The following is a 57,520-nucleotide window of genomic DNA, read 5'->3' as shown; positions in this document are numbered from 1 at the left end:
ACTCGCATGTCGGTGGAGTTCGTGCAGATCGGCGACAAGCCGACCAATGCGCAGTCGAAGTACTTCTCGCGTGGCTACCTCGGGTATGTCGACGCCGAGCAGAAGCTCTACAAGAAGTACCACCCGCGCGTGGTCAAGGCGATCGGCGAGGTCGGCGCCGCGCGTTTCCTGTCGGTGGAACGACGCATTCGCGCCCTCCAGGATTACGACCTCTGGATCTGAAGCAAGGGCTACTGCGCCGACGCCATGCGTCGTTGGTCGGATGCTCGGAATCCTCACGTACAGAAGTACGCTCCGGTTCCTCCGCTCCGCCCGCCTAGCCTGACGTCCGCTCGCGACGCCCCGATCGACCGCGCCAACGGGGCGGCGATCAGATCCAGCCGAGATCGATCGCGCGCAGCACCGCCTGCGTGCGGTCGCGGACACCCATCTTCGCGAACACCGCGGAGCAGTGGTTCTTGATCACCCCCTCGCTGTTGCCCAGCAGCGCGGCGATCTCGGTGTTGCTGCGGCCGCTGGCCACCAGGCGCAGCACCTGCAGCTCCTTCGGGCTGAGCGGCTCGGGTTCCGGCGTCGCCGCGAAGGCGCGCTCGACCGGGGCGCGCTCCATCCGTTCGGTCAGCAGCGGCCGCAGCGCCGTCGAGCCGCCGACCACGTCGCGCAGCGCCTGCACCAGCGTGTCCGGGCTGATCGCCTTCAGCAGGAAGCCCCGTGCGCCGGCGCGCACCGCCTCGTCGAAGGCCGCCGTGTCGTCGAAGGTGGTCAGCAGCACCACCGGGATCTTCAGCGCCCGCGCCGCCAGCGCCCGGATCAGCCCGATCCCGTCCAGCCGCGGCATCCGCATGTCCGACAGGATCACATCCGGCTGCTCGCGCGCCAGCAGCTCCAGCGCCTCCGCGCCGTCCGACGCCTCGCCCACCAGGCGGATGTCGTCGTGCAGCGCCAGCAGGCCCTTCAGCCCCTCGCGCACCAGTTGCTGGTCTTCCACCAGCAGCAGCTTGATCGTGTTGTCGCTCATGTCGTCTCCTTGCTGGATGGCGCGATCCCGGTTCAGGCGCGCCGCGGGCAGTTCAGTTCGATCAGGAATCCGGGGTGATGCCGCAGCACCTGCATCGTCCCGCCCAGTTCGGCCATGCGTTCCTGCATGCCCTTGAGGCCGTTGCCCTCGCGCAGCTTGCGCGTGCCGCGGCCATTGTCGTCAACCCGCACACGCACCTGCGGACCGATACCCGAGGACGCGGCGCCTGGCGCGGACGGACCCGCTCCGCCGGCATCGGCGCCCTCCACACCCTCCACGGCTTCCAGGCTGACCCGCACCCGCGTCGCGCCGGCATGGCGCACCGCGTTGGTCACCGCCTCCTGCACGCAGCGCAGCAGCGCGTGCGCGCAGCGCGGCGTCAGGTCCTGCGCCACCGGATCCAGTGCCAGCTCGATCTGAGTGCTGGCGATGCCGTCAGCCAGCGTGCGCAGCGCCGCTTCGAGGTTGATGCGCTGGCTCTCCCGTTCGCGGGAGACCGCCGCGCGGACCTCCGCCAGCAGGCCCGCCGCGCCCAGCTTGGCCTTCTCGACCGCCTGCGCCGCGCCCGGCTCGTCGTGGCGACGCAGCAGCGCCTCGCTCAGCTGCAGGTGCAGGTTGAGCGCGGTCAGGTGGTGGCCCATCACGTCGTGCAGCTCGCGCGCCATGTGCAGGCGCTCGGCATAGCGCAGCTGCTCGATCTGCAGCCGCTCGCCGGATTCCTTCTCGGCCAGCATGGCCTGGAACCAGCGCCGGCGCTCGGCCTCCGCGGCAGCCAGCCGGCCCAGCCCGAAGGCCATGCCGTGCAGCGCCACCATCGACATCGAGAGTCCCAGGCTGTTCAGCCACCAGGGCAGGTCGGGCTGGAGCTGCTCGAACCGCTGCGCCTCGCTGGGCAGCAGCCAGTACAGCGCCACGCTGATCACCACCTGCGCCAGCGCGAAGTTGAAGGCGCGCCGCACGTTCAGCAGGAGCGCCGCCAGCACCGTCACCAGGAAGGGCAGCCCCGGCGTGACCAGCAGCGCCAGCACGTCGAGCAGCAGGACGCGGGCGAGCGCGTCGGCCGGCGGCAGGTCCAGGTGCTGCTGCCGCGCCAGCCGCCAGAAGTGCCATGCGAACAGCATCACCAGCGCCAGGCAGGTGAGCACGAAGGGCGCGTCGTGGGTGTCGCCCCCGGTGCGCCGGTAGAGGCTGGCCAGCACGCCGTCGTAGGGCTCGGTCGGGTTGCCCATCAGGCCCCAGACCGCCGAGCCCAGCTCCAGCAGGCAGATCGCCAGCGCGGCAATGCGCAGCACGAAGGCGGGCTGGGCGATGCGGGCGAGCAGACGATCCAAGGGGGTCCATCCAGGCGAGGCGGCAACACGCCAGCGTGCCACAGGCGACGTCCGGCAGGGAAGGTGCGCATTGTCATGGGGCACCGGCAGGAACGGTTCCGTCGATGCGACGAGTGCCCCGAATCGCGGGATGAGCTGCCGGTGGAGAGGCGACGCACGGGCCGGTCCGCCGGGGCGCCGTCTCCCGACGGCCCTCCGGGCGGTGCCCGCCTTCGCGGTCGACCGGGAAGCCGGTCTACGCGATCGCCTCCGCGATGACGCCGCCGCCCAGGCAGACATCGCCGTCGTAGAGCACCGCGCTCTGGCCGGGCGTGACCGCCCATTGCGCCTGCGGGAAGTCCAGGCGGATGCTGCCCTCGCCGGGGGTCAGGGCGCAGGGCGCGTCGGCCTGGCGGTAGCGGGTCTTGGCACCGAAGCCGCCGAAGGCCGGCGCCTGGCCGGTCCAGCTGAGGTCCTGCGCCACCAGGCCGCGGCTCTGCAGCAGCGGATGGTCGTGACCCTGGACGACCACCAGCGTGTTGGTGTCCAGGTCCTTGCGGGCGACGAACCACGGCGCGTGTTCGCCGCCGCCGCGCGGCGCGCCCTTCTCCTTGACGCCGCCGATGCCCAGTCCCTGGCGCTGCCCCAGCGTGTAGAAGGACAGCCCGACATGCTCGCCCAGCTTGCGGCCGCGGTCGTCCTTGATCGGACCGGGCTTGTGGGAGAGGTAGCGGTTCAGGAACTCGCGGAAGGGCCGCTCGCCGATGAAGCAGATGCCGGTCGAGTCCTTCTTCTTCGCATTGGGCAGCCCGATCTCCTCGGCGAGCCGGCGGACCTCGGTCTTGGGCAGCTCGCCGACCGGGAACATCGTCTTGCGCAGCTGCGCCTGGTTCAGCCGGTGCAGGAAGTAGCTCTGGTCCTTGAGCGGGTCCAGACCCTTGAGCAGCTGCACCTGGCCGTCCTGCTCGCGCACCCGGGCGTAATGGCCGGTGGCGATCTTCTCGGCGCCCAGCCGCATCGCGTGGTCGAGGAAGGCCTTGAACTTGATCTCGGCATTGCACAGCACGTCGGGGTTGGGGGTGCGGCCCGCCTGGTACTCGCGCAGGAACTCGGCGAAGACGCGGTCCTTGTACTCGGCGGCGAAATTGACGTGCTCGATCTCGATGCCGATGACGTCGGCCACCGCCGCCGCGTCGACGAAGTCGATGTTGGAGGAGCAGTACTCGCTGTCGTCGTCGTCTTCCCAGTTCTTCATGAAGATGCCGACGACCTCATGGCCCGCCTGCTTCAGCAGCCAGGCGGACACGGCGGAATCAACGCCGCCGGACAGCCCGACGACGATGCGTTGCTTCTTGGGATTCATGGGGCGCGATTGTCCCAAAGGTCCGCAAGACCTGTCCGGCGCGGGGCCGGTCGTCGCGCTGACCACGTCGGTTCCCCCGATTTCGTGACGCCGTTCACGACCGATGCCTCCCAGGAGGGAGCGTGTCAGGGATGGCTGACAAGCGGTTCGCCATTCCACGCACAGCGGGGCCGGCTTTCGCCGACTCCTCCGGCGCCGGGCGCCCGACGAAACTGAATGAAACAGGGGAGTACCGATCATGAACGTCGTCATCGTCGAAGGGTCCATCACCGTCCGCGCGCAGCTGCAGGCGCTGCTGGCGCGGGAACGCCGGATCGGCGTGGTGGGCGAGGCTGCCTGCGAGATATCCGCGATCGAGACGATTGCGCGGACGCAGCCCGACGTGGTGGTGATGGACCTGGCCCTGCAGCCCGGCAGCGGTCTGCGCGTGCTGCGGGCGATCCGGCAACTCGGCATCGGCGCGCGGGCGATCGTGCTGAGCAACAGCTATTACGAGGACATGCGGCGTGCCTGCGCCGAGCATGGCATTTCCGGCTTCTTCGACAAGAGCACCCAGACCGGGGAGGTGCTGACCCTGCTGCAGGGCTGGCTGCCGCCGCTGCGGGCGGACGAGCCGGCGCGGCAGGCCGCCGTCGACGCGCTGGACCTGCCGCCGCGCGGCCACTCGGCCTTCGACGAACTCGCCGATCTGGCGTGCGACATCAGCGGCGGCGCGATGGCCGCGGTCGGGCTGGTGGATGGCGAGCAGCTGCGGCTGATCGGCACCTCGGGCCTGCCCTTGCGGACGATGCCGCGGGCGCGCGGCCTGTGCGCGCACGTGATGCATCACGGCGGCCTGCAGGAGGTGCCGGACACCTGGCACGACAGCCGCTTCCTCGACCATCCGCTGGTGCAGGGCGCGCCGTATGTGCGCTTCTATGCGTCGGTGCCGCTGTCGCTCTCCACCGGCGAGGTCATCGGCAGCCTGTGCGTGATGGACCGCTTGCCGCGACGCCTGCGGGAGCGCCAGCGCGAGTCGCTGGTGACGCTGTCGCGCTGCGCGATCAATGAGCTCGAGGCCTGCCGGCGCGAGCCTCGCCACATCGACCAGGCGATCAGCGCCGCGATGACGCTCTGAGGCTGGCCGCGCGCGCCGGTCAATGCGGCCAGGCGCGCGGCGCGTACAGCGACGGATGGGCCGCGACGGCTTCCAGCGGCAGCCGACGGCCGGCGGCATGGTCCTCGATGCACTGCAGGATCAGCGGGCTGCGATGGCGGTCCCGACTGGCCCGGATCTCGTCCAGCGTCAGCCAGAGCGTGCGCTGGATCGGCTCGTCGAAGGGGCGGCCGGGAATCTGGTCGCCGACGCGGCCGGTGAAGGCCAGGCGCACGTAGGTCACGTCGTCGCCGCGGTCCGGGCGCAGGAAGCGCGACATGTAGACGCCGAGGAAGGCGTCCGGCGTGAACGGCCGGGCGGTTTCCTCGAGGACTTCGCGCTTGACCGCATCGATCGCGGACTCCGCCTGCTCCAGGTGGCCGGCGGGATTGTTGAGCAGCAGGCCGTCGCGGGTGAGCTCCTCGACCAGCAGGTAACGGCCGTCCTGTTCGATCACGGCGGCGACGGTGACGCTGGGCTTGAATCGTTCGGTCATGGTCCTTCCTGAAAGAGGTGGCTTGTCCTCGGCAGGGCGCGGGGGAAGGCCACCTCGTTGTGGGATGCGGGCCGCATTGTCGGGGGGTTGGATGATCGATAGAGGCGAGGAGCGACCTTTCATGGGGAGGTGTGTCCCTCGAATGAGTCATTGATCCAAGGCGACTTGACGGATTTAGGCTGGTGCGGGCGAGCGGGCGACTCGGGAGACTGCCCGCTTTCCAATCCAGCAGCTCTTTCAGCCATGGCCGATTCCAAGCAACTGCGGCAGTTCGCCGCGCTACAGGTCCCCGCTCCAGCCGTGATGCGGGGGAAACGTCCGGAGGATCTGGACGATCGGGGCCAGGACGCTGAGCAGGCGGTGACCGAGGCGCAAGACGGGCCGGCGGCGGACGCCATGAGTTCCAAAGCCGCAGCGAGCGAGCCGTCGCAAACGGTTCGAGCGGACCCGGAGGCCACAGTGGGCATCGAGGGCGGACCGTCGGCGGCGTTGATCGGCGCGGGCGCGCTGGGCCTGGCTGTCGCAGTGGCGGGCGGTGGTGGCGGTAAGTCGGGAGACTTCAAGCCGCCCGTGATCGGAATCCTGGACCCCGATGTCCCGCCGCCCAAGCCGGAGCGGCCCACCCCGACGCCGACTCCGGAAGAGCCGAGGCCCGACCAGCCGAAGCCCGAGCAGCCGAAGCCCGAGCAGCCCAAACCCGGGGATCAAAAGCCTCAGGAACCGGCGCCGAACCCCGAGGGGCAAACGAAACCGGATCAGCCCTCCAATGCGGATGGCAATCCGGAAACGCCGACGAATCCGTCCGGGCCATCACCCGAGGAACAGAAGCCGAATCCCGAAACTGTGGTCCCGCCCGTTAAACCGTCCGCACCGACAGCGGCGTTGGTCAACGATACCGGAAATTTTTGGAAGCAGACGAAGAGTGACGGTATCACCAGCGATGCCACGCTCAGGGTCAGCGGAATAAGCGAGGGTTTCTCTTGGCGCTATAGCATTGACGGCGGGGAGTGGAGGGTCGGCGCTTCAGATGGATACATTGCACCTGCGGAGTTCGACGGGAAAAACGGCGTTCGGCGCGTGCACTTACAGCAAATTGACCCGGCCGGCATTGATGGCGAGACGAGGATCTTTGAATTTGAGTTGGACACACAGGCGCCCGACAAGCTTCAGCCCGATAGGGCTCCCGCACTAGACGAAGCTAGTTTCATCGCCGGCTCATCCGTTGGTACGGTCAGCTATGGCTTTGAAGGCATGGCGAGTTTTAGTCTCGACGGCGGAAAAACCTGGGTCGATGAAATATTGCGTTCTGACGCGGTGGTCGGAAACAATGGTCCTCGCACCGCCCTCGTTCGTCAAATTGATGCGGCCGGAAATATTGGAGAGGCTAACGAGTTTCAATTTCTCCTAATGACCAGCGGCCCCTCCATCACCTTGAAGTCAGATGCGGGCGTTTCGTCAACGGATGGCATCACCAATATTTCCACCCTCACTATCGGCGATCTGGCGGCCGGCACGAGCTGGAAATACAGTCTCGATGGAGGTGCCACATGGAAAGCCGGCAGCGCGACCAACGAAATCGCCGCCAGCGAATTCGGCTTCGATGAGGGCGTCAAGTCGGTGAAGGTGCAGCAGTTCACCACGGATGGCTCCGAACCGTTCCCTAACGGCAGCGAAAGTTCCATCCGCACTTACGAATTCACGTTCCAGCGCCAGACTGTGGAGGCCAATATTGGCGAGGGCTACACGTTCGAAACGAAGGGAACGGCCGGCGCTGATCGGTTTGTTGTGAGCATAGCGAAGAATGGGTTTTCATCTTTGCGCAACTATCGTGCTGACCAAGGTGACATGGTTGATCTACGCGGGCTCTTTGAAATCGACGCCGGTAAACAAATTTCTGACTACATTCGGATCACAACCGGTGTCGGCGGCAGGGATGTGAGTGTGAGTTATGACGGGCAACTTGCTACAAATAGGGACTTGCATTTGGTTGTCGGTAACAGCTACTTCGGAGAGATTTCGGTGATGTACTCCGGTGGCGTCTTGGTGGGGTGACGCAGCGGTAAATAAAAAACCCGGCCTTGGCCGGGTTTTTCGTTTCTGCGTTCAGGAACTCAAGCGAATCGTCACCGATCCTTGCCCTTGTCCTTGTCGTGCCCGCGGCCATGGCCGTGGCCCTTTTCTCCGCCACCGCCGTTCCCGCGCCCGCGGTCGTCGTCACGCCAGTCGCGGCGGCCGTCGTCGCGCCAGCGGTATTCGCTGTGGTCGCGGCGGTACTGCGGGGCATACACGTCGCGGTACCACTCGTCCCGGACGAAGTAGACCGGCCGGCCGCAGGCGTTGTAGCGCGCGCAATGCTTGGCCCAGTTCTTCTCATGGCCCGGCGGCACACGCAGGTAGACCGCTGGCGCCGGCGACGGCACGCGGGTCACCAGCACCGGCCGTTCGTACACCACCTGCGGGCGCACGTTGCCGATGTCGATCTGTCCATAGAAACCCGGTTCGCCAATGGTCACCGAGACCCCCACATCGGCGGCCCGGGATGCCATCGGCATCAGGGCGGCCAACGCCAACGCACTGCTGAGGAGAATCTTCTTTGTCATGGTCTGACTCCTTTCGGTCGTCATTTAACGCTGCTTTGACCCCCTTGGAGGACTGTAGTTCACCATTCGAAACAGGTTTGCCCCCACTTTGCTCACGGAGATGTGCTGGTGAAAACCCCAGTCGCGGGCGAGGCACGCCCTGGGCGGTCCCCCGGTTAAGCTCGCCCGGACCCTGATTCAGGATGGAGGGATTCCAGATGCTGATCGGTGTGCCGCAGGAAACCGCGGCGGGGGAGGCGCGCGTGGCCGCGACGCCGGAGACCGTCAAGAAGCTCATCGCGCAGGGGCACACGCTGCGCGTTCAGCAAGGCGCGGGCCTCGACGCCAGCGTGACCGACGAGGCCTACGCCGCCGCCGGGGCCGACATCGTGGACCGCGCGTCCGCCTTCGGCTGCGAGCTGGTGTTGAAGGTCCGGTCGCCGGACGCTGGCGAGTTGGCGCTCTTCAAGCCGGGCGCCGTGCTGGCCGGCATGCTGAATCCCTTCGACCGCGACGGCCTGCAGCGCCTGGCCGATGCGCGGCTCACCGCCTTCGCGCTCGAGGCCGCGCCTCGCACCACCCGAGCGCAGAGCATGGACGTGCTCTCCAGCCAGGCCAACCTCGCCGGCTACAAGGCGGTGATGCTGGGCGCCTTTCATTACCAGCGGCTGTTCCCGATGCTGATGACCGCCGCCGGCACGATCAAGGCGGCGCGCGTCGTCGTGCTCGGCGTCGGTGTCGCCGGCCTGCAGGCGATCGCCACGGCCAAGCGGCTGGGCGCGGTCATCGAGGCCTCCGATGTCCGGCCGTCCGTCAAGGAGCAGGTCGAGTCCCTCGGCGCCAAGTTCATCGAGGTGCCCTACGAGACCGACGAGGAGCGCCAGGCCGCTGAGGGTGTCGGCGGCTACGCCCGCCCGATGCCGCCGAGCTGGCTGCAGCGCCAGCAGATCGAGGTCGCCAAGCGCGTCGCGCAGGCCGATGTCGTCATCACCACCGCGTTGATCCCTGGCCGCCCGGCGCCGGTGCTGGTCACCGAGGACATGGTCCGCGCGATGAAGCCCGGCTCGGTGATCGTCGACATCGCGGCGCCGGCCGGCGGCAACTGCCCGCTCACCGAGCCCGGGCAGACGGTGCGCAAGCATGGCGTGACGCTGGTCGGCGAGACCAATCTGCCCTCGCTGGTGGCGGCGGATGCGTCGTCGCTGTACGCGCGCAATGTGCTCGATTTCCTCAAGCTGGTGCTGACGAAGGAAGGCGGCTTCGCGCTGCCGGCCGACGACGACATCGTGACCGCCTGCCTGGTCGCGCACGAGGGACAGGTGCTGCGCCAGGCCTGACCGGCCGCCCCTGCTGGAAGGCCGCGAGGCCGCATGACGACGATCGGGCCGCGTGCCCGCAAGGAGAGCCCCGGATGGATGCCGTTTCTCCCACCCTGATCAACCTGACGATCTTCGTGCTGGCGATCTACGTCGGCTACCACGTCGTCTGGACCGTGACGCCGGCGCTGCACACGCCGCTGATGGCCGTGACCAACGCGATCTCGGCCATCGTCATCGTCGGCGCGATGCTCGCCGCGGCGCTCACCGAGACCTCGCTGGGCAAGTTCATGGGCACCTTCGCCGTCGCGCTCGCGGCGGTCAACGTCTTCGGCGGCTTCCTCGTCACGCGGCGGATGCTGGAGATGTTCAAGAAGAAGGAACGGAAGCAGTGACGTCCGGCGTCACCGCGGCGGGCCGTGCCGAGCGCCGGGCCGTACCGAGCCGGCCTGGATCCCCTCGGGGGATCGGCCCTGTACTCATTGACCGAGGGGTCCCATTCAAATGTCGATGAACCTCGTCACCCTGCTGTACCTCATCGCGAGCGTCTGCTTCATCCAGGCGCTCAAGGGCCTCTCGCATCCGACGACCTCGATCCGAGGCAACGTCTTCGGCATGGCGGGCATGACCATCGCCGTGCTCACCACCGGCGCGCTGATCCTCAAGCTGGCCGGCGGTCAGGCCCTGGGGCTGGGCTATGTCCTGGGCGGACTGGTGGTCGGCGGCGGCATCGGCACCGTCATGGCGCAGCGGGTCGAGATGACCAAGATGCCGGAGCTGGTGGCCTTCATGCATAGCATGATCGGCCTGGCGGCGGTCTGCATCGCAGTCGCCGCGGTCGTCGAGCCGCATGCATTCGGCATCGCGCCCCGCTATCAACCGATCCCCGGCGGCAATCGCATCGAGCTGGCATTGGGCTGCTTCATCGGCGCGGTGACCTTCTCCGGCTCGGTGATCGCTTTCGGCAAGCTCAGCGGCAAGTACAAGTTCCGCCTGTTCCAGGGCGCACCGGTCACCTTCGCCGGCCAGCACTGGCTGAACCTGGTCCTGGGCCTGGCGGCGGTGTTCTTCATCTTCGGCTTCTGGCATTCGCAGAGCTCGATGGATTTCCTGCTCGTCGCGCTGCTGGGCTTCGTGCTGGGCGTGCTGCTGATCATCCCGATCGGCGGCGCCGACATGCCGGTCGTCGTGTCCATGCTCAACAGCTATTCCGGCTGGGCTGCGGCGGGCATCGGATTCTCGCTGAACAACAGCATGCTGATCATCGCGGGCTCGCTGGTGGGCAGCTCGGGCGCGATCCTGAGCTACATCATGTGCAAGGCGATGAACCGGTCGTTCTTCAACGTGATCCTCGGCGGCTTCGGCGCCGAGGGCGCCACCACCGCGGGCGCCGCCCAGCAGCGCAACGTCAAGAGCGGCAGCGCCGACGATGCGGCCTTCATCCTCGGCAACGCGGAGAGCGTCATCATCGTCCCCGGCTACGGCCTGGCGGTCGCCCGCGCGCAGCATGCGGTGAAGGAGCTCGCGCAGAAGCTGATCGAGAAGGGCGTCACCGTCCGGTACGCCATCCATCCGGTGGCCGGCCGCATGCCGGGTCACATGAACGTGCTGCTCGCCGAGGCTGAGGTTCCCTATGACCAGGTCCACGAGATGGAAGACATCAACGCCGAGTTCGGCCAGACCGACGTGGCCATCATCCTCGGCGCGAACGATGTGGTGAATCCCGCCGCGCTGCAGAAGGGCAGCCCGATCTTCGGCATGCCGATCCTCGAGGCGTACAAGGCGCGGACGGTCATCGTCAACAAGCGGTCGATGGCGGCGGGGTATGCGGGCCTGGACAACGAACTCTTCTACATGGACAAGACCATGATGGTTTTCGGCGACGCCAAGAAGGTGGTCGAGGACATGGTCAAGGCGGTCGAGTAGTCCGGCGGCGCCCGGTCCGAGCGGGCGGGATGAGTCGTTCGCCTCCCACAGCATTTCAGTAGGGCGACCATGGACTCGGGTGGAAGGTGACGGCATCTTTCACTCATCGAGGTCGATGGCGGCGGGCACTGACTTGAACAGACTGCGGGGTTCTTTCCTCCAGTACTGTTCATCATGTCCGCCAACCGCGAATCCCCTTCCGATCCCCGTGCCAGGAACGCTGTCGATGCCGCAGCCGCCGCGAGCGTGCCGGCATGGCGCCGCCGTCGAGACGACGAAGTGCCTGGCGACACCGACCACGAGCTCGACGATGCCTCGCCCCCGACCGGGCATGCAGGGCCGACCGATGCGGCCCCGACGCCACCCGTCGAGCCGCCCGCCAGCGAAGTGCAGAGCGCCGAGGGCCCGGGCGGTGACCGGGTTGGCTCACCGCGCGATGACCGGTACAGCGCGCTGCTCGCTGCCGGCCTGGGCCTGCTGGGCGTGGGCGGCGCCGCCTCGGTCGCCGCGTCGGGCACGGACTCGAAGCCGCCAGCGGCGATCGATCCGCCGAAGCCGCAGACGCCGGCGTCCGAGGACAAGCCCAAGCCCGGATCGGACACGCCGACGCCCGAGGGGCCGAAGCCTGAAGCGCCCAAGCCTGAGCAGCCGAAGCCTGAAGAGTCCAAGCCCGAGCAGCCGAAGCCCGACGTGCCGAAGCCGGATGCGCCTCAGCCCGACCAACCCAAGCCAGAGAATCCCAAGCCAGAGGAGCCCAGGCCCGAGCCGCCCAAGCCCGACGAGCCGAAGCCGGAGGAACCCAAGCCTGAAGAGCCCAAGCCGGAGCAACCCAAGCCGGAGCAGCCGAAGCCCGAGGAGCCCAAGCCCGAGGAGCCCAAGCCCGAACAGCCGGGCGGCGGCGATCCGTCGGATCCTGGGCCGGGCGCCGTCGACACGACGCCGCCGGGCATCCTGACGCCGATCCCTCCTGCGAATGGCTGGCTGGGTGTGAAGGGCGAAATCCGTTTCAGCGGCCTCGAACCCGGTGCGCATTGGGAGTACAGCGTCGATGGCACGAACTGGCGGGCGGGCACTGGCGCCGGCGTGCGCGGCAGCGACCTCGGGCAGGAGGGCGACCGGACGGTCTGGCTGCGGCAGACCGATGAAGCCGGTAATGTCGGCGCGTCGAGCCACGTCGAGGTGAAAGTGGACCTCACCCCGCCGATCGAGGCGGTCATCCGGTTCCCCTCGGACCCGCTGCTGGCCGGGCCCTTCCACACCGAGCCGCACATCAAGTCGAGCGACATCTACATCTCCGCCAACCCGGGCTGGTTCTACAGCTGGGACGGCCAGACCTGGCAGCAGGGAGCGGGCGACCGGATCGCGCAGTCGCTGCTGCCGGGCCAGGGCAAGCAATCGCTGTTCATCCGGGACGAGGACCAGGCGGGCAACGTCACCATCAGCCGCCGCAACTTCACCATCGACGACCATGCGCCCGTGGCGCCCACCTTGCAGCTGGTCAACGACACCGGCGCACGGGATGACGACCGGGTCACGTTCGACGGCACGCTGCGGATCACCAACCTCGAGCCCGAGGCCAGGTGGTGGATGAAGGCCTACTTCAACGGGAAGGAGGTCTATGCCGGGGGCACCACCGACACCATCTCGACCGGGGACATGGGCATCCCGGCAGGCGCCACGGGCTCGGTGGTGGTGAACGTCCAGCAGGTCGACGCCGCCGGCCACCAGAGCGGGATGACCCGTTTCGCGTTCGACCTGTACGCGCAGCACGCGGTGATCTGACGGGGCGGGCCTTCCCCCCTAGGTCCGAGGTGTCCACCCGCCATCGCTTCGCCTAGCATCGGCCGCGGCGAGTCCCGTCCCGGGAATCGCCGTTCTGCCGGCTGTGCCGCGGAGGGGGCGACTTGGCGGTCTTCACTCGCACGATGGATGTCCGGCTGGCCGCACCGGCGATGTCGATGCGGCGGCTCGTGCTGCTCGTCGCCTTGCCGCTGCTGTTGTTGGCGGCGACCCATGTGTTGTCGCAGCAGTACGGCACCGCCATGCCGCCGCAGGTGCTGCGCCTGACCGAGGCCCGTTTGCTGCCCGGCGACGCACGCGATCCCGCGCAGGTCCCCGGCGCGCTGCCGCGCAGCCGTCTGCCGGAACCCTCGGCCGTCGTGTCCCGCCCGCTGGGACCGACGGTCACGCCCACGCCGATGCCGTCGACCGCGCCCACCACGCCGGTGGTGCCGCTCGCGCCTGGCCATGTGGTGGCGCTGCCGGTCCAGATCCATGAGACCGATGCGCCTGGCCCGCTGTGGTTCGCGCTCGATTTCCGGCTGCCTGAAGCGGCTCAGGCGCCGTACTGGCTGGTGATCCAGCACCGGCCCGCCGCGTCCGTCTACCTGGATGGCCAACTGATCGCCCATTCCGGGCCGGGCGCCGGCTTTGCGGCGGAGGACGAGGACGACCTCGCCCAGCGCGGCCTGCTGCTTGCGGGCCGGCGGCTGCAGGTCAGCATCCCGCCGGCCCTGCTGCCGGCCGGTGATCACCGGCTCAGCCTGCGCCTGGCCCGCCCGGGATTCGAAGGCGCCGGCTTGTCCGCGCCCTTGATCGGTCCGGCCGCACAGATCCGGATGCTGCAGGAGGGCCGTCGTTTCTGGCAGGTGCTGCGCGTGACCACGGCGTTGGCCGGACTCGTCATCGGCGCCTTCATGCTGATGGTCTGGCTGGCATTGCGCCAGGAATGGCTCTATGGCGTAACCGGCGTGTTCTGCCTCTGCACCGCCTTGCTGCTGTCGCCCTACCTGCTCAACGGCGCGCTGTTCCCGCCGCCGTGGTGGCGGGTGACGCTCGATCTGGCCGACGTGCTGTCGAAGGCGCTGCTGCTGTTCCTGGTGGCGCGGCTCTCGGGACTGCCCGCCCGCTGGGCTGAGAAGATGGCCGCCGCCTACCTGGGCCTGGGCGCGGTGATCGACGGCGCCGCCGCCTTCCTCGGCTGGAGCTGGACCGATTTCCATCATCCCTGGCCCTGGTGGGCGCTCGGCAGCCGGACCGTCGTGCTGGCCGCGGCCGCCTGGCTCGCCGCGCGCGCGGCGCTGGGGTCGTCCCGCCGCGCGCCCCTCGCCGGGGCCTGCGCGGTGCTGCTGTCGGGCTGGGTCTGGCTCTACGTCAGCTGGTTCGCGCTGGTCCGCTCGGAACAGATGAGCGTCGTCGACATCAACGTCGTTGGCCACGGCGTGCTGATCGCGATGGCGGGCGTGGCGCTGCAGCGGCGTTTCGTCGGCTCGCTGCGTGACCAGGCGCTCGCGCGGGTGCGGCTCGAGCAGGCCCTGGACGAACGCACCCGCGAGCTGCGCGACCGCTGGGAGGACCTGCAGGACAGCGAGCGCCAGCGCACCGCCGCCCAGGAGCGGGAGCGCCTGCTGCAGGAGATGCACGACGGCCTGGGCTCGCAGCTCGTGACCGCGAGGTTGTGCGCCGATCGCGGCGTGCCGTCGCAGACCCTGGTGGGCTTGCTCGACGACTGCATTCGCGAGATGCGCCTGACCGTCGACGCGCTCGCGGTCACCGACGGCGACCTGACGCTGCTGCTGGCGAACCTGCGGCACCGGATGGCGCCGCGCTTGCAGGACGCGGGCCTGGAACTGGACTGGCAATTGACCGACGTCCCGCTGTTGCCCACGCTGCGCGGCACCGGTGGCCGCGAGTTGATCCGGATCGTGCAGGAGGCGCTGAGCAACATCATTCACCATGCCGGCGCGACACGGGTCCGCTTCTCGACCCGGGTGGACGAGGCCCAGGGCCAGGTCTTGCTCTCCATCGTCGACAACGGCCGCGGCATGGCTGCCGACCTGCGCCAGGGCAATGGCCTGCGCGGCATGCGCCGCCGGGCCGAACGGATCTCCGCCGCGATCGACTGGCGCGCCCCCGAGGAGGTCGCCGTCGAGGGCGGCACCGAACTGCTGCTGCGGCTGCCGTTGCGCCTGGACCCTTAGACATCGGCGTGCGATCGCCTCCGATCGCGCCCGTTCCCGGTGCGTTCTGGAGTCATCTCTCCACTTTGTGCGCTCTATCGAATCCCCTGATGGGGGGCGCATGGCGATCAGCGAGAATCCGCGCCGTACCTTGGAGACAGAACAATGGAGAAGAACTGGCTGAAGCACTATCCGGCCGGGGTGCCCGCCGAGATCGATGCGGATGTCTATCCCTCGCTGGTGGAGCTGATGGAGACAGCGTTCAAGCAGTTTCCCGAGCGCGCCGCCTACAAGATGCTGGGCCGTTCGATCAGCTTCGCGCAGATCGACGAGGCCTCGCGCGCGCTGGCCGCCTACCTGCAGGGGCTGGGCCTGGAAAAGGGCGATCGCGTCGCGATCATGATGCCGAACGTGCCGCAATACCCGGTCGCTGTCGCGGCCGTGCTGCGCGCCGGCTTCGTCGTGGTCAACGTCAATCCGCTGTACACGCCGCGCGAACTGGAGCACCAGCTCAAGGACGCCGGCGCCAAGGCGATCGTCATCATCGAGAACTTCGCCGCCACGCTGCAGCAGGTCCTCACGAGCGTCCCCACCAAGCACATCGTGCTGGCGGCGATGGGCGACATGCTGGGCTTCGCCAAGGGCATGGTCGTCAACTACGTCGTGCGCAAGGTCAAGAAGCTGGTGCCGGCTTTCGAGCTGCCGTCGGCGGTGCGCTTCAACGATGCCGTCGCCAAGGGTCGCAGCCAGAGCTACAAGCGCCCGACGGTGGGGCCCAACGACATCGCCGTGCTGCAGTACACCGGCGGCACGACCGGGGTGTCCAAGGGCGCGGTGCTGCTGCATCGCAATCTGGTGGCCAACACGCTGCAGTGCGAAGCCTGGTATCAGCCCGCGCTGAAGAAGAAGCCGGCCGACGAGCAGCTGATGAGCGTCTGCGCGCTGCCGCTGTATCACATCTTCGGTTTCACCACGAATCTGATGCTGTCGATGCGGGTGGGCGGCTGCAACGTGCTGATCCCCAATCCGCGGGACCTGCCGGCCGTGTTCAAGGAACTGAGCCACCACAAGATCCACAGCCTGCCGGCGGTCAACACGCTCTTCATGGCGATGGCCAACCATGCGCAGTTCAACACGGTGGACTGGAGCGGGCTGGTGATCTCGGTCGGCGGCGGCATGGCCGTGCAGCAAGCCACCGCGCGGCTGTGGCTGGAGAAGACGGGTTGCCCGATCGTCGAGGGATACGGGCTGTCGGAAACCTCGCCGGTCGCCTGCTGCAACCCGACCGACAGCACCGCCTACACCGGCTCGATCGGCCTGCCGCTGTCGGGCACCGAGGTGACGCTGCTGGACGATGACGGCAACGAGGTGCCGGCCGGCGGTACCGGCGAGATCGCGATCCGGGGGCCGCAGGTGATGGCGGGCTACTGGCAGCGGCCGGACGAGACCGCCAAGGTCATGACGGCCGACGGCTACTTCCGCACCGGCGACATCGGCACCGTGGACGAGCGGGGCTTCTTCCGCATCGTCGACCGCAAGAAGGACATGATCCTGGTGAGCGGTTTCAACGTCTATCCCAATGAGATCGAGGATGTGCTGACGCAGATGCCGGGCGTGCTGGAATGCGCGGCCGTCGGCGTGCCCGATGAGAAGGCCGGCGAGGCGGTGAAGGTCGTCATCGTCCGCCGCAACCCGGCCCTGACCGAAGCCGATGTGAAGGCCTTCTGCGAGGCCAATCTGACCGGCTACAAGCGGCCGCGGATCATCGAATTCCGGACGGAACTGCCGAAGACGCCGGTTGGCAAGGTGTTGCGCCGTGAATTGCGCGACAAAAAGTAGCAGTCGGTAGCAGTTTTCGGGAATGCTCGCGGGCGAAAACCGCCCGTGTCCGCCTAAAGTTCGCCCTCCTGTGGAGGAGACAAGGCCGTGCTCGAAGAACGTTACGAAAAGACCGAGGCCGGGCGAGCGGAGATCAAGTCGCGCGCCCTGGTGCAGGCGCGTGTGGCCCGCAATCTGCTGCTGGTGATCGATGCCAGCAAGACCGGTGCCGAATGGCTGGCGATGGTGCAGGGCGCCGCGCCGGGCGATCTGGAACAGCTGATCCAGCATCAGCTGGTGAAGGCGACCGCCGGCGCGCCGCTGTCGCGGCCGATGGGGCCGGCGTCGATCGCGACGCCGATGGGCGCGGGGCCCGCCTCGCGCATGAGCGGCGCCTCGCCGTCGCGGCCGGCGCCATCGCGCTTGGCCGGCGTGCCGACCTCGTCGCTGGACTACGCGCAGCTGTATGCCGCGCTGAGCACCTTCGCCAAGCAGCAGGGGCTGCTCAAGGGCTACAAGCTGGCGCTCGAGGTCGAGCAGTGCAGCGACATGAACCAGCTGCAGACGCTGGCGCTGGACATCATCGACCGGGTGCGCGCCACCAAGGGCGACGCCGCGGCCCACGAACTGCGTGCGACACTGGGCTTCAACTGAACCGGACCGCCATGGGGCGGTCCTTCCTCTGTTGGGAGCTCATCCATGTCCTCGCCCTATCGCGTCGCGGTGCTCGTCGGCAGCCTGCGCAAAGCCTCGTTCAACCGCAAGCTGGCCCTCGCGCTGGCGCAGCTGGCCCCGGCCGAGTTGAAGCTGGAGATCGTCGAGATCGGCCAACTGCCCTTCTATAACGAGGACGAGGCGGCCGAACCGCCGGCGACCTGGATCGAGTTCCGCAACGCCATCAAGGCGGCGGACGCCGTGCTGTTCGTGAGTCCCGAATACAACCGCTCGATCCCCGGTGCGCTGAAGAATGCGCTGGACGTCGGCTCGCGGCCGTATGGGCACAACGCTTTCGACGGCAAGCCATCGGCGGTGATCACGCTGTCGCCTGGCGCTCTGGGCGGCTTCGGCGCCCATCACCACCTGCGCCAGGTGCTGGCCTGCCTGAATGCGCCGGTGCTGCCGTCGCCGGAGGTGTACCTCGGCGGCGCTGGCGAGATGTTCAAGGACGACGGCAGTCTCGCGAAGCCAGAGACGGAAGCTTTCCTGCGCAAGGTCATGACCGCCTTCGCCGCCTGGGTGCAAAAGCTCAAGGGGTGAGGCTTGGCGGCGAGGTTGTTTGTCGAGCAGCCGCTGGGTGCGATCGCGCTCGCGGCTGAACTGGCGCTGCCGCCGGGTGCGGCACGCCATGTCCAGGTGCTGCGGCTGCAGCCCGGCGATGAGGTCACCCTGTTCGATGGCAGCGGGGACGAGTGGACCGCCGCGGTGACGGCGATGGGCCGCAGCGAGGTCCGGGTGGCGTTGAAGTCCCGGCAGCCGGTCGATCGCGAGATGAAGCGCGCGGTGACGCTGGCCGTCGTGATGCCGGCCAACGACCGCATGGATGGCATCGTCGAGAAGGCCTGCGAGCTGGGCGCGGTGGCGATCCAGCCGCTGATGAGCGAACGCTCGGTGCTGCGGCTGCAGGGCGATCGCGCGGAGAAGAAGCGGGCGCATTGGCAGGGCGTCGCGATCGCGGCGGCCGAGCAGTGCGGACGGTCGAGGCCGCTGCAGGTGGCCCCGGTGAAGACGCTGGCGGCGTGGTTGGCGGAGTTGCCCTCCGACGCCGGCGAGCAGCGGTGGCTGCTGAGTCCGGTGGCGGCGCAGCCGATGTCGGTGCTGATGTCCCCATCGAGCGATGCACAGCCCATCACGGTGCTGAGCGGTCCCGAAGGCGGGCTGAGCGAGGCCGAGGAGCAGTCGGCGCGTGCGCGAGGCTTCAGTGCCGCGAAGCTTGGCCCGCGGATCCTGCGTGCAGACACGGCGCCGCTGGCGGTGCTCGGCTGGCTGGCGCTGAGCGAGGCTTGAAGCGAGCTACAGCAATTCAAGCTTCTCGAGATCCTGGGCCGAGTGCAGGACGCGTTGCACCGTGACGCGGCTGCGCGCAAGGTCGAGCCGAAACAGGATGACATACCTGCCGTGAAGTCGCCGCCTGACGTCTCCACGGCCGATGAACGGATGCGCATCGGGCATGTGGGACAGCGCCTCGATCTTGTCGCGCAGTGACAGGACGAAGGCCAGGGCCCTTCGCCTGTCATGCCGTGCGATGTACTCGTGGATGGCGATCAGGTCCTGTTCAGCCTCCGGTAGGAGGTGAACGCGCATCAGGACCGGTTGGGACGGGAGTGAATCGCGGCGAGGAACTCTTCGAAGAATTCGTCGGCTGGACGTCCGAGGCCGTCGTCTGAATCCTTGATGCCCTTGTCGAGCATGGTCTTGAAGACGGCCAGGTCTTCCTGCTGTCGGAGCAAGCGCACGGCCTCCTTCAACACGTCTTGCCGGGACGAGTACCGGCCACTGTCGATCAACTGCTGCACGTAGGCCTCCAGTTCTGGTCCAAGGTCAGCGTTGATCATCTCGGCCGCTCCAGCAAAAGGAAATCGCATCGTCGGGGGTGACCGCATCCCCACGAAAGGGGGCCGACTCGAGCCAATTTACTCTTCCGCGTCGGCCGCTGAGCGACGCGCCGACCCGGCCACCAGCTCGAACTTGAACAGCCGACATTCGATCGGTCCGTTCCACATCGGGATGCGGCGCGATTCCTTGAGGCGCATCTTGCTCGGCAGCTTCATCTCGGGGCAGAGCAGCCAGGCGGTCCAGCCCGCAGTGTGCTGGGTGTACGCGCGCTTCCAGTGCGCCGACAGCCGCGGGAAGAAGTCATCGCCCGCGTCACGAGCCTCCGACAGCGCGCCGCCGTCCAGCCGGTGCGAACCCGCCTTGCCGCGTACCTCGATCCGCTCGCCGTACGGCGGATTCAGCATCAGCGTGCCGGGCATGTCCTCCGGCAGCTTCGGCGCCGGGCGCTCCAGCGCATCGCCGCCATTGAACTGGATGTACTGCGCCACGCCGGCGCGCTCGGCATTGCGGCGCGCGAAGTCGACCATCCGGAACGACACGTCGCTGGCGAAGATCGGCACCTCGGACGGCCGCTCCGCGGCACGAGCCTCCTCCTTCATCGCGCGCCAGGCGGCCAGCAGCGGCTGGAACGGCGCGAGCTTCTCGAATGCGAAGCGGCGCTGGATGCCCGGCGCGATGTTGCAGGCGATGGTCGCCGCCTCGACCGGAATGGTCCCCGAGCCGCAGCACGGATCGTTCAGCGCGCCGCCCGCCTCGCGCGTGCCTTTCCAGCCCGCCGCTGCCAGCATCGCCGCGGCCAGCGTCTCCTTCAGCGGTGCATCGCCCTTGTCCTCGCGCCAGCCGCGCTTGAACAGCGATTCGCCGGAGCTGTCGACGTAGACCGTCGCCAGGTACTCCGTCAGGTGCAGTTGCAGCGGCAGGTCCGGCCAGCGGGTGTCGACGCTGGGCCGCTCGCCGCTGTCCTCGCGCAGCACGTCGCAGACGGCGTCCTTCACCCGCAGCGTCGCGAAGTTCAGGCTGTGCAGCGGCGAACGCTGCGCCGTCGTGTCCACCCTCAGCGTCTGCCGCGGCGTGATCCAGCGCGTCCAGTCGACGGTGCGCGCGATCGCATAGATGTCGTCCTCGTGGCGGTATTCCTCGCGCGCCACTTCGATCAGCACCCGCTGCGCGAGCCGGCTGTGCAGGTTCAACCGCATCACCGCGCCCAGCGTGCCGTACAGGCCGACACCGCCGCGGAAAGCCTTCGGGCCGTCCAGGCATTCGTCCGGGCCGAGGATCTCGCGGACCTCCGCCTCCAGCCAGTCTTCGACGCCGGCGGCGCAGGGCAGGAACAGGTGGTAGGCGGAGTCGGACATGGTGCGGGAGAGGACAGGGGTGAGGGCCGGCGGCCGTGGCCGTGCTTCAGCGCGACTTGCGCAGGTTGGCCGGCGCGAGCTTGAGGGCCTCGCGGTACTTGGCGACGGTGCGACGCGCGACGGTGATGCCCTGCTCGCCGAGCATCGTCGAGAGCTGGCTGTCCGAGAGCGGGCTGGTCGCGTCCTCGGCGGCGATGAACTGCTTGATCAGCGCCCGCACCGCCGTGCTCGACGCATTGCCGCCGGCCTCGGTCGACAGGCTGGAGCCGAAGAAGTACTTCAGCTCGAAGGTGCCCCACGGCGTGGCCATGTACTTGGCCGTCGTGACCCGCGAGATGGTCGATTCGTGCAGCCCCAGCTCATCGGCGATCTCGCGCAGCACCAGCGGCTTCATCGCCAGTTCGCCATGGGTGAAGAAGCCGCGCTGGCGCTCGACGATCGCCTCGCTGACGCGCTGGATGGTGTCGAAGCGCTGCTGGATGTTCTTGATGAACCAGCGCGCCTCCTGCAACTGACCGCCCAGCGGCGAGTTGCTGACGCCGCCGCGCGTCGCGCGCAGAGCCTGCGCATACAGCTCATTGATGCGCAGCTTGGGCAGCACATCCGGATTGATCGAGACGCGGAAATTGCGGCCGGCCTTCTGCACGATCACGTCCGGGATGACGGGTCGGTTGTCGCTCTGCGCATAGCGGCGGCCGGGCTTGGGCTCCAGGCCGGCGATCAGCGATTGCGCGTCGCGCAGCAGTTCCTCGTCGGCGCCGGTCAGCGACATCAGTCGGCGCCAGTCGCGCTTGGCCAGCAGGTCCAGGTGACGCCGGCAGACCACCACCGCCAGCGCCTGTTCCGGCGAGCGCGGCAGCGTGCGCAGCTGCAGTTCCAGGCATTCGGCCAGATCACGCGCGCCCACGCCCGACGGCTCCATCGACTGCAGCCACTTGAGCGCCACCTTGAAGCGGTCCAGCAGTTCCTCGCGCTGCTCCGCATCGGCCTCCTCGCCGAGGATCGCGGCGACCAGTTCCTCGAGCGGATCCTCGAGGTAGCCGTCCTCGTTCAGCGACTCGATCAGTGCCAGCAGCGCCGCGCGGTCCACCGCGCTCAGGTTCATGCCGGGAATCTGCGCGCGCAGCACATCCTGCAGCGATTCCGATGGCGCCTCGGTCTCGGGGCGCTCGTCGTCGTCCCCGGTGGACGAGGCGGCGCTGCCCGGCGTCTCGCGGATGCCGTCGAAGTCGTCGCCCTCGGTGCCGTTCTCCCAGTCGTCGCGTTCGGTGGTGCCGAATTCTTCCGCCCGCATCTCCTCGCCGGCAGGGGCGTCGCCGGACGGCGCCTCGGACTCGGTCTGCGCGACGCGTTCCTCGCGCTCCTCGCGCTCGGTCAGGCGCTCCTGCGTGGCGGTCGGCAGGGGGGCGTCGAATTCCTCGTCGGTCTCCAGCAGCGGATTGCTGGCGAGCATCTGCTCCACTTCCTGGTGCAGCTCCAGCGTCGACAGCTGCAGCAGACGGATGGACTGCTGCAGCTGAGGCGTCAGCGCGAGATGCTGGGACAGGCGAACCTGTAGCGTCGGCCTCATGTCGGCTCCGGCCCTACATCTTGAAGTGTTCGCCGAGGTAGACCCTGCGCACGTCCTGGTGCTCGACGATGTGCTGGGGCGTGCCTTCGGCGAGCACCGCCCCCTCGCTGATGATGTACGCGCGGTCGCAGATGCCCAGCGTCTCGCGCACGTTGTGGTCGGTGATCAGCACGCCGATGCCGCGCTGCTTCAGGAAGCGGATGATCCGCTGGATCTCCAGCACCGCGATCGGGTCCACGCCGGCGAAAGGCTCGTCCAGCAGGATGAAGCGCGGCTGCGTGGCCAGCGCACGGGCGATCTCGACGCGGCGGCGTTCGCCGCCGGACAGCGCCGGCGCGGGCGTGTCGCGCAGCTTCTCGATCGAGAGCTCGTTGAGCAGCTTGTCCAGCTCCGCGTCGATGCGTGCGGACGACCAGGCCTTGCCCTTGTCGTCGAGCTGCAGCTCGAGCACGGCGCGGATGTTCTCCTCGACATTGAGCTTGCGGAAGATCGACGCTTCCTGGGGCAGGTAGCTCAGCCCCATGCGCGAGCGCTGATGGATCGGCAGGGTCTGCACCGGCCGGCCGTCGATCTGGATCTCGCCGGCATCGGCGCGGACCAGGCCGACGATCATGTAGAAGCTGGTCGTCTTGCCGGCGCCGTTGGGGCCCAGCAGGCCGATCACCTCGCCGCTGTGCAGGTCCAGGTGGACGTCCTTGACCACCTTCCTGACGCCGTAAGACTTCTGCAGCCCCCAGGCCTGCAGGCGGCTCCGGGAGGTGTTCGTGCGGGCTTCGGTCATTGCTGGGGCGACTGGCGGGGCGTCAGGTTGATGCTGGGGCGCAGCGGCAGCGGGGCGCTGCTGGCGGGCGGCGGTTCGCTCGCGGCATTGCGCGGCATCAGCACGACGCGCCCGCGGCCGCTGGGGTGCGGCGAGGCGGCGCCGGTCTCGACGACCAGGCGCTCGGTGCGGTTGTCGTAGTTCAGCGTGGCGCCGGACAGCGCCTGCTTGAGCTGGTCGCCCTGCATCACCCGCGCCTCGGCATTGCCGACCAGGCGGATGGTCTCGGTGCGGGTGTCGTATTCGATCTGGTCGGCGCGGCCTTCGATGCGCTCGCCCGGGGTGTCACGGTCCTGGCGGAAATGGACCTGCTTGGCGGAAGTGCCGTTGGCGTAGGCCTGGTAGTAGCCGTCGCTGGTCTCCTGGACGTCCATGCGCTCGGCGCGCAGCTCCATCGAGCCCTTGGTCATGATCACGTTGCCGTTGAATTCGGAACGCTGCTTGACCTTGTCGATCGCGCCTTCCCGGTCGAAAACCAGGTTCAGCGGCTTCGCCCGGTCGTCCTTGGACGCCTGCGCCCAGGGCGCGGCGAGGGCCAGCGCGAGCGCGCTCGACAACAGCAAGGGGCGACGAAGCGACATGGGGGGATCCTGACGGCACAAAACTTGCTGGCCATTCTAGCCACCGCTTCGCCAGGGAGCAGGAGGTCCCCCGCGCGAGCGAGGGACCTGGACTTCGCGATTGTGCAAAGTTCCCTTTTGGTGCAGGGATCGACGCGTTCCCCGTTGCGGGCGGCGTCAGGCGACGCTGGCGGCCGGCTCGGCGCCCTGGTAGCCGCGCGGCACGGCGCCCAGCAGGCGCCTGGTGTATTCCTGCTTCGGCGCCAGGAGCAGCGCGCGGGCGTCGTTCTGCTCCACCACGTCGCCGTGCTGCATCACCAGCACCTCGTCGGAGATGAACTTCACCACCGCCAGGTCGTGGCTGATGAAGATGTAGCTCAGGCCGAACTCGTCCTGCAAGTCCTTGAGCAGGTTCAGCACCTGGGCCTGGACCGACACGTCCAGCGCCGACACCGCCTCGTCCAGCACCAGCACCTCGGGCTTGAGCGTCAGGCAGCGTGCGATCGCGATGCGCTGGCGCTGGCCGCCGGAGAACTCGTGCGGGTACTTGTGCAGCGCCGTCTCGTCCAGCCCGACCTTGCGCAGCAGCGCGCTGGCGGTGGCCAGGCGCTCGTCGTGGCTGGCGCCGATGCCGTGGATCTCCATCGGCTCCAGCAGCGTCTGCGAGATGGTGAAGCGCGGGTTCAGCGACGCATACGGGTTCTGGAAGACCACCTGGATCCGGCGGCGCATCTTCTGCCAGTCCGCGCCCGTCATCTTCAGCAGGTCCTTGCCCTCGAAGAGCACCTCGCCGCCGGTGGGCTCGTGCAGGCGCAGCAGCGTCAGGCCCATCGTGGTCTTGCCGGAGCCGGACTCCCCCACCACACCCAGCGTGTGGCCCTTGCGCAGCTGGAAGTCCACGCCCTTGACCGCCTTGAACTCGGTCTTGCCGAACAGGCCCGACTTGAAGAAGAAGCTCTTGCGCAGGCCCTTGACCTCCAGGATCACCGGCGCGGCCGGATCCTTGGCCTTGCCTGCACCCTGGGCCGAACGTCCGGCGATGTGGTCGTCGATGACCATCAGCCGCGCCGGGTTCTCCGTCAGCGACGGCCGGCAGGCCAGCAGCGCCTTGGTGTAGGCGTCCTGGGGGCTATGGAAGATGTCGGCCACCGGCGCCTTCTCGCGGATCTCGCCATGGCGCATGACGACGACCTGGTCGGCGATCTCGCCCACCACGCCCAGGTCGTGCGAGATGAACAGCATGCTCATCTTGTGCGTGTCCTTGAGCCTGGCCATCAGCTCCATCACCTGGCGCTGGATGGTCACGTCCAGGGCGGTGGTCGGCTCGTCGGCGATCAGCAGCTTGGGATTGCAGGCCAGCGCCACCGCGATCATCACGCGCTGCTGCTGGCCGCCGGACATCTCATGCGGATAGCTCTTGAGCCGGCGCTTCGGATCGGGGATGCCGACCTCGTTGAGCAGCTCCTCGGCGCGCACCAGCGCCTGGCGGCGGCTCATGCCCAGGTGCTTGATCAGCGGCTCCATGATCTGGTCCGCGACCGGGAACACCGGATTGAGCGAGCTCATCGGGTCCTGGAACACGCAGGCGATCTCGCGGCCGCGCACCGACTGCAGCTCCCGCAGCGAGGTCTTCAGCAGGTCGCGCCCCTGGAACAGGATCGCGCCGCTGCGCTCGGCGTTGTCCGGCAGCAGGTTGAGGATGGACATCGCCGTTACGCTCTTGCCCGAGCCGGACTCGCCCACCAGTGCGACGGTGCTGTTCTCGGGGATGTCGAAGCTGACGCCCTTGACGGCGAGCTGGCGCTGCATCACGCCGCCCGTCTTGCCCATGCGGAAGGCGACCTTCAGGTCTTGAATGCTCAACAGCATGGCGTTACTCCAGACCGCGAAGTTTCGGATCGAGCGCATCGCGCAGCGCATCCGTGAAGAGGGCGAACGCGGTGACGAACACCGCCATGAAGCCGGTCACCGCGGCCAGCTGCCACCAGTAGCCCAGGATCAGCTCGCTCTGGGCTTCCGCCAGCATCGTGCCCCAGGACACCTGGTCCACGCTCACGCCCAGGCCGAGGTAGGACAGGATGACCTCGCTCTTGATGAAGCCCACCACATGCAGCGACAGCTGCACCAGCGCCACATGCGAGACATTGGGCAGGATGTGCTTGAACATGCGCGAGCTGCGGCTGGCGCCGATCGCCTCGGCACTGCGCACGTACTCCCGCACCGAGTGCTTCATGAACTCGGCGCGCACCAGGCGGTAGATGCCGGTCCAGCCGGCCAGGCCCAGGATCATCACCACCGGCAGCACGCCACGGCCGAAGACGACGGCGAACGCGAAGATCAGCAGGATGTTGGGCATCGCCGTGAAGACGTTGTAGACCCATTCCAGGAAGTCGCCGACCTTGCCGCCGTAGAAGCCCGACAGCGCGCCCAGCACGGTGCCGATGATCGTGGCCACCAGCGCGGCGAGCACGCCCACCATGATCGAGATCTCGGCGCCCTTGATCGCCTTGGCCAGCACGTCGCGGCCCAGCCGGTCCGCGCCGAAGGCCAGCGTCTGGGCGCGCGGCGCCTCGTCGGTCTTGTACTGCTTGGCCCGTTCGGCCCATTCGGCGTACTTGGGCGCGAGCGGGTCGATGTCGCTGAGGTCGACGTTCGGCCCCTTGGGCTGGGCGATCGCGCCGGCGGCCTCGGCAGGCGCGGGACCCATGAAGGTCGGCGGCGCATTCGGCACGCCGGTCTCCTTCTGCCAGTCGCGGGCCACCAGGCCCAGGCCGGCGGCCAGCACCAGCAGCAGCGACAGCGCCACCACCACCATCGAGAACACGCCGACCTTGTCGGACTTCAGGCGCCGCCAAGAAGCGGCCCACACGCTCTGCGAGCGCTTCGGCGCCGCGACCGCGGCCTGGTTGGACAGCACTGCGCTCATTTGAGGACCACCCGGGGGTCAACCAGCTTGTAGAGGAGGTCGGTGACGAGGTTCACCACCATCGTCAGCGCGGCGATGTAGATCGCGAACGCCTGGATCACCGGATAGTCGTTGCGGTTGACCGCCAGCAGGATCTCGCGGCCCAGGCCCGGGATCGAGAAGAAGACCTCCAGCAGGAAGGAGCCGACGAACACGCCGGGCAGCGCCACCGAGATGTTGGTCATGATCGGGATCATCGCGTTGCGCAGCACATGCTTGAGCAGGATGGTCTTCTCGGTCAGGCCCTTGGCGCGCGCGGTGCGGACGTATTCATGGCCGATCTCGTCGAGGAAGAAGGTGCGGTACAGGCGCGTGTAGGGCGAGAGCGCCACCGCCACCGCGACCAGCACCGGCAGCGGCGCGTAGGTCGTGAGGTTGGTCCACAGCGAGTCGCTCCAGCCCTGCACCGGGAACCAGCCCAGGCGGAAGGCGAAGACGTACTGCGCGACGATCACGTAGACCAGCAGCGAGATCGACACCGCCACCGTCGTCAGGATCATCACCGCGCGGTCCGTCAGGCTGCCGCGCATGTAGGCCACGGCCAGCGCGAACGGGATCGCCAGGATCACTTCCAGCACCAGGATCGGCAGCATCACCGTCAGCGTCGCCGGCATGCGGGTGGCGAAGAGGTTGGCCACCGACTCGTTGGTCGCCCAGCTCTTGCCCCAGTCGAAGGTCACGATCTGCTGCAGGAAGATCAGCAGCTGCTCCCACACCGGCTTGTTCAGGCCGAGCTGCTCGCGGATGGCTTGGATCTGGTCCTGGCTGGCGTTCAGGCCGCCCAGCACTTCGGCGGGATCGCCGCCAAACCATTTGAAGAGGAAGAACACCAGCAGCACGACGCCCAACAGCGTGGGGATCATTTGCCACAGGCGCCTGATGAGATATGCCGCCATGACCGCGGGACTCCAAGCAAGCGCCGCCGGGATCGCGCGAGCGTCCGGCGACCGATAAAGACAAACCCCGGACGCTTGTGACGGCCGGGGCCTGCGGGTCGAAAAATCACGCGCGAGTCTACGTGAGCGCCTTCCGCCGCCGCCCCGGCATTTGCCCTGAATCCATCGAAGAAAACTGATGAAGCACGCTCGTGGAAGCAGGCGTATCCATCCGCAGAGCGCCCTTGCCCACGGGGCTCGCGCGGCTCTCGGGGTTGTTGGCATGGCGGGCGCGGACATCGCCCACTAGACTGGCGCGCTTTCGAATTCGAGGACGGCTTCCAGATGCGACGCGGCATGGCCGGGACACAATCCCAGGCGCTCTTACTTTCGGCATCCCTCGCGGCCCTGGCGATGTTCGCGGTGATCCCGTCGACCGCCCGCGCCGCCGACCCGGCGGCCACGACACCCGCGCCCAAGGTGCTGCGCTATTCGATCCGCGCGGCGGAGACCGGCTTCGATCCGGTGCAGGTCACCGACCTCTACTCGCGCAACGTGACCTCGGGCATCTTCGACGCGCCGCTGCGCTACAGCTACCTGGGTCGCCCCTATCGGCTCGAGCCCAACATCACCGACGGGCTGCCGGAGGTCTTCGACGACCACAAGCGCTTCGTCTTCAAGATCAAGCCCGGCATCTACTTCGCCGACGATCCGGCCTTCAACGGCAAGAAGCGCGAGCTGGTGGCCGAGGACCTGGTCTACACCGTCAAGCGCCACTACGACCCGCGCAACAAGAGCGGCCACCTCTATCGGCTGGAGGGCGCGAAGATCCTCGGCCTGTCCGAAGTGCGCGCCGAGGCGCTGAAGAACAAGACGCCGTTCGACTATGCGCGGCCGGTCGAGGGCCTGCGCGCGCTGGACCGCTACACGGTCGAGATCCGCGTCGCCCACAGCGATCCGCGCTTCCTCTACCACTTCGCCGATCCGATGGTGGGGCTCATGGCCCGCGAGGTCGTCGAGGCCTACGGCGACCGCATCATGGAGCACCCGGTGGGCACCGGCGCCTGGCGCCTGGCCGAATGGCGCCGCTCCTCGCGCATGGTGCTGGAGAAGAACCCGAACTTCCGCGAGATGCGCTATCACGAGGAAGTCGGCCCGGACCGCCCGGCCGCGCTGGTCGAGGCCGTCAAGAAGCTGCAGGGCCGCAAGCTGCCGATGGTGGACCGCGTCGAGATCTCGGTGATCGAGGAAAGCCAGCCGCGCTGGCTCGCCTTCCTGCGCAAGGAATTCGACTTCATGGATGAGCTGCCGGAGGACTTCGCACCGGTCGCCATTCCGCAGAACAAGATCGCGCCCAACCTGGCCAAGGAAGGCATGCGGGCGATCCGCTACGAGCGCGCCGACATCTCGGCCTCCTACTTCAACATGGAGGATCCGGTCGTCGGCGGCTACACGCCCGAGAAGATCGCGCTGCGGCGCGCGATCGCGCTGGGCGTGGATGTCGAGCGCCAGGTCCGCCTGCCCCGCAAGGGTCAGGCGATTCCGGCCCAGGGCATCATCTCGCCGGGCGTGACCGGCTACGACAAGGCCTTCAAGACCGAGATGAGCCAGTACGACCCGGCCCGCGCCAAGGCGCTGCTGGACCTGTACGGCTATGTCGACAAGGACGGCGACGGCTGGCGCGACCTGCCCGACGGCAGCCCCCTGGTGCTGGAGTACGCGACCCAGCCCGACGGCCGCAACCGTCAGCTGGTGGAGCTCTGGCAGAAGGACATGGACGCGCTGAAGGTGCGCATCAGGTTCAAGATCGCCAAGTGGCCGGAGAACCTGAAGGCGGCCAACGCGGGCAAGCTGCAGATGTGGGGCATGGGCTGGAGCGCCGACATTCCCGACGGCGAGAACTTCCTGGGCCTGGCCTATGGCGGCAGCAAGGGACAGTCCAACAAGGCCCGCTTCGACCTGCCCGAGTTCAACGCGCTGTACCGCAAGCAGCATTCGATGGCCGACGGTCCCGAGCGCGTTGCGGTGATGCAGGACGCGCAGCGGCTGCTGACCGCCTACATGCCCTACAAGGTCGAGGTGCACCGCATCTACACCGACATCACCCAGCCCTGGGTGCTCGGCTACGACAAGAACCTCTACCAGCGCGACTTCTACACGTTCGTCGACATCGACACCGACGTGCTGGCCAAGGCCCATGTGAAGAAGAAGCCCTGAGCGCTTCGACGACCCACCTCGCCGACATGACGATGATCCGCGCCCGCCGCCTTCTCCCGAACCTGCGCGGGGCCGTCCTCGCGTCCCTGCTGGCGCTCGTGGGCCTGGGCGCCGCGCAGGCGGCGGACGGCGCGAGCCTGCCCGCCGCGTCCGCCGCCTCGGCCTCGGCGCCGAAGGTGCTGCGCTATGCCTTCCGCGTCGCCGAGACCGGCTTCGATCCGGCCAAGATCTCCGATCTCTATTCGCGCATGGTCACGCCCCACATGTTCGAAGGGCTCTACACCTACGACCAACTGGCGCGTCCCGCGCGGATGAAGCCGCTGACCGCCGCGGCCATGCCGGAGTCCGCCGACGACTACAAGCTGTGGACGGTGAAGCTGCGCCCGGGGATCTACTTCACCGACGATCCGGCCTTCAAGGGCAAGCGCCGGGAGCTGACGGCCGAGGACTATGTGTACTCGATCAAGCGCTTCGCCGATCCGGCGGTGGCCTCGCCGGCGTGGAGCGAGGTCGAGGACCTGGAGCTGGTCGGCCTCAACGAGTACCACCAGCAGGTGCGCAAGGCGGGCCGGCCCTTCGACTACGACAAGCCGATCGAGGGCCTGCGTGCGCTGGACCGCTACACGCTGCAGTTCCGCACGAAGGAGACGCGGCCGCGGCTGATGGAGGTCTTCGCGCAGGGCGATCTGTATGGCGCGGTCGCGCGCGAGGTGATCGAGGCCTATCCCGGTGACTCGATGGCGCATCCGGTGGGCACCGGGCCCTTCGTGCTCAAGCAGTGGCGGCGCAGCTCGCTGATGGTGCTGGAGCGCAACCCGCATTACCGCGAGCGCTTCTACGACCAGGAGGTCGATCCCGCGCCGGACGATGCGGAGGGCCAGGCGCTCAAGGCGCGCTTCAAGGGCCGGCGCCTGCCGATGATCGACCGCGTCGAGATCGGCATCATCGAGGAGAACCAGCCGCGCTGGCTGTCCTTCCTCAATGGCGAGTACGACTTCATCGAGCGCACGCCGGAGGACTTCATCTCCCAGGCGATGCCCAACGGCAAGCTGGCCCCCAACCTCGAGAAGCAGGGCAAGCACGCGTACCGGACGGTGGCGTCGGACGTGCTGTTCACCGTCTTCAACATGGAGGACCCGCTGGTGGGCGGCTACACGCCGGACAAGATCGCGCTGCGCCGGGCGATCTCGCTGGCGATGGACGTCGACCGCGAGTTGCGCCTGGTGCGCCGCGGGCAGGCGGCGCCGGCGCAGTCGCTCTACATGCCGGGCACGACCGGCTACGACCCGGCGTTCAAGAGCGACATGAGCAGCTTCGACCCGGCGCGTGCCAAGGCGCTGCTGGACATGTACGGCTATGTCGACAAGGACGGCGACGGCTGGCGCGACCTGCCCGATGGGCGCCCGCTGGTGCTGGAGAGCCTGACCACGCCGGAGCAGTTCCAGCGCCAGATCGACGAGATCTACCAGAAGAACCTCAATGCGATCGGCCTGCGCATCGCCTACAAGCCGGCCAAGTGGCCGGAGAACCTGAAGGCCTTGCGCGCCGGCAGGTACCAGGTCTGGGCGCTGGCCACCTCGGCCTCCAAGCCGGACGGACAGGACTCGCTGGCGCGGATGTACAGCGGCCAGATCGGCGCGCAGAACTACGCCCGCTTCCGGCTGCCGGCCGTCGACAAGCTCTACGAGGAGGCTTCGCACCTGCCCGACGGGCCGGAGCGCAACCGGATCTTCGACGAGACCAAGCGCTATGCGACCGCCTACATGCCCTACAAGTACCGCGGCCATCGCTTCATCACCGACATCGCCCAGCCGCAGCTGATCGGCTATCGCCGGCCGCAGTTCTGGTTGAACTGGTGGGAGTACGTGGACATCGATCCCGACGCCGCGGCGAAGTTCAAGCACTAGCCATCGAGGTCCCGACGTCCCATGCGCGCACGCTGCCCCGCTCCGGTTTCCGCCCTGCACGGCGTCCTCCTCGATCGGATCACCGCCGCGATGCGTCGCATGGCCTCCACGCTGCTGCCGGTGGCGGCCGCGCTGGCCGTCGCGACGGGGGCCATGGCCGCGCCGTCCTCGCCACCGGCCGGCGGGGCGCCATCGAACCAGCCTGCGCCGTCGGCGCAGCCGGAGAAGGTGCTGCGCTATGCCTTCCTGGTGGCCGAGACCGGCTTCGATCCGGCGCAGATCAGCGACCTGTACTCGCGCATCGTCACCGCGCATGTCTTCGAGTCGCTCTACAACTACGACTACCTGGCGCGGCCGTTCAAGCTCAAGCCCAACACGGCCGCGGCGATGCCCGAGGTGTCCGACGACTTCCGCACCTGGACGATCCGGATCCGCCCGGGCATCTACTTCGCCGACGACCCCGTCTTCAAGGGCCGCAAGCGTGAATTGACGGCGGAGGATTACGTCTACAGCCTCAAGCGCTTCTACGACCCGGCGACCAAGGCGCCGCTGTACTCGACCTTCAAGCAGGAGGGTCTCCTCGGGCTGGAGGAGTTGCGAGTCCAGGCGCTGAAGACCAAGCGACCCTTCGACTACGACAAGCCGGTCGAGGGCGTGCGCGCGCTGGACCGCTACACGCTGCAGTTCCGGCTTGCCGAGCCGCGTCCACGCTTCCTCTACAACCTGGCGGGCGGGGACACCTACGGCGCGGTCGCGCGCGAGGTCATCGAGGCCTATGCCGGCAAGACGATGGAGCATCCGGTGGGCACCGGGCCGTTCATGCTGGACCGGTGGCGGCGCAGCTCGCTGATCCGCCTGGTGCGCAACCCCGGCTATCGGGACGTCTTCTACGACGCCCAGCCCAATCCCGGCGATACCGAGGGCGAGGCGCTGCTGGCGCGCTTCAAGGGCCGCAAGCTGCCGATGATCGACGCGGTCGAGATCAGCATCATCGAAGAGGGGCAGCCGCGCTGGCTCTCCTTCCTGAACCGCGAGTTCGACCTGCTCTACCTGCTGCCCGAGGAATACGCGGAGGTCGCGTTGCCGCACGGCAAGATCGCGCCCAACCTGCAGAAGCAGGGGATCCAGCTCTACAGCGTGCTGGCCAGCGACCGCACGATGTACTACTTCAACATGGAGGATCCGACGGTCGGTGGCTACACGCCGGACAAGGTGGCGCTGCGGCGAGCGATCGGCCTGGCGACGGACATCGCCACCGAGATCGCGCGCACGCGCCGCCATCAGGCGGTGCCGGCGCAGTCGGTCGTTTCGCCGATGACCTGGGGCTACGACCCCGACTACAAGAGCGAGAACAGCGACTTCGACCTGGCGCGCGCCAAGGCGCTGCTCGACACCTATGGCTATGTCGACAAGGACGGCGACGGCTGGCGCGACCTCCCTGACGGACGTCCGCTGGTGCTGGAGATCGCGTCCTCGCCGGACTCGCGCTCCAAGCCCTACGACGAGCTGTGGAAGCGCGACATGGACAAGCTGGGCGTGCAGATCCGCATCCGGACCGCGCAGTGGCCGGAGAACCTGAAGTCGGCGCGTGCCGGGCAGCTGATGATCTGGCAGCTGGGTTTCAACAGCTCGACGCCGGATGCGCAGCTCGGGCTGGAGCTGTTGTACGGGCCGGCTTCGGGCGGGCAGAACCTGGGGCGCTTCAAGCTGGAGCGCTACGACGAGATCTATCGCCGCATGATGGTGCTGCCCGATGGCCCGGAGCGCGCCGCGCTGCTGCGGGACGCGCAGAAGCTGCTGACCGCCTACATGCCGCAGAAGTTCCGGGTGCATCGGATCGTGAACGACCTGGCGCAGCCTTGGCTGATCGGCTTCCGGCGGCCCTACTTCAACCAGATCTTCTGGCCCTACGTCGACATCGACACGGCGAAGCTGCCCCCGCGCTGACCCTCGTCCCGACCTGTCTTCCGCTGACCGCTCCAACAGGCGCCCGGTCGCGCGCGTGACGGGCGCCCCGCCGGATCTGAGCTACCTTCTCGACCTCGACAAGGAGACTCGCATGGTCCCGACGCCGCAGATCGACCATTACCGCCGCTTCCTGCGCGAGCAGCGCGGCCTGGTCTTCGATGACTACGCCTCGCTGTGGAACTGGTCGGTCACGGAGCTGGACGCGTTCTGGCGCAGCATCTGGGACCACTTCGATCTGCGCTCTGCCACGCCGTTCGAGGCGGCGCTCTGCGAGGAGCGCATGCCGGGCGCGGTGTGGTTCCGCGGCGCCACGCTGAACATCGCGGAGCAGGCGCTGCGCCATGTCGATGCGGCCGACGCCGCGGGTCACCCGGCCATCGTGCATGCCGACGAGGCGATGCTGGCCCGGGGCGAGCTCGGCGAGCTCAGCTGGCCCGAGCTCCAGCGTCAGGTCGGCGCGATGGCCGCCGCGCTGCACGAACTCGGCGTGCGCCGCGGGGATCGTGTCGTCGCCTACCTGCCCAATGTGCCGGCGACGGCCGTGGCCTTCCTCGCCGTGGCCAGCCTGGGGGCGATCTGGTCGGTGTGCTCACCGGACATGGGACCGGTGGCGGTGCTGGACCGGTTCCGTCAGATCGAGCCCCGCGTGCTGATCGCCGCCGACGGCGTGCGCTACGCCGGCCAGGAGATCGATCGCATGGGCATGCTGGCGCAGCTGCTCGACGAGCTGTCCACGGTGGGCGATGTCGTGCTGCTGGCCAACCTCGATCCGCAGGTGGATCCCGCGCCGCTTGCGCGGGCCGCCGGGACGGGCAGCCCGGCGCGGCGCGCGCATCGCTGGGACCGCCTGATCGCCCATCCGGTGTCCCGCGCGCCGGAGCCGGTGCCCTTCGACCATCCGCTGTGGATCGTCTACTCCAGCGGCACGACCGGTTTGCCCAAGCCCATCGTGCACGGGCACGGCGGCGTGCTGCTGGAGATGCTCAAGGGCTCGATCCACAACAACGTCGGCGCGACGGCGGACACCGGCGATCGCTTCCATTGGTACAGCTCGACCGGCTGGATCATGTGGAACTGCCAGGTCGGCGCGCTGATGGGCGGCACGACGATCTGCCTGTTCGACGGCAGTCCGGCCGGCCCGAAGGACGCGCCGGACTGGAGCACGCTGTGGCGCTTCGTGGCGCTGTCGAAGGCGACCTTCTTCGGCGCCGGGGCGGCGTTCTACGCGAGCTGCCTGAAGGCCGGCGTCGAGCCGATGGCCCAGGGCGACCTGAGCCGCCTGCGCGCGATCGGCAGTACCGGCAGCCCGCTGGCGGACGAGAGCTATGACTGGATCTGGGCGCACTGTCCGAAGCCGGACGGGCGGCCGATCTGGATCTGCATCATCAGCGGCGGGACCGACTTCGCCGGCGCCTTCCTGACCGGCCTGATCACCGAACCGCTGGTGCGGGGCCAGATGCAGGTGCGGAGCCTGGGCGCGGCGGTGCATGCGTTCTCGGAGGCGGACGCGCAGGGCCAGGGCCGTGCGCTGATCGACGAGGTCGGCGAGCTGGTCTGCACCCGGCCGATGCCGTCGATGCCGCTGTACTTCTGGGGCGACCGGGACCATGAGCGTTACCTGGCGAGCTACTTCGACATGTATCGCGGCCCCCGGGGCGAGGGCATCTGGCGTCATGGCGACTGGCTGCGGATCACCCCGTCGGGTGGGGGGATCATCTACGGCCGTTCGGACGCGACGATCAACCGGCACGGCATCCGCATGGGAACGGCCGAGCTGTATCGCGCCGTGGAGACGCATCCGGAGGTGCTGGACAGCCTGGTGGTGGACCTGGAGTACCTGGGACGGCCGAGCTGCCTGCTGCTGTTCGTGCAGCTGCGGGATGGCGTGACCCTGGAGACCGGGCTGGAGCAGCGGCTGCGGGCGTCGATCAGGAAGGCGCTCTCCGCGCGCCATGTGCCGGACGAGATCCACCAGGTGCCAGCGATCCCGCGCACCCTGTCGGGCAAGAAGATGGAACTGCCGATCAAGAAACTGCTCTTGGGCGCGGCGGCGGAGCAGGTCATGAAGCGCGACGCGATGGCCAATGCGGATGCAGTGGCCTGGTATCAGGCGTTCGCTCGCGGGCGCGAATAGCCACTGCGGGGCCGGCAGACTCCCGCAGCGGACCGGCTGAACGTGCGTCGTTCGGAGCGGATGTGTCCGCTACAGTTCGAGCCGGTTTTCTCGGCCCGTCCAAGTCATCCATGAAGCTGAAGCCTGCAATCCTCGTCTTGCTCGTCCTGTCGCTGATCCAGGGACTGATGGCAGCCACCGTCGAGTCTCAGGGCTCGAAGCTGTTGGATTTTGTGCTCCTGCTCGCGACGGTGGTCGTCGGCTACCTTTGGTATCGCGAGGACGCCCGGGAACGACGCTATCGCGGCAGTGCGTTGATGGCCGGCGGGGTGATCCTGGTGTCCATCGTCGCCGTGCCCATCTACTTGTATCGATCCCGTCCCGAAGGCGAGCGCCTCAAGGCGATCCTGCTGTTCTTCGGGCTGGTGATCCTGTCGATGGTCACGACCGGCATCGCGGCCCTGGTGGCATTGACCTTCGCCGCGACGTAAGCCGGCTGCGCCATCGCGCAGCTGACCGATCCGGCACCGGGGAGACCCCGACTCCTTCCGCAGCCCGTCCGCCTCTCCTCTACCGCAGTCACGGAACCATGACACGCCCGCGTCGGTTCCGCGACACGCCCCCGCTTCCAGGGACGGCACCCGCGCGAGCAATTCGCGCGCCCGGCGTCGACATCGACCGTTCACCGGTCTGTCACCTCGGCCTCTGAACATCCGCCGCGTTCCACCGCCCTGCGCCGTCAAGGCCCGACCCTCCGGTCGCGTCCCTGCGTGCCGCGCCGCGGTGGCAATTCCCTTCCGCCGACCTCCCTGGAGTCCCCATGCGCAAGCCCCTTGCCCGCTTCTTCGCCCGCGCCTGCCTGCCGCTGACGCTGGCCCTGGCCGCGTCGTTCGCGTCCGCCACCGTCGTCACCTTCGACGACCTCGGCAGCGACGGCCTCGTCCCCGCCGACTACGCCGGCCTCGACTGGTCCGGCAGCTCCTGGTTCCAGTACGCCGGCGAGCAGGCCCCGTACACGCCGCATTCGGGCGACCGCCGCGCCACGCTCGGCTTCGATGGCAGCAGCGCCACCAGCGCCATCGGCTTCCTGACGCCCAGCACCTTCCAGGGCGCCTGGTTCGCCGGCTTCCAGGGCGTCAACGTCGCCATCGACCTGTACTTCGGCGGCCAGCTCGTCGCCTCCACCGCGACGCTGGACCTGGGCGACAGCCCCGCCTTCCTGGGCAGCGGCTACAACGGCCTCGTCGATCGCCTGGTCTTCCGCAGCAACGACCCCGCCTTCTTCGTCATGGACGACCTCAGCTTCGCCTCGGCCGTGCCTGAACCGGCTTCCGGCGCGCTGGCGCTGGGCGGCCTGGCCGTCGCCGCGCTGGTGATCCGCCGCCGCCGGTCCGTCCCGTCGACCCAAGCCTGAGGAGCCCCGCCATGACGCATCAGCAAGCCCCCCGTCGCCAGTTCCTCCGCGCGGTCGCCACGGCCGCCGGCGCCACCGCCGCGATGACCGGTTTTCCGCCGGCCATCGCCCGCGCGCTGTCCATCCCGGCGGCCGTGCGCACCGGCACGATCCGCGACGTCGAGCACATCGTCATCCTGACCCAGGAGAACCGCTCCTTCGACCACTACTTCGGCACGCTGAACGGCGTGCGCGGCTTCGGCGATCCCTTCCCCGCGCCGGTCGCCGACTCGGCCAAGGTGCAGGGCCGGTCGATCTGGGTCCAGCCCACGGCCAACAATGCCGCGCCCGGCGCGATCGCGCCCTTCCACCTGAACACCGCGCAGAACTTCGCCTTCATGCGGGTCAGCGGCACGCCGCACTCGTGGACCGATGCGCAGGCTGCCTGGGACCACGGCCGCATGAACAACTGGCCCAAGGCCAAGCAGAACCATTCGATGGGCCACTTCACGGCGCAGGACCTGCCGTTCCAGTTCGCGCTGGCCAATGCATTCACGCTCTGCGATGCCTATCACTGCTCGACGCAGACCGGCACCAACACCAACCGCCTGTTCCTCTGGACCGGCACCAACGACCCGCTGCGCCTGGGCAACGGCCCGTCCACCGACAACAGCCACGACTGGTTCAACCCGAACCCGCTCGACGACTACACCTGGACCACCTACCCCGAGCGCCTGCAGTCCGCCGGCATCAGCTGGCAGGTCTACCAGAACATGGCGGACAACTTCACCGACAACTCGCTCGCCGGCTTCAAGGTGTTCCGCGACGGCTGGTACAACCGCCCGGGCTACTCGCAGGTGCTGAAGGATCGCGGCATCTCCACCCGCGACCTGGACCTGCTGCGCGAGGACGTGCTCAACAACCGCCTGCCGCAGGTGTCGTGGATCGTCGCCACCGCCGAGGGGTCCGAGCATCCCGGCCCGTCCAGCCCGGCGCAGGGCGCCGACTACACCGCCAGGGTGCTGGATGCGCTCACCGCCAATCCCGACGTGTGGGCCAGGACCGTGCTGTTCATCAACTTCGACGAGAACGACGGCTTCTTCGACCACGTGCCGCCGCCGGCCGCGCCGTCCTACCTCAGCTGGAACGCCGACCCGGCGCAGGCGGTGCTGGCGGGCGCGTCGACGGTGGACACCACCGGCGAGTACTGCGAGATCCTCAACGGCGCCTCCCCGACCTACCTGCACCGTCCCTACGGCATGGGTCCGCGCGTGCCGCTCTACATCGTGTCGCCGTGGAGCAAGGGCGGCTGGGTCAACTCGCAGGTGTCGGATCACACCTCGGTGCTGCGCTTCATCGAGGCGCGCTTCGGGGTGAAGGAGACCAACATCGGCGCCTGGCGCCGCGCGGTCGCCGGCGACCTGACTTCGTGCTTCAACTTCGCCGATCCGGAGGACAGCGAGTTCTTCTCCAAGCTGCCCGGTACCGTCGCGCTGGCCAACCGGGCCCGCGCGCTGCCCGGCACGACGACACCGCCGGTGCCCGGCGCGCTGCAGCTCCCGTCGCAGAACGCCGGCGTGCGTCCGGCGCGTCCGCTGCCGTACGACCTGCAGGCCACCGCGGCGTTGACCCCCGGCGCCGGCCCCAATGCCACCACGATCGCGGTGACCTTCCAGAACACCGGCGGCGCGGCCGCGGTCTTCCACGTCTACGACCGCACCCGCCTGAGCGAGATCCCGCGCCGCTACACCGTCGAGGCGGGCAAGCAGCTCACCGGCAGCTTCGCGCCGCAGGCGACCGGCGCCTACGACCTCTGGATCCTCGGCCCGAACGGCTTCCATCGCCACATCGCCGGCAACGCGCGGCGCGCGGCGGCGGCCGGCCAGCCCAATCCGGACGTGATCGCCCAGGCCGCGCCGGCCACCGGGGAACTGGTGCTGACGCTGGTCAACACCGGTCCGGTGGCGGTGACCTTCAGCGTCGCCCACAACAAGTACCAGCCCGGCGCGCCGCGCAGCATCAACGTGCCGGCGCGTGGCCGCAGTGAACTGCGTCTGGGCGTCGCGGTCGCCGCGCACTGGTACGACGTGTCGGTGCGGGTCAGCGGCCAGCCCGACTTCCTGCGCCGCTTCGCCGGCCACATCGAGACCGGAGCGCCGTCGGTCAGCGACCCGGCGATGGAGGGCCTCGCGAAGGCGGACCAGTACCGCGTGCAGGGCGTCTGAACGACCAGCCGGGCAGGGCGCGGGAGCGTCTCTTGCCCGGCCCGGACCTCCCCATGAAAACACGGAGGTCCTCATGGCCGTCATGCGTCTTCGTCCCTCCCGCGCCTCAGGCCGGCGCGCTTGTGCCTTGCGCGCCGCCTGCGCGGCCATGGCAGGGCTCGGTGTCGCGGTCGGAGTTGCCCAGGCTCAATCGACGGTCGTGCCGCCAGACGCGCCCGGCTTCACCGAATACGTCGCGAGCCTGCTGCGCCAGCAACTGGGCGACGCGACGGTCGTCGTCCGCGAGCCGCTGACGCTGGGCATCGCCAGCGAGCGCACGCCGCTCGACAAGCTCTATGCGGCCTGCCAAAGCAACCGCAGCCATTGCGCCGACGATGTCAACGTCTTCGTGAAGACCCGGGCGCAGGCCTTCCGCGCGGCGACCATCCCGGCCACGCGCGAGACGCTGCGACTGGCGGTGCGCACGGCCGCATCGGTGCAGCAGGCGCAGCGCGAGGTCGGTGGCGACGCGACCACCTTCCGTCCGCGGCCCTTCGTCGGTCCGCTGGTGACGGTGCCGGTCTTCGACACGCTGCGGGCCTCGCGGCTGATCAGCGAGAAGGACTACAAGACCTTGAACCTGTCGGTGGACCAGGTGCGGGAAACCGCGCGCAAGAACACCTACGACGCGATGCCGCAGGTGCTGCAGACCGCCAGGCCAGCGGCGGCCGGCGAGGTCGGCAAGCTCGACGGCCCGGTGCCGCAACCCAGCCGGCTCGTCTTCATCGACGACTGGAAGCCGCTGGCCGATGCGCAGAAGGGCAAGCTGATCGTCGCCGCGCCGTCCAACGACACGGTGCTCTATGTCGGCGACGACGATGCCGCGACCCTCGACGCGCTGCGCGCGCAGGTGCGCGAGATCATGGGCAAGTCCGCCAATCCGCTGAGCGACGTGCTGCTGCGCTGGTCGCCCTCCGGGTGGACGGTGATGCCGTGAGGGCCGCTACACTGCGCCCGTCGAAAAAGGCAGACTTGGTTTGGTAAGCCCAGGTCCTTCCCACGGAAGCTCTGACTCTGCCCGCGCATGGGTCCCCACGACGAACGTCCGATGCAGTCCTGCATCGATGGGTTCGTCGGAGGGGTTCTCAAGACGAAGAATCGCTCCGGCCAAACGGTCACCGAGAGAGGAAACGTCCATGCGCGACATCCCCCTGTACGACGTCATCATCGCGGGCGCAGGCCCTGTCGGCCTGATGCTGGCTTGCGAGCTCCGGCTCGCTCATTGCTCGGTGCTGGTGCTCGAGCAGGCCGGCACGCCGCACTCGCCGCTCAAGCAGGCGCCGTTCGGCGTCCGCGGCCTGTCCATTCCCACGCTCGAGGCGCTGCACCGCCGCGGAATGCTCGATGCCATCGCCGCGCCTTCGCCAGGCGTTGCCACCGCGCCGCCCGCCCACTGGGCGCAGCAGGCGCGTCGACCTGGCGGCCACTTCGCGGGCATCCAGTTCTTCCACGACAGGATCGATGCCGGCCGCTGGCCCTGGCGCCTGCCGAGCCCGCCCAGCGAAAGCATGCCCAGCACGATGGAACGCATCGAATCGGTGCTTGCCGCGCGGGCTGAGGCGCTTGGCGCGGACATCCGCCGCGGGGTGCGCGTAGACGACCTGGAGCCATCGAAGGACAGCGTCTCGGTGCGGGCCGGCGGCCAGTCGATGCAGGGGCGATGGCTGGTGGGCTGCGACGGCGGACGCAGCCGGGTGCGCAAGGCCGCCGGCTTCGAGTTCGTCGGGACCGAGCCGGAGTTCACCGGATATTCCGTGGATGTGGAGTTGGCCGATGGCGCGGTGCTCACCCCGGGCCGCCACTACACGCGGGCCGGGATGTACACCTATCAGCCGCCCGGCGTCATCGCGATGGTCGATTTCGACGGCGGGCATTTCCACGGCACCACGCCGATCACCGCCGAGCATGTGCAGACCGTGCTGCGCCGCGTCACCGGGACGGAGGTCCGGGTCACGGCGCTGCGCCTTGCCACCACCTGGACCGATCGCGCCCGCCAGGTCACTACCTACCGCCGCGGGCGCGTCCTGTTGGCCGGGGATGCCGCCCACATCCATTCCCCGCTGGGCGGCCAGGGGCTCAACCTGGGCATCGGCGACGCCATGAACCTGGGATGGAAGCTGGCCGCGACGATCCGTGGCGATGCGCCTGACGGTCTGCTCGACAGCTACACCGCCGAGCGGCACCCCATCGGCGCCCAGGTGCTGGACTGGTCCCGCGCGCAGGTGGCGCTGATGCGGCCCAGCCCGGCGACCCGCGCGCTGAGCGCGATCGTGCGCGACCTGATCGAGACCCGCGACGGGGCGACCTACTTCGCTGAGCGGGTGTGGGGCGCGACGCTGCGCCATGAACTGGGCGACGACCACCCGCTGGTGGGCCGGAGCGCACCGGACTTTGCGCTGGGCGACGGGACCACGCTGGCGGCGCACCTGCGGACGGGCTGTGGACTGCTGCTGGATTTCGACACTGCAACGCCGCTGCGCGACGTGGCCGGGCGATGGGACGGCCGCATCGCTTACCTGGCCTGCAGCGCCAAGGAGGAACTCGGCCTGCGCGCTCTGCTGGTGCGTCCGGACGGCATCGTCGCCTGGGCCGGTAGCGGGGCGCGGGAGGGGGAGTTCGTGCTGGCCGCTCGGCGATGGTTCGGCGTGGGCAGGGACCTCATTGCGCCGGAGTAGGTAGCCGGCCAAGCACCACCGCTCTGCCGTCGACCCAGCGCAGTGCGACACCTTCGCCAGATGCCGGATACACCTCGCTGAGCGCTGTGATCGTCACTTGATGCGTGACGACCACCAGCACGCCAGGCCGGCGCCAAGCCGACAGCAGGGCGGTGGCCTCGCGTAGCTGTTCGGCCTCTCGTTCCGGCTGGCTGACGAAGGAACCAAAGGCTGCCTGCTCCTGCACGGGCAGGCCGGGAAAGGCGAGACGCGCCGTCTCGAGCGTGCGACACCATGGCGACGCCCACACCGCCGCCACATGCAAACGGCCCAGTCGGTGGCGCAGCGTCTGGCCCAGGTGCTGCGCCTGCTTGCGCCCGGCGTCGTTGAGATTGCGCTGGGTGCTGCAGTCACCGAGCTTGAAGCCGGAGGGATCGCCGACCCCTGGCGCAAGTGCATGGCGGTAGAGCAACACGTCGCCATCACGGAGGTCGAGCGCCCAAGCTGGCGCGAGCAGCAGGCAGAGAAGGCAGGCAAGGCAGAACTTCATGGCATTCATTCCCAGTTCGTCCAGGGCTTGCCATGGTGACCGCCCTTGCCCCGCAGGGTCCACATTCCCCATAACGAAACGATGTCCGCTTGGAGAGCGGACCATGCCGCCTCCTCGCCCTATGCCGTTTTGGGCGCCTTTTCTGCGATGTCGCGAATCACATCCATGAATGCCAGCACCGCCGTGCTGGGAGGCTCACCTTGCAGCGTGATCAGGCCGAAGTCGGGCATGCGGTTGGGAAGCTCGGACGCGATGCGGGTCAGCAGCCCGCGCCGCACATACTTGTCCACCAGCGCGGCGGGTTGCAGCGACAGCATGTTCGTGCTCTGCATCAGTTCCAGAGCGAACAGGAATGACGGCGTCTCGACAATGCCCGAGGTGAGCGACAAGCCGGCGCTGCTGAAGATGTCATCCGATACCTTGCGCAGCGCCGTGGAAGTCGGATAGAGGATCCATGGCCAGTTCGACAGTTCCCGCACGCCGGGTGCCTGGGTGCCGCGCAGCGGATGGTGCATGCCCGCGGTGATATGCAGGCCTTCACCGGACAGCCTTTCGTACTGGAATTGGTCGCGCTGCGAGTCTTCCGTGAAACGGCCAATCATCAAGTCGATCTTGCGTTCGGCCAGCCACACGATCAATTGGTCGCTGCTCTGCTCCAGCACCTTCACCACCAACAGCGGCCGCAGGCGCTGGAGCTCCGCCACTGCGGTGAGCAGCAGGTGCGCCGCCGACCCTGAGATGGCACCAATCGTCAGATGGCCGTGTCCACCCTGTTTCAGGGTGCTGAATTCCTCGACGAATTTGCGGTGACTGTCGAGGGCCGAATGGGCGTAATGCAGGGTGAAAAGCCCCAGCTCATTCGGCCGCATGCCGCGCGGGAGGCGATCGAACAAGCGCGCCTCCAGCATCTCTTCAATGTCCATCAGCACTTTGGTGGCCGCTGGCTGAGTGATATGCATCTGCTCGGCCGTCAGGCGCAGATTGCGCGTCTTGCCCAGGATGTCGAGGAACTGCAGATGCCTGAAACGCAGACGCGAGACCTGCGCCAGGACCAGGGGTTTACCAGAAGTCGTGTTCGGACTCATCAGCATCTGGAATTGATGCTAGCAAAAAAGTCAGTGGACCCTCAGGAGTGGGGCACGTAGCCTGTACTGGCATCGAGAACGGCTCTGCAGAGGGCCGGCGCGTCGCGGCAAGGTCGGCTCGGCACGCATACAACCATTCCGGAGACATCATGCAAATCAGATCACTCGGCTTGGCGGCCGCATTGCTTGCCGCATTGGTCAGCCCCGCTTGGGCGCAGGTCAAGGAACATGTGTTCAAGGTCGGCACTGGCCTCAGCGAAGACCATCCACAGGCGCAGGCGCTGAAGCACTTCGCCGAGCAGTTGGCCGCGAAGAGCGGCGGCAAACTGGTGGCACGGGTCTACACCAGCGGTGCGCTGGGCAACGACGTCAGCATGACCTCCGCGCTGCGCGGCGGCACGCTGGAGATGACCATCCCCGACAGCTCGACGCTGGTGTCGCTGGTGAAGCCTTTCGGTGTGCTGAACCTGCCGTTGACCTTCAATAACGAGAAGGAAGCCGACGGCGTGCTGGACGGCCCCTTCGGGCAGAAGCTGCTGGCCAAGCTGCCGGAGAAGGGCTTGATCGGCCTGGGCTTCTGGGAGAACGGCTTCCGCCACATCACCAACTCCCGTCGCCCGGTGCAGCGCGCCGATGACCTGAGCGGGCTGAAGCTGCGCGTCATTCAAAGCCCGCTGTTCCTCGACACCTTCAATGCCTTGGGTGCCAACGCGACGCCCATGCCCTTCACCGAACTGTATTCAGCGATGGAGCAGTCCGCGGTGGACGGGCAGGAGAATCCGCCGGCCACCATCCTGTCCAGCAAGTTCTACGAGGTGCAGAAGCACCTGGTCCTGTCGCGCCACATGTACAGCGCCTGGGTGCTGCTGATGTCGAAGAAGACCTGGGACCGCCTGTCGCCGGAGGAGCAGAAGATCGTGCAGGAGGCCGCGCGTGAAGCCACCCTGTATGAGCGCAGGACCATCCGGGCGTTCTCCGAGACGGCCCTGGCCGAGCTGAAGAAGGCCGGCATGCAGATCACCGAATTGCCGCCGCCCGAACAGGCCAGGATGCGCGCCAAGCTCCAGCCGGTGCTGGCCAAGTTCAGCAAGGAATTTGGCGAAGACACCACCGCCGAGCTGAATGCCGAATTGGCCAAGGCGCGCGCCGCGGTGACGGCCAAGAAGTAGTCGGCTTCTCATGGCAGGCGGCGCGGCCGCCTTCCGCTCTCCCCACTTCCTTTCACGACGACGGCCATGGACAACCGAGCCGGTCGGCGCTTTCGCTCGCGCGAATGGTTTGCCGATCCCCAACGCTCCGACATGACGGCGCTCTATCTGGAGCGCTTCATGAACTACGGATTGACGCCCGAGGAACTGCGTTCGGGCCGACCCATCATCGGCATCGCGCAGACGGGCAGCGACCTGTCCCCTTGCAACCGCATCCACCTGGACCTGGCCCGACGCGTTCGCGACGGCATCCGCGACGCCGGCGGCATTCCGATGGAGTTCCCGGTGCACCCCATCTTCGAGAACTGCCGTCGCCCCACGGCGGCACTGGATCGCAACCTGGCCTATCTGGGACTGGTGGAGATCCTGTACGGCTATCCGATCGACGCCGTGGTGCTGACGACCGGCTGCGACAAGACCACGCCGGCCGGCATCATGGCCGCCTCCACCGTGGACATCCCGGCCATCGTGCTGTCCGGCGGGCCGATGCTCGACGGCTGGCATGCCGGTGAACTGGTGGGCTCCGGTACGGTGATCTGGCGCAGCCGCCGGCAACTGGCGGCCGGCGAGATCGACGAAGAGGAGTTTCTGCAACGCGCCTGCAGCAGCGCGCCCTCGGCCGGCCACTGCAACACCATGGGCACGGCCTCGACCATGAACGCAGTGGCCGAGGCGCTGGGTCTGTCGCTGCCGGGCTGCGCGGCCATTCCGGCGCCGTACCGCGAACGCGGGCAGATGGCCTACGAGACGGGCCGTCGCATCGTCGGCATGGCATTCGAAGACCTGCGGCCGTCGCGCATCCTGACCCGCGAAAGCTTCCTCAATGCGCTGTCGGTCGTCAGCTGCGCGGGCGGCTCGAGCAATGCGCAGGTCCACCTCATGGCCATGGCTCGCCATGCCGGCGTGGACCTGCGGCCCGAGGACTGGACCGAGCAAGCCTACGATCTGCCGCTGCTGCTGGACATGCAGCCGGCCGGACGCTTCCTGGGCGAGCGCTTCTTCCGCGCCGGCGGCGTGCCCGCGCTGATGTGGGAACTGCAGCAGGCCGGACGCCTGCACGGTGAGTGCGCCAGCGTCACCGGCCGCAGCGTGGCGGAGAACATCCAGGGTCGCGAGGCCACCGATCGCGAGGTCATCCGGCCATTCAACGCGCCGCTGATGGAGAAGGCCGGCTTCCTGGTGCTGAGCGGCAATCTGTTCGACTTCGGCATCTTGAAGACTTCGGTCATCTCGCAGCGCTTCCGCGAGCGCTACCTGAGCCGGCCTGGACACGAGGGGGTATTCGAGGCACGGGCCGTGGTGTTCGACGGTGCCGACGACTATCACGCCCGCATCAACGACCCGGCGCTGGAGATCGACGAGGGCTGCATCCTGGTGATGCGCGGTGCCGGGCCGATCGGATGGCCGGGCTCGGCCGAGGTGGTGAACATGCAGCCGCCCGATGCGCTGATCCAGCGCGGCATCCAGACCTTGCCCACCCTGGGGGACGGCCGCCAGTCCGGCACGGCCGACAGCCCCTCCATCCTCAACGTCTCGCCCGAGAGCGCCGTCGGTGGCGGGCTGAGCTGGCTGCAGACCGGCGACCGCATCCGCATCGACCTCAACGCCGGCCGCTGCGACGCGCTGGTGCCGGCCGAGGAGATCGCACGCCGCCAGCGCGAGTTGCCGCCACCGCCGGTGCCGGCCAGCCAGTCGCCGTGGGAGGAGATCTACCGCAGCCACACCGGCCAGCTGGCAGACGGTGCCACGCTGGAGATGGCCCTGAAATACCGCCGCATTGCCGAGCGCACCCCGCGCCACAACCACTGACATTCGCACGAGGAACGCTGAATGACTGCAACCACGATGTCCCTGCCGCTGCGCACCGATGGCCTGCATCCCGTGCTGCCACAGGATGGCCTGGCCGGCGCGCTGGTGGGCCGCGTGTGGCGGCCGGGCGCGCCGGCCGGCCCGGCCGTTGTCGCACTGCGCGCCGATGGCGTGTTCGACCTGAGCTCGCATTTCCCCACCATGAGCACGCTGCTGGAGACCCCGCAGCCGGCGCAGGTCGCGCGCACCGCGATTGGCGAGCGCCTGTGCAGTGTCGAAGCGCTGCTGGAGAACAGCCGGCCGGAAGGGCGTGACGAGACCAGGCCCTGGCTGCTGGCGCCCTGCGACCTGCAGGTGGTCAAGGCCGCGGGCGTCACCTTCGCCGCCAGCATGATCGAGCGCGTGATCGAAGAACAAGCCGGTGGCGACGCGAGTCGCGCGCAGGGCCTGCGTAGTCAGGTGCAGGCCCTGATCGGCGATCGCCTCTCCGAGATCCGCCCCGGCTCGCCGCAGGCCATGGCGCTGAAGCAGCTGCTGCAGGAACGCAAGCTCTGGTCGCAGTACCTGGAAGTCGGCATCGGTCCCGATGCCGAGGTATTCACCAAAGCGCCGGTGCTGGCCTCGATCGGGCACGGCCAGGACATCGGCATCCGCACCGATTCGCAGTGGAACAACCCCGAGCCCGAGGTGGTGCTCGCGGTCAACAGTCACGGTGGCATCGTGGGCGCCGCCTTGGGCAACGACGTCAACCTCCGCGATATCGAGGGTCGCAGCGCACTGCTGCTGGGCAAGGCGAAGGACAACAACGCCTCCTGCGCCATCGGGCCGTTCATCCGCTTGTTCGACGGCGACTTCGGCCTGGACCAGGTTCGCCGAGAGACCGTGCACCTGCAGGTCAGCGGGCACGACGGCTACACGCTGCGCGGCATCAACACCATGACCAGTATCAGCCGAGACCCCGTCGACCTGGTGGCGCAGACGCTGGCCTGCCACCAATATCCGGACGGCTTCATGCTGTTCCTGGGCACGCTGTTCGCGCCCATCGAAGATCGCGACGAGCCGGGCGGCGGCTTCACCCACAAGGTGGGCGACGTGGTGACCATCCACAGCCATTGGCTCGGCAGCCTGCAGAACCGGGTGACGTATTGCGAGGCCGCGGCACCCTGGCGCTTCGGCCTGCGGGCGCTGATCGGCAACCTCGCCGACCGCGGTCTGCTGCAGGGGGCGACGCTGTGACCGCCGGGCAGTTCATCACGGGGACGGCGCCATGATCGACGCCGCCATCGATCGGTTCTGCCGTGCCATCGACCTGCTGATCGCCGGCGCACTTGCCGTGATGGTGGTGCTGGTGTTCGGCAATGTCGTGCTGCGCTACGCCTTCAACTCCGGCATTGCCGTCAGCGAAGAGGTGTCGCGCTGGCTGTTCGTCTGGCTGTGCTTCCTGGGGGCGGTGTCCGCGTTGAAGGAAGGCGGGCACCTGGGCACCGACATGCTGGTGTCGCGCCTGCCGGTGGGCGGAAAGAAGGCCTGCATGCTGCTGGGCCACCTGCTGATGCTGTACGTGACCTGGCTGTTCCTCGAGGGCAGCTGGCAGCAGGCGCGCATCAACCTGGACATGGAGGCGCCGGTGACCGGCGCTTCCATGGCCATCTTCTACGGATCAGGCGTGGTCTTCTCGGTCTGTGCCGGCCTCCTGCTGCTGTTGCAACTGGTGCGTCTGCTGACCGGCCGCATCGGCGAGAACGAACTCGTGATGGTCAAGGAATCCGAAGAACAGGCGGAGCTCGAAAGCCTGCAGGCCGAGCTGGCCAGCGCCGATGCGCAGCAGGATCCAGCCCGCGTTCAGTCTGCCAGCGGCACCGCCCGGGACGCGCGGTCATGACGGTCGTCATCTTCCTCGGCAGCCTCATCGGGTCGATGGCGCTGGGCATTCCCATCGCTTACGCGCTGCTGGTCAGCGGCGTGGCGCTGATGTGGCATCTGGACCTGTTCGACGCGCAGATCCTGGCGCAGAACTTCATCAACGGCGCCGACAGCTTCCCGCTGCTCGCAGTGCCATTCTTCATGCTGGCCGGCGAGATCATGAATGTCGGCGGCCTGTCGCAGCGCATCGTCAACTTCGCGCTGGCGCTGGTCGGCCACGTCAAGGGCGGGCTGGGCTATGTGGTCATCGTCGCCGCCTGCCTGCTGTCGGCCCTGTCGGGCTCTGCCGTGGCCGACGCCGCGGCGCTCACGGCGCTGCTGCTGCCGATGATGGTCAAGGCCGGCCACAAGAAGGAGGTGTCGGGAGGGCTGATCGCGGCGGCGGGCGTCATCGGTCCCATCATCCCGCCCAGCATTGGCTTCGTCATCTTCGGCGTCGCCGCCAATGTGTCGATCAGCAAGCTCTTCATCGCCGGCATCGTCCCCGGCGTCATGATCGGCATCGGCCTGGCGCTGACCTGGTGGTGGGTGGGCCGCAAGGAGCAGCTGGCACTGCCCCAGCGCAGGACACGCGCCGAGGTCTGGGCCGCCGCACGCAAATCGGTGTGGGCGTTGATGCTGCCGGTGTTCATCTTGGTGGGCCTGCGGATGGGCGTCTTCACGCCCACCGAAGCGGCGGTTGTCGCGGCGGTCTACGCGCTGTTCGTCGCCACCGTGGTCTACCGGGAACTGTCGCTGAAGGCGCTGGTGCGTGTCTTCGTCACCGCGGCGCGCACGACGGCCGTGGTGATGTTCCTGGTGGCCGCCGCCATGGTGTCCGCATGGCTGGTCACGGTGGCCAACCTGCCGACGCAGGTGGTGGATCTGCTCCGCCCGCTGCTCGACAACCAGACGCTGCTGCTGATCGCCATCATGGTGCTGGTGATGCTGGTCGGAACGGCGATGGACATGACGCCCACCATCCTGATCATGACGCCGGTGCTGATGCCTTTGATCAAGGCGGCCGGCATCGACCCGGTCTACTTCGGCGTGCTGTTCATCATCAACAACGCCATCGGCCTGATCACGCCACCGGTGGGCACCATCCTCAACGTGGTGGCCGGCGTCGGCCGCATGAAGATGGACGCGGTCACGCGCGGCGTGCTCCCGTTCATGGCGGCCCAGTTCGCGGTGCTGTTCATCATGGTTCTCTTCCCGCAGACGGTGCTGGCGCCGCTGCGCTGGTTCTACTGAAACGCCAGCCCAAGGAGACAACATGCACCTGGCAACGCCCAGCAGACGTGACATCAGGGCCCTACTGATCGCCTGGCCGGCCGGGCTGGCGATCGCGAACGGCGCATGGGCCATCGATCGACCGGCCAACCCCGCTGACTGGCCGGCGCTGAAGGAGGTCTACAAGCACCACTTCCTGATCGGCAGCACCAACCTCAGCGCCGCCAACTTCGGCGCCAACGTGTTGCCCGGCGAAGACTCGGTCGCGGCCATGACGCTGAAGCACTTCAACGCGGTGACGCCGAGCAACGCGATGAAGCCGGAGTTCTGGAATGGCGGCATCAGCAATCCTGCCCCGACCTTCCTCACCAACTTCAGCTCCGGCATCAACGCCGACATCAGCGCCGCCAATTCGCGCGGCGTGAAGGTGACCGGGCATGTACTGCTCTGGCACAACCAGTCGGCTCAATGGCCGGCTCCCAATGTCCTGACGCCGACCGGCAGTTGGGAAACGCCGTGGGATTACGGCACCGCGAAGGCGAGCCTGGAGTACTACGTCCGGACCGTGGCCGGCCATTTCGACAAGGAACCCTTCAAGGTCTACGCCTGGGACGTCGTCAACGAAGCGTTCAAGGACAGTCCCGACAACCCGGCCGACTGGAGAAACGCCCTCCGAACCGGCTACAACCCCGAGGAGCGCCCGTCCCGGTGGGCCCAGGCCTACGCCAAAGGGGGGAAAAGCTGGGACTACATGTATGACGCCTTCTTCTACGCGCGCCAGAACACGACGGCGATCCTGAACTACAACGACTTCAACGACAACGAGCGAGCCTCCAAGGCCACCGCGATCGCCGCCATGGTCAAGGAGTTCAATGAACGGTACGCGGCCGACGCGGCCGCGGGCAAAGGCCGGATCCTGCTGGATGCCAAGGGCAATCCCAGACCCCTGATCGATGTCATCGGCACCCAGGGGCACTGGGACATGAGGCTCAATCTGGATGCTTTCGAGAGGACCATCAGGACCTATCTCGACACCGGGGCCAATGTCGATCTGACCGAACTGGACCTTGCCCCCACCCTGGGGTTGGACAAGGGCGAGCGCATCCAGAACGGACCCGAAATGGAGGCCTTGTTCATGGAGCAGGGCATCCAGTACGCGAAGCTGTTCAGCCTGCTCAAGGAATACGCCGCCGGCCCAGCGGGCCGACACCCCGAATACAAAGGGGGCGTGCACCGGGTCACCTGGTGGGGGATGACGGACCCGGGCTATCACGTCAACGGATATCCGTGGTCCGGCGTCGGTCGGCCGAAGGAGGCGTACTGGGCCGTGACCGATCCGGAGCAGTACCTCGTCGACGCTGGCCTGCCGCCACATGGCGTCACAGCGACCTTCAGGTACGGCGGAGAAACGTTCAGGGCCAGGACCTGGGGCGGCAAGAGTGCTCATGCGATGCTCGACATCCATGTGCCGGCACAGACGAAGCATGTCGCTTTCAGTGCATCCAATGTCTCGCTGCCGGCGGGCTTTGCCGTCGAGCGCATGAAGTTCAACCCGGCTGATTGCGCCGTGGTTCCTGGAAAGCCCTGCCATGTGACGATCACTGCCAGAGGGCCTGCACCGGCAGAGGCCTATCGGAACGCCGGTGTGGAGAACACGGCCACGTTCGTGCTGTCGTTTGGAAAGATGGCCGTGGGATGGATGGAGGCCGCCAATGCGTTGGAGGCGCCGCTGTCCTATGCGGAAGTCCGATTCAGTGACGGCATCACCCGATTCAAGCAATACAAGACCACGTATGGTGGCGATGGCCTGGCGAGGGCGTCTGGCGCCCCGGAGACGACGGTGGTGCCGAAACACGGTCGTCGCACGCTGGTCCTGTCGCCGCGAGACCCCATCGCCAGTCCGTTCGGACTGCGCTTCCACAAGCATCCGGCGACGGAGAAGGCCTGGCGGCTCGCCACCAGACTGGAACCCGGGAGGACCTACATGGTCGTTTCCGGGGAGTCGGCCTTCAACGGGCGCACCCGGGCAGCCGCCTTGACCAACAGAAGCAAGCCTGCAACGGCGGCCTCTCCGGAGTCGCTGTCGCGCACGCCTGTCATCCTTCGCGGCCGCACCCTCATTCCATTGCGCAACTCGAATGCACCCGAGTCTGAACCTGCGCTGGCCCAGGACAACCACAAGTTCGTCTTCGAGGAGGCGACGAGCCCAGCCGCGGGCCCGTACGCGGGTCGGGAGGGGCACACGATGCAGAGCTTCATCCATGGCACCAATGTCTATCCGCACATGATGTTCCGAGGCAATGGCGCGAATGGCAGCGCCTTTGCCGGACAGCATTCGCTGATCACGCGACAGACGAACGGCCAGGAGGGATCGCAGATCGCCGACAGGGCGCTGGATCAGGCGGTGTGGTTCAGCACGCCGATCGACCCGAGGACAGGGGAAACGAAGATGTTCCTGTACACCGACAAGGGCGGCGTCAAACAGCATTTCGTCCTGAAGGAAGTCGTCGATGGCACGACACCGAACAGGGACGCCGGGAATGCGATCAGCCAGCGGCAAGGGGCCGAGGGCGGTTTCGTCGCCTTGCAGGCGGGAAGTCCCAAAGAGGGCACGAGCGTCAAGCTCTACGTCTACGACATCGAGTGGGAGTAGCCGGGACACATCGGGGCCGGCGCCGGATCGACGTGCGAGGGACGCGTGGCGCCAAAAGCGTCCTTCGGCAAGCGATCCGGCCAACCCGGATTCCTCAGCAGCGCCGACCTTGATCGGAACGGCATTGTCGATGCGCGCGATATCGCCGCCCGCTTGCGACGGCTCCCGGCCGGCGCACGTTGTCGCTCGATCGCCTGAGCCTGCGTGACAGTCAGAGGCGGTCGGCCAACTCCTTCGCGAAGAAATCTGTCACCTGCCGCACCCTGGCCGATATGAACTTCCGGTTTGGCCAGATGAGGCTGACATCGCGGGATTCGCTGATGAACTCGTCGAGCACCGTCACGACCCCCGCGTCTCGCAACTCGCGGGTAAGGGTGGCGCCATGGAACATCCCGATGCCGACGCCCGCTCGCACCGCCGAGAGGATCGTCTCGACGGTATTGGAGGAAAGATTCCCGCTGACCCGCACGCTGAACTTGCCGGTCGGTCCTTCGAAAGCCCAGCTCTCGATCCCGTTGAAGACGATGCAGTTGTGGTGGACCAGATCCTCGGGCATCTGCGGCGTGCCGTGCCGCTCGAAGTAATCGCGGGAGCCCACGCAGACCAATGAGGCGTTCGAAACGCGCTTGACGACGGCGTCAGGGCTGTACGACGGGCTGATTCGAATGGCCAGATCGATGCTCTCGGCCAGCAGGTCCTGCACACCGTCGGTCAGTTGGAGGTCCAGCTTCAGCTTCGGATGAAGCGCCAGCAACTGCGGGATGAGCGGAAGCACGTGCAGTCGCCCGAAAGACGCCGAGGCGGCGATCCTGACCAGCCCCGAGAGCTCAAGCGTGCTGCTCGTCAACTCGCCGTCCGCCTGCGCGATTTCGTCCAGCAGCGGCTTCATCCGCTCGTGGTACTTCCGACCGTGGTCGGTCAAGGTCACGCTGCGCGTGCTGCGATTGAGCAGCCGCACGCCAAGCCGCTTCTCCAGGGCGCTGACCGATTTGCTGATGACCGATTGAGACTCTCCGATCCGTCGTGCAGCAGCGGAAAAGCCGCCTGCGTCCACCACTGCCACGAACGCGGTCAGTTCCTGAAATCGATCCATTGGGCCCTCTCGATGGCTGCCGGGCTGCTCGCCGCCTCGAGCAGCGTCAGCCTCATGATTAATTCCGAAATGGAATAGAAATCATGCAAACGGTTCGGATTATCGACGGGTTCGCGGGTAATTAGCATGACCTCCATGCCGCAAGCACAGCTCGTAGGGCCGCTCGAAGGGGTAGTTCCCATGAGCCGGCACGGCATGACAACCCCATGGGGCTGAAGCGACCGCTGCCCCACCTGAGCACTGGAGAAAGCGAGGAATCATGACTGCGGCCAACAATCAGCAAGAAGCCACCCCGTTCACGCCGATGAGCCTGGCGGGGAAGAAGGTCGTCGTCGTGGGCGGCAAGACGGGCATCGGCCTGGGAGTGGCGCGTGCCGCGCGCGCAGCTGGGGCGACGGTGATCGTGGCGAGCCGTCGCATTTCCTTGAGTGGCGAGCGACCGGACCTCGCCGACTTCGAGCAGGTGCGCCTGGATGTGCGCGACGAGTCGGCCGTCAAGGCGGCGTTCGACGCCATTGGCCCGCTGGACCACCTGGTCGTCACCGCGGCCCCGGATCTCGGCAGCTGGGGCGCCTTCATGGACGCAGACATGCAGGGCGTACGACGTTACCTGGAAGGCAAGTTTCTCGGCAGTTGGGCCTGCGCCCGTCATGCCGCGCCGCATCTGCGGCCCGGTGGCACGATCACCTTCCTGACCGGTGGCATGGCCGCCCGACCGAAGATTGGTTTCGCCGCCGTGACCTCCGCGTTCGCCGCCGTCGAGGCACTGTCCGGATCGTTGGCGCTCGAACTTGCACCGACGCGGGTGAACACGATCCGTCCGGGCTTCATTGACACCGACATGTGGAGCTTCCTGCCGGTTGAGCATCGCGACGGCCTGCGCAAGAAGGTGGAAGAGACCTTCCCGTCGCGGCGCGCCGGGAAGGCGGAAGACATCGGCCATGCGGCGTTGTTCCTCATGACCAATCCCTATGTGACGGGCACCGTGATCGAGGTCTCAGGCGGCGAGAACCTGGTTCCGAGCGTCTCCTGACATCGACCAAGACGCACTGCGTCCGCAGCCGTTCCCAGGGCATGGGCAAATCGAGCGGGCCGCTCGGCGACGGCTCGGCGCCTCGTCAACCGAGCGCTGAAGCCGGTGTGCGGAACTGTTCATGTCGGACTTCTTGCCGGCTCTTTGGATGCTGAGCCTCATGTTCTTGAGCAAACCGCCGCCGACCTCGCCCACGCCGTTCGGGATGGCGGCGGCGAAGCGGCCGAACTGATCGAGTGACCGCGGCGAAGACGGTCGATCGAACCACGACCTAGGTCATGCCGGCGGCCCCCGGCGATTGGTTATCGTCGCTCGCTGATCTCCATGTTGAAGGGCCGTCATGCTCGACCTCCATCAGTTCATCGCGCTTTTCCAGGGGCGCCCGGTGCCCGAGGACCTCATTCGCCTCGGCGGCTTCCAGAACGTCGTCAAGACGCAGTACACGCAGAGCCTGTGGCTCACCGACCATGAGAAGCGCGGCCTCGAGGCCGGCTGGTCCACCGACCCCGCGTTCCTGGAGCGACTGGTGGCCTTCGGCGTGGCCAATGGATCGGGCTCGTTCTACGCGCTGTGGAATCCGGATGACGGCAGCGAGCCGGCGGAGTGGCCGGTGGTGGTGTTCGGCGACGAAGGCGGTGAATGGGTGATCGCGCGCAACCTGCGCGAGCTGCTGCAACTCAGCGGCCTGGACGTCGAGCCCTATGTCGACCACGAGAGCGCCTACTTCTTCATCGACGAGGACGAAGAGGACGAGGACAAGTACGCGAGCGACGCGATCGAGGACTACCGCGAGTGGCTCAGGGAGGTTGCGCAGCTGGACCCGCTTGCCGATCCGGATCCGGTGGTCGAGCGCGCCCGCGCCCAATGGCAGGCGCAGTTCGACGCGTGGAAGGCGCCGTACCTGGAAGGGCGCTGAGAAGACCTCGCCGGATCGCGACAGCGGGTGCTGCCAGCTGATGCTTCGACAAGCGGTCGGGTGATGGCCGATGCGGCTTGCTGCACACTGTCCGCTGCTCCATCCGTCTGCCGGACTCGGTGTCGTCTCATGCCACTTCGTTTCGTCTTCCTCACGATCAGCGTGTTGCTCTACCTGCTTTCGCTGGCATTGCCCGCGCTGCGCTATGTCGGCGGCGAGTCGGTGAGCGGGTTGTTCATCCTGGGCCTCGGTTGGTACAACGGCACCGCCCATTGGTTGGCCAATCCGTTGATGTGCGTCGCGTGGTTCGCGCTGGTGGTCCGCAAGCCGGCGTTCTCGATCGCAGTGCTTGTCGCTGCGGGCTACCTGATGCTGAGCTCGCTCGGCATCAAGGATGCCGTCTGGGGCGGTGAGTCCGGTATCCGGGCACCGGTTGACCACCTAGACATCGGCTTCTGGATCTGGTTCCTGAGCGCGGTCGTCGCGGCGATCGGCGCGGGGGCCGACTGGGCCCGAAGCCGCATCGCTGGCGGGGGCGGCGAGCCAGCTTGAGCCGATTGCTCTCCGCAGGGCGCCGTCAATCACATCGATCCAGACTTTCGACCTGCTCGCCGCAGACCGTTCTCGGGCGCTGATCGGTCGCATCCACATCGACGCTCATGCGCATCGATCCGCTCACAGCTGTCGCAGCCGTGGCAGCGATCGAAGACCGCCGCCTCGTCCAGTGCCTCCAGGATGTCCCGCCATCGGCAGCGCCCCGACTGCGCGTACGAGACCATCTGCTCCAGGCGGCGCCGGTCCTGCTCACCTTTGGCTTCATAGCGGCCCATCGCATCGCGCAGGGCCTGCGCGTCGCCCGGCGGTGGATCGACCAACCGCAGGCGGTCCTCTGAGCTCGACAGCCAACCCTCATCCGCCAGCAGCGCCGTCAGCGCCCGCAGCTTGGTGATCGGCCGCCGAAGACGTCGACGCAACGCCTCCAGTGTCCATCCTGCTTCGTCGGGCGGCGTCTCGCGCAGCGCTTCCGTCAGGGCCTGCGCGTCGGCCAGCGCCGGGTAGCGGCCATTCAGGAAGAACTGCTGCACCGATCGATCGCCGGGCACGAAAAGCAGCGTGCAGTCCGCGCGCTCGCCGTCGCGTCCTGCTCGGCCGGACTCCTGGTAGTAGACGTCCAGTCCCGCAGGCAGCTGGTAATGGACGATGCGACGGATGTCCGGCTTGTCGATGCCCAGACCGAAGGCATTGGTCGCGACCATCACGCGGACCTCCCCGCGCATGAAGCGATCCTGCGCCTCGTGTCTGGCCGCGGCGCGCAGGCGGCCGTGATAGAGGGTCGACGTCACGCCCGCGGCGAGCAACGCCTCGTGGACGGACTGCGCGGACTTCACCGTCGCGGTGTAGATGATGGTCGACGGCCTGGCGTCGGGCCCGGCGTCGGGTTCTGGATCCGCGTTCTCGATCGCAGCGCGGTCCGGCGACCCCGCGACGATCTCGATCAGGCGCCGCAGCTTGTCCGCGTCGTTGGCCAGCGGCTCGACGCGGTAATGCAGGTTGGCGCGATAGCTGCCGCCGATCAGGCAACCGGCCGCCGGAATGTCGAGTTGCCGAGCGATGTCCTCGATCGTCTCTCCGGTGGCCGTCGCGGTCAGCGCAAGCACCGTCGGCATGCCCAACGCCTCGCGCGCGGCGCCCAGGCGCAGGAAGGCGGGGCGGAAGTCGTGTCCCCATTCGGAAATGCAATGCGCTTCGTCGACGACCAGCAGATCGGTGGGTCGCTGGGCCAAGCGGGCGAGCCACGCCTCGTCCGCCAGGCGCTCGGGCGTGAGCATCACGACCTGCGCGGTGCCGTCGAGCGCGGCCGCTTCCTGCTCCGCCAGTGCCGCGGCCGGCAGACCGCTGTGCAC

The 57,520-nt window shown here is 67.8% G+C and carries 48 protein-coding genes (2 of these 48 cut by a window edge); 30 read left to right on the top strand and 18 right to left on the bottom strand.

The window, feature by feature from the left end:
- Positions 1-222, top strand: the end of a protein-coding gene (locus CS062_RS02935; protein WP_099859962.1) for a hypothetical protein. Its footprint begins 240 nt before the window's first position; 222 of the gene's 462 nt are visible here — the last part of the coding sequence; its start codon lies off the left edge, out of view; the stop codon is at positions 220-222.
- Between the two features lie 148 nt (positions 223-370).
- Here the strand turns inward: CS062_RS02935 and CS062_RS02930 are convergent, their stop codons facing one another.
- From CS062_RS02930 to mnmA, 3 genes are all read right to left on the bottom strand, one after another.
- Positions 371-1,018, bottom strand: coding sequence for a response regulator (locus tag CS062_RS02930; RefSeq protein WP_099859961.1), 648 nt, complete (start codon positions 1,016-1,018; stop codon positions 371-373).
- Positions 1,019-1,050: 32 nt separating this feature from the next.
- Positions 1,051-2,349, bottom strand: coding sequence for a histidine kinase (locus CS062_RS02925; protein ID WP_158238649.1), 1,299 nt, complete (start codon positions 2,347-2,349; stop codon positions 1,051-1,053).
- Between the two features lie 235 nt (positions 2,350-2,584).
- Positions 2,585-3,691, bottom strand: coding sequence for a tRNA 2-thiouridine(34) synthase MnmA (gene mnmA, locus CS062_RS02920; RefSeq protein WP_099859959.1), 1,107 nt, complete (start codon positions 3,689-3,691; stop codon positions 2,585-2,587).
- A 238-nt stretch (positions 3,692-3,929) separates the two neighbouring features.
- Between mnmA and CS062_RS02915 the strand changes: the two genes are divergently transcribed.
- Positions 3,930-4,808: a response regulator gene (locus CS062_RS02915; RefSeq protein WP_099859958.1), complete on the top strand. Its 879-nt coding sequence runs from the start codon at positions 3,930-3,932 to the stop codon at positions 4,806-4,808.
- 19 nt (positions 4,809-4,827) lie between these two features.
- Here CS062_RS02915 and CS062_RS02910 read toward each other — a convergent pair whose 3' ends face one another.
- Positions 4,828-5,322, bottom strand: a complete 495-nt coding sequence (locus CS062_RS02910; protein WP_091730456.1) for an NUDIX hydrolase — start codon at positions 5,320-5,322, stop codon at positions 4,828-4,830.
- A gap of 243 nt (positions 5,323-5,565) precedes the next feature.
- On the opposite strand from CS062_RS02910, the gene CS062_RS25705 reads away from it, so the two are divergent.
- On the top strand, positions 5,566-7,374 hold the full coding sequence (locus CS062_RS25705; RefSeq protein ID WP_143742235.1) for a hypothetical protein: 1,809 nt from the start codon (positions 5,566-5,568) through the stop codon (positions 7,372-7,374).
- 71 nt (positions 7,375-7,445) lie between these two features.
- Here CS062_RS25705 and CS062_RS02895 read toward each other — a convergent pair whose 3' ends face one another.
- On the bottom strand, positions 7,446-7,922 hold the full coding sequence (locus CS062_RS02895) for a hypothetical protein (RefSeq protein ID WP_099859955.1): 477 nt from the start codon (positions 7,920-7,922) through the stop codon (positions 7,446-7,448).
- A gap of 197 nt (positions 7,923-8,119) precedes the next feature.
- On the opposite strand from CS062_RS02895, the gene CS062_RS02890 reads away from it, so the two are divergent.
- The 9 genes from CS062_RS02890 to CS062_RS02850 all read left to right on the top strand — a co-directional run bounded on the left by CS062_RS02890 (position 8,120) and on the right by CS062_RS02850 (position 18,924).
- Positions 8,120-9,238 carry a Re/Si-specific NAD(P)(+) transhydrogenase subunit alpha gene (locus tag CS062_RS02890; RefSeq protein WP_099859954.1) on the top strand — a complete coding sequence of 373 codons (1,119 nt, stop codon included), beginning with the start codon at positions 8,120-8,122 and terminating at the stop codon, positions 9,236-9,238.
- 74 nt (positions 9,239-9,312) lie between these two features.
- Complete coding sequence (locus CS062_RS02885; protein WP_099859953.1) at positions 9,313-9,612, top strand: NAD(P) transhydrogenase subunit alpha part 2; 300 nt, start codon at positions 9,313-9,315, stop codon at positions 9,610-9,612.
- A gap of 109 nt (positions 9,613-9,721) precedes the next feature.
- Positions 9,722-11,143: an NAD(P)(+) transhydrogenase (Re/Si-specific) subunit beta gene (locus tag CS062_RS02880; RefSeq protein ID WP_099859952.1), complete on the top strand. Its 1,422-nt coding sequence runs from the start codon at positions 9,722-9,724 to the stop codon at positions 11,141-11,143.
- 174 nt (positions 11,144-11,317) lie between these two features.
- Positions 11,318-12,925 (top strand): hypothetical protein, encoded by a 1,608-nt coding sequence (locus tag CS062_RS26090; protein ID WP_158238648.1) that lies wholly within the window; start codon positions 11,318-11,320, stop codon positions 12,923-12,925.
- A gap of 122 nt (positions 12,926-13,047) precedes the next feature.
- A complete protein-coding gene (locus tag CS062_RS02870) occupies positions 13,048-15,123 on the top strand; it encodes a sensor histidine kinase (protein WP_143742233.1) in 2,076 nt (691 codons plus the stop codon).
- 144 nt (positions 15,124-15,267) lie between these two features.
- Positions 15,268-16,941, top strand: coding sequence for a long-chain-fatty-acid--CoA ligase (locus CS062_RS02865; protein ID WP_099859949.1), 1,674 nt, complete (start codon positions 15,268-15,270; stop codon positions 16,939-16,941).
- Between the two features lie 87 nt (positions 16,942-17,028).
- The gene (locus tag CS062_RS02860; RefSeq protein WP_099859948.1) at positions 17,029-17,574 is read left to right on the top strand and encodes a hypothetical protein; all 546 of its coding nucleotides are present in this window, start codon (positions 17,029-17,031) and stop codon (positions 17,572-17,574) included.
- A 45-nt stretch (positions 17,575-17,619) separates the two neighbouring features.
- Positions 17,620-18,177: an NADPH-dependent FMN reductase gene (locus CS062_RS02855; protein ID WP_099859947.1), complete on the top strand. Its 558-nt coding sequence runs from the start codon at positions 17,620-17,622 to the stop codon at positions 18,175-18,177.
- Positions 18,178-18,192: 15 nt separating this feature from the next.
- On the top strand, positions 18,193-18,924 hold the full coding sequence (locus CS062_RS02850; protein ID WP_233217884.1) for a 16S rRNA (uracil(1498)-N(3))-methyltransferase: 732 nt from the start codon (positions 18,193-18,195) through the stop codon (positions 18,922-18,924).
- 6 nt (positions 18,925-18,930) lie between these two features.
- On the opposite strand, the gene CS062_RS02845 is transcribed toward CS062_RS02850, so the two are convergent.
- From CS062_RS02845 to CS062_RS02805, 9 genes are all read right to left on the bottom strand, one after another.
- A complete protein-coding gene (locus tag CS062_RS02845) occupies positions 18,931-19,221 on the bottom strand; it encodes a type II toxin-antitoxin system RelE/ParE family toxin (RefSeq protein WP_099859945.1) in 291 nt (96 codons plus the stop codon).
- The gene (locus tag CS062_RS02840) at positions 19,221-19,472 is read right to left on the bottom strand and encodes a type II toxin-antitoxin system ParD family antitoxin (protein ID WP_099859944.1); all 252 of its coding nucleotides are present in this window, start codon (positions 19,470-19,472) and stop codon (positions 19,221-19,223) included. The genes CS062_RS02845 and CS062_RS02840 overlap by 1 nt, the downstream gene beginning before the upstream one ends.
- A 78-nt stretch (positions 19,473-19,550) precedes the next feature.
- Positions 19,551-20,828 (bottom strand): THUMP domain-containing class I SAM-dependent RNA methyltransferase, encoded by a 1,278-nt coding sequence (locus CS062_RS02835; protein ID WP_099859943.1) that lies wholly within the window; start codon positions 20,826-20,828, stop codon positions 19,551-19,553.
- A 46-nt stretch (positions 20,829-20,874) separates the two neighbouring features.
- Entirely contained in the window at positions 20,875-22,398 is a 1,524-nt protein-coding gene (locus CS062_RS02830; protein ID WP_099859942.1) for an RNA polymerase factor sigma-54, read from the bottom strand.
- A 13-nt stretch (positions 22,399-22,411) separates the two neighbouring features.
- Complete coding sequence (gene lptB / locus CS062_RS02825; RefSeq protein WP_099859941.1) at positions 22,412-23,179, bottom strand: LPS export ABC transporter ATP-binding protein; 768 nt, start codon at positions 23,177-23,179, stop codon at positions 22,412-22,414.
- The gene (gene lptA, locus CS062_RS02820; RefSeq protein ID WP_099859940.1) at positions 23,176-23,799 is read right to left on the bottom strand and encodes a lipopolysaccharide transport periplasmic protein LptA; all 624 of its coding nucleotides are present in this window, start codon (positions 23,797-23,799) and stop codon (positions 23,176-23,178) included. Before lptA ends, lptB begins: the two co-directional genes overlap by 4 nt.
- A 156-nt stretch (positions 23,800-23,955) precedes the next feature.
- Positions 23,956-25,647, bottom strand: a complete 1,692-nt coding sequence (locus CS062_RS02815; protein WP_099859939.1) for an ABC transporter ATP-binding protein — start codon at positions 25,645-25,647, stop codon at positions 23,956-23,958.
- A 4-nt stretch (positions 25,648-25,651) separates the two neighbouring features.
- The gene (locus CS062_RS02810) at positions 25,652-26,704 is read right to left on the bottom strand and encodes an ABC transporter permease (RefSeq protein ID WP_199174155.1); all 1,053 of its coding nucleotides are present in this window, start codon (positions 26,702-26,704) and stop codon (positions 25,652-25,654) included.
- Positions 26,701-27,639, bottom strand: a complete 939-nt coding sequence (locus tag CS062_RS02805) for an ABC transporter permease (protein ID WP_099859938.1) — start codon at positions 27,637-27,639, stop codon at positions 26,701-26,703. The genes CS062_RS02810 and CS062_RS02805 overlap by 4 nt, the downstream gene beginning before the upstream one ends.
- A 393-nt stretch (positions 27,640-28,032) precedes the next feature.
- Here CS062_RS02805 and CS062_RS02800 point away from each other — a divergent pair, with 393 nt between their 5' ends.
- The 9 genes from CS062_RS02800 to CS062_RS02760 all read left to right on the top strand — a co-directional run bounded on the left by CS062_RS02800 (position 28,033) and on the right by CS062_RS02760 (position 42,155).
- A complete protein-coding gene (locus CS062_RS02800) occupies positions 28,033-29,835 on the top strand; it encodes an ABC transporter substrate-binding protein (protein ID WP_099859937.1) in 1,803 nt (600 codons plus the stop codon).
- 26 nt (positions 29,836-29,861) lie between these two features.
- Positions 29,862-31,742 (top strand): ABC transporter substrate-binding protein, encoded by a 1,881-nt coding sequence (locus CS062_RS02795; protein WP_233217883.1) that lies wholly within the window; start codon positions 29,862-29,864, stop codon positions 31,740-31,742.
- A 99-nt stretch (positions 31,743-31,841) separates the two neighbouring features.
- Positions 31,842-33,689 carry an ABC transporter substrate-binding protein gene (locus CS062_RS02790; protein ID WP_233217882.1) on the top strand — a complete coding sequence of 616 codons (1,848 nt, stop codon included), beginning with the start codon at positions 31,842-31,844 and terminating at the stop codon, positions 33,687-33,689.
- Between the two features lie 112 nt (positions 33,690-33,801).
- Complete coding sequence (locus CS062_RS02785) at positions 33,802-35,844, top strand: acetoacetate--CoA ligase (RefSeq protein WP_099859936.1); 2,043 nt, start codon at positions 33,802-33,804, stop codon at positions 35,842-35,844.
- 110 nt (positions 35,845-35,954) lie between these two features.
- Positions 35,955-36,314, top strand: coding sequence for a hypothetical protein (locus CS062_RS02780; RefSeq protein ID WP_099859935.1), 360 nt, complete (start codon positions 35,955-35,957; stop codon positions 36,312-36,314).
- Positions 36,315-36,643: 329 nt separating this feature from the next.
- Entirely contained in the window at positions 36,644-37,237 is a 594-nt protein-coding gene (locus tag CS062_RS02775; RefSeq protein ID WP_099859934.1) for a PEP-CTERM sorting domain-containing protein, read from the top strand.
- 11 nt (positions 37,238-37,248) lie between these two features.
- Positions 37,249-39,441, top strand: coding sequence for a phosphocholine-specific phospholipase C (locus tag CS062_RS02770; RefSeq protein WP_099859933.1), 2,193 nt, complete (start codon positions 37,249-37,251; stop codon positions 39,439-39,441).
- A 199-nt stretch (positions 39,442-39,640) separates the two neighbouring features.
- On the top strand, positions 39,641-40,417 hold the full coding sequence (locus CS062_RS02765) for a hypothetical protein (RefSeq protein WP_099859932.1): 777 nt from the start codon (positions 39,641-39,643) through the stop codon (positions 40,415-40,417).
- Positions 40,418-40,616: 199 nt separating this feature from the next.
- Positions 40,617-42,155 carry an FAD-dependent monooxygenase gene (locus CS062_RS02760; protein ID WP_099859931.1) on the top strand — a complete coding sequence of 513 codons (1,539 nt, stop codon included), beginning with the start codon at positions 40,617-40,619 and terminating at the stop codon, positions 42,153-42,155.
- Here the strand turns inward: CS062_RS02760 and CS062_RS02755 are convergent.
- Together CS062_RS02755 and CS062_RS02750 are read right to left on the bottom strand one after the other, a co-directional pair.
- Positions 42,139-42,693 (bottom strand): histidine phosphatase family protein, encoded by a 555-nt coding sequence (locus CS062_RS02755; RefSeq protein ID WP_099859930.1) that lies wholly within the window; start codon positions 42,691-42,693, stop codon positions 42,139-42,141. The two genes, CS062_RS02760 and CS062_RS02755, sit on opposite strands and share 17 nt — an antisense overlap.
- A gap of 110 nt (positions 42,694-42,803) precedes the next feature.
- Positions 42,804-43,775 (bottom strand): LysR family transcriptional regulator, encoded by a 972-nt coding sequence (locus tag CS062_RS02750; RefSeq protein WP_438270446.1) that lies wholly within the window; start codon positions 43,773-43,775, stop codon positions 42,804-42,806.
- Between the two features lie 143 nt (positions 43,776-43,918).
- Here CS062_RS02750 and CS062_RS02745 point away from each other — a divergent pair, with 143 nt between their 5' ends.
- The 6 genes from CS062_RS02745 (at position 43,919) to CS062_RS02720 (ending at position 52,574) form a co-directional block, all read left to right on the top strand.
- Positions 43,919-44,938 carry a TRAP transporter substrate-binding protein gene (locus CS062_RS02745; RefSeq protein ID WP_099859929.1) on the top strand — a complete coding sequence of 340 codons (1,020 nt, stop codon included), beginning with the start codon at positions 43,919-43,921 and terminating at the stop codon, positions 44,936-44,938.
- 66 nt (positions 44,939-45,004) lie between these two features.
- On the top strand, positions 45,005-46,786 hold the full coding sequence (locus tag CS062_RS02740; RefSeq protein WP_099859928.1) for an IlvD/Edd family dehydratase: 1,782 nt from the start codon (positions 45,005-45,007) through the stop codon (positions 46,784-46,786).
- Between the two features lie 21 nt (positions 46,787-46,807).
- Complete coding sequence (locus tag CS062_RS02735; protein ID WP_233217881.1) at positions 46,808-48,022, top strand: fumarylacetoacetate hydrolase family protein; 1,215 nt, start codon at positions 46,808-46,810, stop codon at positions 48,020-48,022.
- 31 nt (positions 48,023-48,053) lie between these two features.
- Positions 48,054-48,668, top strand: coding sequence for a TRAP transporter small permease (locus CS062_RS02730; protein WP_099859926.1), 615 nt, complete (start codon positions 48,054-48,056; stop codon positions 48,666-48,668).
- Positions 48,665-49,942: a TRAP transporter large permease subunit gene (locus CS062_RS02725; RefSeq protein WP_099859925.1), complete on the top strand. Its 1,278-nt coding sequence runs from the start codon at positions 48,665-48,667 to the stop codon at positions 49,940-49,942. Before CS062_RS02730 ends, CS062_RS02725 begins: the two co-directional genes overlap by 4 nt.
- A gap of 22 nt (positions 49,943-49,964) precedes the next feature.
- Positions 49,965-52,574, top strand: coding sequence for an endo-1,4-beta-xylanase (locus CS062_RS02720; RefSeq protein ID WP_099859924.1), 2,610 nt, complete (start codon positions 49,965-49,967; stop codon positions 52,572-52,574).
- Positions 52,575-52,785: 211 nt separating this feature from the next.
- Here the strand turns inward: CS062_RS02720 and CS062_RS02715 are convergent, their stop codons facing one another.
- Positions 52,786-53,667 (bottom strand): LysR family transcriptional regulator, encoded by an 882-nt coding sequence (locus CS062_RS02715; protein WP_099859923.1) that lies wholly within the window; start codon positions 53,665-53,667, stop codon positions 52,786-52,788.
- 259 nt (positions 53,668-53,926) lie between these two features.
- On the opposite strand from CS062_RS02715, the gene CS062_RS02710 reads away from it, so the two are divergent.
- From CS062_RS02710 to CS062_RS02700, 3 genes are all read left to right on the top strand, one after another.
- Positions 53,927-54,700, top strand: a complete 774-nt coding sequence (locus CS062_RS02710) for an SDR family oxidoreductase (RefSeq protein WP_099859922.1) — start codon at positions 53,927-53,929, stop codon at positions 54,698-54,700.
- A gap of 340 nt (positions 54,701-55,040) precedes the next feature.
- On the top strand, positions 55,041-55,616 hold the full coding sequence (locus CS062_RS02705) for a hypothetical protein (protein ID WP_099859921.1): 576 nt from the start codon (positions 55,041-55,043) through the stop codon (positions 55,614-55,616).
- 129 nt (positions 55,617-55,745) lie between these two features.
- Positions 55,746-56,168, top strand: a complete 423-nt coding sequence (locus CS062_RS02700) for a hypothetical protein (RefSeq protein ID WP_099859920.1) — start codon at positions 55,746-55,748, stop codon at positions 56,166-56,168.
- Positions 56,169-56,197: 29 nt separating this feature from the next.
- On the opposite strand, the gene CS062_RS02695 is transcribed toward CS062_RS02700, so the two are convergent.
- Positions 56,198-57,520, bottom strand: partial view of a RecQ family ATP-dependent DNA helicase gene (locus CS062_RS02695; protein WP_099859919.1) — the 3' portion only. It continues 276 nt past the right edge of the window; the window shows 1,323 of its 1,599 coding nt (coding positions 277-1,599); its start codon lies off the right edge, out of view; its stop codon occupies positions 56,198-56,200.

It is taken from the genome of Roseateles chitinivorans (assembly GCF_002761755.1).
GTDB classification, from domain to species: Bacteria; Pseudomonadota; Gammaproteobacteria; order Burkholderiales; family Burkholderiaceae_C; genus Roseateles; species Roseateles chitinivorans.
The sequence above is the reverse complement of the archived record's forward strand: the minus strand, read 5'-3'. Positions and strand labels throughout refer to the sequence as shown.

Coding starts and splice junctions, on each gene's coding strand:
- CS062_RS02855 (WP_099859947.1), top strand. CDS start 17,620: ATGTCCTCGCCCTATCGCGTCGCGGTGCTCGTCGGCAGCCTGCGCAAA.
- CS062_RS02740 (WP_099859928.1), top strand. CDS start 45,005: ATGGACAACCGAGCCGGTCGGCGCTTTCGCTCGCGCGAATGGTTTGCC.
- CS062_RS02865 (WP_099859949.1), top strand. CDS start 15,268: ATGGAGAAGAACTGGCTGAAGCACTATCCGGCCGGGGTGCCCGCCGAG.
- CS062_RS02780 (WP_099859935.1), top strand. CDS start 35,955: ATGAAGCTGAAGCCTGCAATCCTCGTCTTGCTCGTCCTGTCGCTGATC.
- CS062_RS02710 (WP_099859922.1), top strand. CDS start 53,927: ATGACTGCGGCCAACAATCAGCAAGAAGCCACCCCGTTCACGCCGATG.
- CS062_RS02770 (WP_099859933.1), top strand. CDS start 37,249: ATGACGCATCAGCAAGCCCCCCGTCGCCAGTTCCTCCGCGCGGTCGCC.
- CS062_RS02720 (WP_099859924.1), top strand. CDS start 49,965: ATGCACCTGGCAACGCCCAGCAGACGTGACATCAGGGCCCTACTGATC.
- CS062_RS02880 (WP_099859952.1), top strand. CDS start 9,722: ATGTCGATGAACCTCGTCACCCTGCTGTACCTCATCGCGAGCGTCTGC.
- CS062_RS25705 (WP_143742235.1), top strand. CDS start 5,566: ATGGCCGATTCCAAGCAACTGCGGCAGTTCGCCGCGCTACAGGTCCCC.
- CS062_RS02845 (WP_099859945.1), bottom strand. CDS start 19,221: ATGCGCGTTCACCTCCTACCGGAGGCTGAACAGGACCTGATCGCCATC.
- CS062_RS02715 (WP_099859923.1), bottom strand. CDS start 53,667: ATGGATCGATTTCAGGAACTGACCGCGTTCGTGGCAGTGGTGGACGCA.
- CS062_RS02815 (WP_099859939.1), bottom strand. CDS start 25,647: ATGCTGTTGAGCATTCAAGACCTGAAGGTCGCCTTCCGCATGGGCAAG.
- lptB (WP_099859941.1), bottom strand. CDS start 23,179: ATGACCGAAGCCCGCACGAACACCTCCCGGAGCCGCCTGCAGGCCTGG.
- CS062_RS02760 (WP_099859931.1), top strand. CDS start 40,617: ATGCGCGACATCCCCCTGTACGACGTCATCATCGCGGGCGCAGGCCCT.
- CS062_RS02735 (WP_233217881.1), top strand. CDS start 46,808: ATGACTGCAACCACGATGTCCCTGCCGCTGCGCACCGATGGCCTGCAT.
- CS062_RS02750 (WP_438270446.1), bottom strand. CDS start 43,775: ATGCTGATGAGTCCGAACACGACTTCTGGTAAACCCCTGGTCCTGGCG.
- CS062_RS02895 (WP_099859955.1), bottom strand. CDS start 7,922: ATGACAAAGAAGATTCTCCTCAGCAGTGCGTTGGCGTTGGCCGCCCTG.
- CS062_RS02885 (WP_099859953.1), top strand. CDS start 9,313: ATGGATGCCGTTTCTCCCACCCTGATCAACCTGACGATCTTCGTGCTG.
- CS062_RS02910 (WP_091730456.1), bottom strand. CDS start 5,322: ATGACCGAACGATTCAAGCCCAGCGTCACCGTCGCCGCCGTGATCGAA.
- CS062_RS02890 (WP_099859954.1), top strand. CDS start 8,120: ATGCTGATCGGTGTGCCGCAGGAAACCGCGGCGGGGGAGGCGCGCGTG.
- CS062_RS02755 (WP_099859930.1), bottom strand. CDS start 42,693: ATGAATGCCATGAAGTTCTGCCTTGCCTGCCTTCTCTGCCTGCTGCTC.
- mnmA (WP_099859959.1), bottom strand. CDS start 3,691: ATGAATCCCAAGAAGCAACGCATCGTCGTCGGGCTGTCCGGCGGCGTT.
- CS062_RS02930 (WP_099859961.1), bottom strand. CDS start 1,018: ATGAGCGACAACACGATCAAGCTGCTGCTGGTGGAAGACCAGCAACTG.
- CS062_RS02810 (WP_199174155.1), bottom strand. CDS start 26,704: ATGAGCGCAGTGCTGTCCAACCAGGCCGCGGTCGCGGCGCCGAAGCGC.
- lptA (WP_099859940.1), bottom strand. CDS start 23,799: ATGTCGCTTCGTCGCCCCTTGCTGTTGTCGAGCGCGCTCGCGCTGGCC.
- CS062_RS02775 (WP_099859934.1), top strand. CDS start 36,644: ATGCGCAAGCCCCTTGCCCGCTTCTTCGCCCGCGCCTGCCTGCCGCTG.
- CS062_RS02745 (WP_099859929.1), top strand. CDS start 43,919: ATGCAAATCAGATCACTCGGCTTGGCGGCCGCATTGCTTGCCGCATTG.
- CS062_RS02795 (WP_233217883.1), top strand. CDS start 29,862: ATGACGATGATCCGCGCCCGCCGCCTTCTCCCGAACCTGCGCGGGGCC.
- CS062_RS02800 (WP_099859937.1), top strand. CDS start 28,033: ATGTTCGCGGTGATCCCGTCGACCGCCCGCGCCGCCGACCCGGCGGCC.
- CS062_RS02730 (WP_099859926.1), top strand. CDS start 48,054: ATGATCGACGCCGCCATCGATCGGTTCTGCCGTGCCATCGACCTGCTG.
- CS062_RS02835 (WP_099859943.1), bottom strand. CDS start 20,828: ATGTCCGACTCCGCCTACCACCTGTTCCTGCCCTGCGCCGCCGGCGTC.
- CS062_RS02785 (WP_099859936.1), top strand. CDS start 33,802: ATGGTCCCGACGCCGCAGATCGACCATTACCGCCGCTTCCTGCGCGAG.
- CS062_RS02915 (WP_099859958.1), top strand. CDS start 3,930: ATGAACGTCGTCATCGTCGAAGGGTCCATCACCGTCCGCGCGCAGCTG.
- CS062_RS02830 (WP_099859942.1), bottom strand. CDS start 22,398: ATGAGGCCGACGCTACAGGTTCGCCTGTCCCAGCATCTCGCGCTGACG.
- CS062_RS02700 (WP_099859920.1), top strand. CDS start 55,746: ATGCCACTTCGTTTCGTCTTCCTCACGATCAGCGTGTTGCTCTACCTG.
- CS062_RS02840 (WP_099859944.1), bottom strand. CDS start 19,472: ATGATCAACGCTGACCTTGGACCAGAACTGGAGGCCTACGTGCAGCAG.
- CS062_RS02805 (WP_099859938.1), bottom strand. CDS start 27,639: ATGGCGGCATATCTCATCAGGCGCCTGTGGCAAATGATCCCCACGCTG.
- CS062_RS02705 (WP_099859921.1), top strand. CDS start 55,041: ATGCTCGACCTCCATCAGTTCATCGCGCTTTTCCAGGGGCGCCCGGTG.
- CS062_RS02790 (WP_233217882.1), top strand. CDS start 31,842: ATGGCCTCCACGCTGCTGCCGGTGGCGGCCGCGCTGGCCGTCGCGACG.
- CS062_RS02725 (WP_099859925.1), top strand. CDS start 48,665: ATGACGGTCGTCATCTTCCTCGGCAGCCTCATCGGGTCGATGGCGCTG.
- CS062_RS26090 (WP_158238648.1), top strand. CDS start 11,318: ATGTCCGCCAACCGCGAATCCCCTTCCGATCCCCGTGCCAGGAACGCT.